Here is a 56,029-nt window from a genome sequence, read left to right as displayed (position 1 = left end):
TGCCGGACCTCCGGCAAAGGCCCGCATTCTCTCGCCTTGGCGATCACCGGCCCGTAGTCGTCGCCGTCCAGCCGAGTGCCTCCCGGCACGGCCGTGAACCGCGTGGTAAAGATGCGGTCGGCGTAATCCTCCTTCGGAATCAAAATACAATTGGTCGTGGCCACGACCGGCCCGCCAAACTTCGGGAACTCCTGCTTCTGCTTCTGCCAGGGGCCTCCGTAGTGACCGGCCAGATTCGGGTGTTCCCGAAGCTTTGGATACATGTGCGCAGGCAACATCTCCCCATGCGTGTAAACCTTCACCTCCGTCCCTTCGACCTGCTGCAACAGGTTCCAGAGATCGACCAGGTCGTGCCCGGTCATCAAAATGCCCGGCGCCGGCCTCGTCCCCGCCTGCACAACCGACGGCGACGGCTTGCCGAACATCTCGACGTGCCCCTCGTCAAGCAGCTCCATGACGCGGAGATTCTTCCGGCCCAGCTCCATCGCGATCTCGAAGAGGCTCGCCAGATCGAAATTTACGTTGGTCATGGTCGAGAACAGGGCGTCCTCGATGAAAGCGCTCACTGACTCGTCACTCTTGCCCAAGCGTCGGGCGTGGCTCGCATACGCCGCCATCCCCTTCAGGCCGTACAAAATCAACTCCTGCACCGATTGCACGTCGGCATCCTTGCCGCACACGCCGGGGCTCATCGTGCAACCAATCCCGTGGGCCGTCTGCTCGCACTGATTACAGAACATCGCCGAGGACTCCTTCGGTTCCCGGAGCGCGACGCCGGTGCCGACGTCCACCCACTCCGCAACGCAATCGGCTCAAAGAAACCTCCGGCCCCTTGCCCGCCCCGGCCTTCAGAACGAGCGATCATGACCACTCCGGTCACTCTATCAACCCAACAGGCAGACTTCAAGACCTCAATGTCCTTTTTTCGGTCTGCCCCCCATCGTGTCGGCGTCGAGGCCGCACAAGGGCTGGCCGCGGTGGAGGTGCGGGGTGTCGATCAGGCGTCGGTGGGCGTGGCCTGTCCGAGCATCACTTCGTGCCACCAGAGGGCGGCCTGGCGGTGGTCCCAGTCGCTAGCCGAGGAGCAAGCGGCGAGTGCCTGTTCCAGCTCCGAGGCGTCGGCGAAGCGATCGCTCGGAGCCTTGGCGAGACAGCGGAGGATGACGGCTTCGAGGTCCTGCGGGACTTCGGGGCGGTGGGCCGAGGGGGGCGTGACGGCGTCTCGGGCGTGGGCGATCATCACCTGAACCGGGCTACTTCCTTCGAAGGGAGGACGGCCGGTCAGCCAGTAGTAGGCGACCGCGCCGAGGGCGTAGAGGTCGCACCGAGCGTCGAGCCCACGCTCACCGGTTGCCTGTTCGGGAGACATGTAGAGCGGTGTGCCGCTGACGGTCATGTCGGCGGTCAGCTGAGCGGCTTCGGGCTCCTGGGTCAACTTGACGAGGCCGAAGTCGAGGACCTTGACGAAGTCGCACAACCCGCCTCGCTCCGAGACATACACATTCGCCGGCTTCAGGTCGCGGTGGATCAGGCCCTCGGCGTGGGCCTCGGCCAGCCCGCTACAGGCCTGGCGGAGCAGATAAATCACCCGACCGGGGGGCAGGGGGCCGTGCTGTTCGACCAGTTCGGCCGAGCTCATGCCCGGCAGGTATTCCATCACGTAATAGAAGGTGCCGTCGTCGGTGTGGCCGTAGTCGAAGATCTCGATCGTGTTCGGGTGGGTCAGGCGCGCGGTTGTCTGCACCTCACGCTCGAAGCGGGCCAGGGCGGTCGGATCGGCCGCGGCGTCGTTCCGGATCAGCTTTAGGGCGCAGGGACGCTTCAAGAGAGCGTGCTCGGCCAGGTGAACCTCTCCCATGCCTCCAGCGCCGATCTTCCGCAGCAGTTGGTACTGGCCGAACTTCTTCGCCTCGTGCACCTTGGTTCGCATCTGGTCGAACATGGCTGAGCCATAGGTGGCGAGGAAGACGCCGACGGCCACGATCAGAATGTCGGTGCTCAGGGTCCGTTCGTTGGTGATCGAGGCAATCCGATCCAACAGTTCCGGATGCCCGAGCTTCAGGGCCGCCAGCGTGACGACCGGCGCCAGCGCCATCGTGACCACCACCCGAGCCGTGCCGGTCCAGCGGTGGGGGATAAACAGCCCATGCAGGATCATAAACACAAACAGTGCGAACATCTGAAGCTGCGCTTCGAGCACCAGATCGACCATTGCCCCGGCTCGGGCGTTGCTGAGGATCGACTGATACCGCACGGCCATCCACGAGACGATCAGGCTGCCAAAGAGTGCATATTCCAGCCCTCTTAAAAAGCGGTTTGAAAAGTGAGGGCGGCTCCAGAGGACGCCCAGGATCACCCCGAGCACGGCGATCCGGGCAATATTGACCCCCGTAATCAGCCGCAAGGCCCCCGTGTCCAACGCTGCCTCGTTGACGAGCGACCAGACCAGAGACATCGAGAAGATCACCAGCATCACGAAGGAGACCATCCGGAGTCGGGCATGAAGCAGCGAGGTTGTCTCCGACCGGATCGTTTGCGCCGCCCCGGCCACCAGCTCGACGTGGCCTCCCTCCTCGGGAAGGCCACCCAGGGCGAAGTCGAACGTCGGATCGTCGGCGGCGGGATTTCGGTGGAAGGCAATTTCGACGGTCGGAGTCAGTTCGACGATCTCATCGCCGTCGGCCGATGGATTGACGTGGGGGGACCTTGACATCGCGACGCCTCAGTTCGATTCGAATTGGTTCGGTTCGGTGCTTGGGGCCTTGGAAGACGGCGGGCGGACGGTCACGGGTTTGGCTCGGAGGGCGGGGCCCCCTGTTGAGGAAGAGCCTGCTTGGCCTGGTCGAGCCCGTCCCGGGCTCTCGACTTCAACTCGCCGAGGGCCTCGCGGGCTCGCTGGCCGGTTTCGGAATTCCGCACTGCGTCGAGCGAAACCCCCTGACCCTCCAGCTCGCTCGTCACATCTCCCTTCAGCGCTCCAACCTCGGCCCGGGCGCGGTCGAGCGTCGAGCCGCCCTCCGCCCCCTCGCCGCTGGAAAGCTGGGGGATGAAGGCAAATGCCAGAATCACCCCAAGAATCCAACCCATCGGCGCGAGCACCCGGCCCAGCGCCTTCTTGGTCCGCTTCGGGTATTTCGACAAGTAAATAAACGTAAACGGTGGGATCAGGAACAGGATCCCCTGCAGCGGGTTCTCCTTGAACGGCCCGGCGACCAGCGCGAACCCCTCCAGCACAAGGCGGAGCAGGCTCAGGACGATCACCCCCGTCGCCCCGAGCACCGCCAGGTCGCGCCGGTCGAGCACAATCGCCACCAAAATCAGGATCACACAGGGGACCGTCAGCAAATAGACCAGATCGCTGAACTGTCGGACCACGCGGAGCACGGCCCGGGACTGACTTCGCCAGAACCGCTCCAGAGCCCCCGGAGTCCGCGCCCCGGCTGACTCTCGACCAACCGTCGGCAACACCTTGTGCGAGGCCACCAGCTTGTACGACGACCCCGGCACCGAGTTCTCCAGCAGCAGGTCCGGGTTGAAACTGTACTGCTTTTTCTGCGGAGGCGCCCCCTTGCCGAAGACCGGCCGGACCTCCTCGGTCAACGGGGCGAGCCCGACGTCGGAGGTGAGACCCGGCCGCCCTCCGCCCACGTAACCGGCACCGGCCGTTCGGGGACCCGAAAGCCGGAACATCCCGCTGGCAGCGACCTGCGCTGCCGCCACGGGCTTCGACGCGGGGATCGTCATCTGATGCTGACACTTCTTGCACCGGCCGGTCTTGCCCGCAAGCGACTCGGGGACGGTGAACGGGGCGCCGCATTTTGGACACGTGAAATCGATGGTCATCACTTCGTCCCTGCTTCGATCCGAGCGCTCGACGCTTGACTCGCCACACCTCAAGCCCGCCGCTTCGTGTACACCGTCGGCACCGCGTCGTCCCGTCCCGGTCGGCTCGTCTCACCCGCCCGAAGTGCTCAATAAATCACCAGTCCGAGGCCCAGGATCAAGATCGCCCACCAGAGCGCCCCGGCATCCTCGAACTTCGCTAGCAGCCAGAAATACACCGCCGCCAGCAGAAACGTCGTCCCCAGCCAGATCTTTCGGTCTTCCCAGACGATCCCCATCTCACGCAGCATCGACGGGTTCAGATACACATAACTCAACCCGGCCACGCCCAACGTGTAGATCGCCGCCATCATGATCGGCTTGGCTGCCAAGGAATCGTTGTTCGAGAATGCCTTGATGATCCCAGCGAGAAACGCCCCCTTGATGATCAGATAGAAGATCAGAACGGGTGTGAGCATGGAGATGCCGTGCCTGTCGATGTGAAAATCTTGATCCGACCGATACCCTAACCCGACGCGTGCCAGGGAGCAAGAACCCGCTCAAAATTCTTCCACACGGCGGCCCGCAGTCAATCGACAGACGGAACTCAATAGCTGTGCGGGTCCAGCCGGACCCTCCCCCGGAAGGTCCAGTAAACGATCGCCGTGTACGAGAGGACCAGGGGAGAGCCGATCGCCGCGACGATCGCCATGTTCCAGAGCGTCTGCTGCGAGCTGGCGGCGTTGTAGATCGTCAGGCTCCGTTCGTCGGGAGCGATCGAGCTGGTCACGATGTTCGGGAACAGCGCGATCCCCAGCAAGAATACGAACGCCCCGATCGCCCCGCAACTGGAGGCGAACGCCTGCGCCGCCTTGTGCAGGAACAGACTGCGCGGAATATTCGCGATCAAGAGAATGTTGGCGAAGACGGCCACCCAGGCCCACGGGTACTCCTCGAAGTTGGCCGTCGCCCGAGGGATCCGCACCAGGGTCAGGATCGTCACCATCAGGTACGTCACCAGGAAGAACCCGAACCCCGTCCAGGCGTGCCGATACAGCCGCTCGCGCAGCTCTCCTTCGGTCTTCAACAAAAGATAAATCGCCCCGTGCATCGTGAATAGAGTCACCGCCAGCACGCCGACCATCAGGGTGTAGACCGAGAGGATGTCGAGGAACCCGCCCGCATAAAGGGCCCGCTCATCCAGCGGCACCCCGGCCATCGCCGCGCCGACCGCCACCCCGAACAACAAGGTCGCCAGCAGGCTCGACGCGAAGAAGCCGAAGTCGAACGCCCGCCGCCAGAGCTTCGAGTGGCTCTTGCCCCGGAACTCGATCGACACCGCGCGGAAGATCAAGGCGAACAGGACCATCATGAACGCGATGTAGAACCCCGAGAACACCGTCGCATACGCCTCCGGAAAGGCCGCGAACATCGCCCCGCCGAAGGTCACGAGCCAGACCTCGTTGCCGTCCCAGATCGGCCCGATCGCATTGATCATCACCCGGCGCTCGGTGTCTCCCTTCGCCGTCAGGTGCAGGATGCCGACCCCCAGGTCGAATCCGTCGAGAATCGCGTACCCGGCCAGCAAGACCCCAAGCAGAATAAACCAGAGCAGGTTGAGATCCATGGAATTCGTTTGCCTTTTTGATTGAACACTCACCGAGACGTGCCGACGCTTTCGCTCTTTGTTCCCCAACCGACCCGGGTCCCGCTCAGGACGCTCCCTTCCCTTCGTCCGCCTCCGGCGGCTCCTTCGCCTCGGTCAGCGACCCGGCATGATCAACCCGCGCCGATGCCGCTTCCAGCACATGAGCAGCGGAATCGGGCGGTGTCTCGGCAATCGGCTCCGGCCCATGCTGGATCTTGCTGTTGAGGATCGTGATCCAGAGCACGAACAGCAACGCGTAAATCAGGCCGAACATGATGATCGATCCCAGCACATGCTCGGCCGTCACCACCTCCGACAATCCATCGCTCGTCCGCAATCCCCCTTGCAACGTGCCGTCCACCATCGTCGGATACACGACCCACGGCTGCCGCCCCACCTCCGCCGTCACCCATCCCGCCTCGTTCGCCACAAACGCCGGGAAGACGGCAAACACGAAGTACCAGAGCAGCCAGCGCTTCTCATACAAGGTTCCTCGCATCCGATAATACGACGCCAGGACCGTCGTCGCCACAAACAGCATGCCGATGGCGATCATCAGGTGATACGCCTGGAACGTCAGCCAGACGGGCGGGTTGCCGTAGTCCGCCTCCAGCTCGTTCAAGCCGCGTATCTCGGCATCGAGATCGCCGTGCACGAGAAAGCTGAGCATCCCCGGCACCTCGATCGCGAACTTCGTCCGCCGTTCCTCGCTGTCGGGCCAGCCGAACAACGACAGCGGCGCCCGCGACTGCGTCTCATACAAGCCCTCCATCGCCGCCAGTTTCGCCGGCTGATGCTCGGCCACCATCGTCGCCTGCGAGTGCCCCGAGACCAGTTGCAAGAGAGACGACACCGTCGCCAGGATCAACGCCCCCGTGAACGACCGCTTGGCGAATTCCACATGCCGATTCTTCAACAAATACCACGCCGAGATGCTCATCACGAAGAAGGCCCCCAGGATGAAGGCCCCGAGCCAGACGTGAATCAGGCGATCGACCGTCGACGGGTTGAACACCATCCCCCAGAAATCCGTGATCTCGGCGCGGGTGAAGGTCTGCCCGTGGATCTTGTACTCCCTGATCTCGAACCCGGTCGGCGTCTGCTGCCAGCTATTGGCGATCACGATCCAGATCGACGAGAAGATCCCCCCGATCGCCACCATCACCGTGGCAAAGAAGTGCGTCTTCACCCCCACCCGCTCCCAGCCGAACAACAGGACCGCCAGGAACCCCGACTCCAAAAAGAACGCGAAGATCCCCTCCGCCGCCAATGCCGAACCAAACACGTCCCCCACATATCTTGAATACGCCGCCCAGTTCGTGCCAAACTCAAACTCCATCACAATCCCCGTCACCACCCCTAGCGCGAAATTCAGGCCGAAAATCTTCGTCCAGAACTTCGCCGCCTGTTCATAAATCCGATCCTTCGGGCGAATCAGACGCATGAACCCCAGGTGCACCAGCACGACACTGATCCCGATCGTCAACGGCGGGAACAGGTAATGAAACATGATGGTGAACGCGAACTGCAACCGAGACAGCAGCAAGACATCCACGGCCGGGGGCTCCGTCGGGGAAGATGCGGGGCGGACGCCGATCGGGTCGTCGGGGACGCGGGCGATGCGGGCGGACGGGGACGCCGTCCGGCGGGCATCCCGTTGCTGGGATCATAGCGTCGCCCGTCGAGAATTCTAGACCTGATCGCATTCCGTTTCGTTCGATCGATCCGAAGCGTCCGGACGCTTCGGAACGTTCAACGCATCAGAGAAGATCGAATTGTCTGGCCCCTCGACGGCGCAATCGCATCGCCTCGCAACGATGCCATCCTCGGCTTGCCCGGCAGCGGCCCGGCCGATAGCCTGCTGGAACCATCACTTGCACGCACGGGCCGCGGCCGGATCGCCGAGACCACAACCCTCGGAGGGATGAAAGGAGGGGCCAAATGCAGCGGGAAGCGATCGTCGGGGATCAGGTGTTCGTGATCCGCGGCTTCCTCTCGCCCGAGGAATGCTCGCGGTTCATCGCCGAGTTTGAGCGGATCGGCTTCTCGGAGGCGCCGGTCACGACCCGATTCGGCGCCATCAGGATGCCCGACATTCGGGACAACGATCGCCTGATCGTGGATGACACGGGCCTGGCCGCCCACTGGTTCGAGCGGGCCACGCCGTTCCTCCCCCGTCGGATCGGCTCCTGGGAGCTTTCCGGGCTGAACGAGAGGTTCCGCTCTTACCGCTACGACCCCGGCCAGTCGTTCAAGCGCCACCTCGACGGCTATTTCCGCCGACCGGACGGCGAGCGGAGCCTGTTCACCTTCATGGCCTACCTCAACGACGACTTCGACGGCGGCACCACCGCCTTCTACGACGCCGACCAGCAGCCAATCGCCTCGATCGTCCCGGAGCAGGGGATGGCTCTCGTCTTCCGCCACGCCATCCTCCACGAGGGCAACCCGGTCGAGCAGGGTCGGAAGTACGTGCTGCGCACCGACGTCATGTACCGAAACGTCGATTGATCGTCCTGCCCAATCCTCCCCCGCCCCGATCCTCGCCGCGCGAAATCCGGCCGCCCTCGGCAAATCCGTGCAACAATCTCCCCTCCCCGCTGCACTATGGAGTGGACACCGACGATCGGCGCAAAAAAGGGGAGGAGGACCCGGGCTCATGGCGGGCAATCGGTCGAAGTTGGCGGGGAGCGACTGGCGGACCCTCTTCCGCCTCGGGACGATGGGCGACTGGTCCGACGGCCGGTTGCTCGACCGCTTCCTCCAGCAGCCGGACGACGGCGGCGACGCGGCGTTTGAGACCCTCGTCCGCCGTCATGGGCCGATGGTCTGGCGCGTCTGCCGGGGGGTGCTGGCCGACCGGCACGCGGCCGAGGACGCCTACCAGGCCACCTTCCTCGTCCTGGCCGAGCGGGCCAGGTCGATCCGCCGCCGCGATTCGGTCGCGAGCTGGCTCTACGGCGTCGCCCGGCGGATCTCCCTGCGATCCCTCGCCGACGCCCGATCCCGCCGCGACTCCGAGCGCCGCGCCGCCCGTCCCGAGGCCGTCGCCGTCCCTCCCCTCGCCGACGCCCCCGGCGACCTGGAGGCCCTGCTCCGCGAACTCGACCGCCTGCCCGCGCACTACCGCGGGCCGATCGCCCTGCACGACCTCGGCGGCTGCTCCTACGAGGAGGTCGCCTCCCGGCTCGGCTGCCCCGTCGGCACGATCAAGGCCCGCCTGAACCGCGGTCGCGCCTTGCTCCGCTCCCGCCTCGCGGCCCGAGGGGTTTCCCCCACCCTCCCCGCGCCTGCGGCCCTCGCGGGGATCGTCCCGAACGCCCTGACGGAGCGGACCGTCCGCTCCGCCGTCTCCCTCCTGCTCGGCCGCGCCGCCACCGGGGCCGGCGTCGCCTCCCTCTCCCCCACCGTCGCGGCCCTTTCCCGAGGAGTCATCCACGCCATGTTCCTTGCCAAGCTGAAAACCGCCGCCGCCGCCCTCGTCCTCGGCACCGGCCTCTGCGCCGCCGGTGTCGCGGCCGTGGTTGCGGCCCAGGGGTCAAATCCGGGGAACCCCCCGGGACCGACGATTTCCCGGTTGCCCTCCTCCGCCCCAAATCCCTCGATCCGCCAGCAACCCGCCCTCTCGCCCGAGGCGATCGACCAGCGGGCCGAGGAGATCGTCGAGGCAATCGACGACCCGGAACGCCGCGCGGAGACATTGCTGCGGCTCGGACTCGCCCGGGTTCAGCGTGGGCAGACCGACGCGGCCCTTGATGCCCTCCTGCTGGCTCGTGACGCTGCCGAGGAGATCCCCGAAGCGACTCGGACGACCAATCCGCACCCGATCATCCGGATCGCCTCCGCCCAGGCCCTGGCGGGGGACCGCGATGCGGCCAAAGACACGTTGCGTGAGGCGGTCGGGGTCATCGAGGCAATGGAACAGGATCTCCAGCTCACGGAATGGGATTCGCTGGTGTGGACCTGGCACAAATCCCTCGGTCCTGAGGGGATCGAGACGGTGATTGAGCCTTACCGAGCCTTCCTTGAAAGGCTCCCCTCGGGCGCTCCCACGGAAATCTCGAATCGCCTGACCGCCTATTCGGGGAAGGTCGCCAAGGCCCTTGAGGAGTTGCGAACCTCGGCATTTTTCCGCAACCCGCTGAACACAGCGAAGCGACGATCCGCCCTCGTGAACATCGTGATCGTGCTGAAGCCGGAAGACGGTGAGTTGATCAACGAGGCCCTGGCCCAGCTCAGGAGGGAGGCCCGTGCCGCCCCGGAGGCTCCCCCCGGACTCCACGAGGCCGACGCCCTGGCTCCTCCCCTTCCTCTGCCCATTCTGGCCCAGCTTGAGGCGCAGCTCGGGCGATTCGAGGACGCCCTGGCAACGATCCGCGCCATCGAACCGACGGGCAAGACCCACCAGGTCGAGCAAATCAAACAATCCATCGCGATAGGATTGGCCCGGATCGCCTCGGATCAGGCCGATGCAGGCCATCGAGACGACGCCCTGGAATCCCTGGCTGAGGCGCTCCGGATCGTCCGGACGATCGAGGACTGGGGATTGAAACGTAACGTCATGGAATCAATTACCGAGCTTTACTTGAAGCTGAATGCGTTTGAATCGAGCGACCCGCTCATCGCCGAGCTGATCGACCGAGGAAGCCAGTTCGACCAGTTCGCGCTCGCCGAGATCAAGCGGGACGCAGGCGATGAGGATGGGGCCCTTCGATACTTCCGGGAGGCGCTCGACAAGGAGGAGACGACGTTCCGAAGTCTCCTCGCCCGGCGATCCCCGGACGAACGGCATTCGGTTCCAAGGGATGTCTTGTCCAATACATACAATTTGCTTCATCGGACGGCGGCCAACATCGCACGTGCCCGCCTGGAACTCGACGGCGTCGAGGCCGCCATTCGGACGGTGACGGACCTGCCGGAGGAAGAGCGCGAGGAGTTCCTGCCGGAGCTGGCCGAGGCGCTCGCCAGGGGGAGGGCACTCGACGCCGCCGGAGAAGTGATCCGATCGATCGAGGACCCCGAATTGCGCGATCTGGCCATCGTCCGCGTCGCCCTGGCGATGCCTGGCCCCTCGGAGGCGGAACCGCCGACCGACCCCGAACCGGCCGAGGCGCCGTGACCTCGGACGGCTCAATTCGGCAAGGACCAGGGAATTGGAGCTCGGGCCCGACATCGAATGTCCTGGATGGCTGACCCCTGGGGATGCCCGAGCCCCACGCCCTGTCCCGGATCGTCCCGCTCAGACCATCGGCCAGAGCCAGGCGCCGAGCATGGTCGCCCCCAGGCCGACGAGGCCCATGATGCCGGTCATCGGCGTGACGGTCTTCAAGCCTTCGGCCTCGGTCAGGCCGGACATCTGCAAGATGACCCAGAAGCCGCTGTCGGCCATCCAGGCGACCGGCTTTGAGCCGCAGCCGATCGCCATGGCGAGGTAGACGGGGTGGCAGCCGAGCGCCCCCGACTCGGCCAGGGGGGCGAGCACGCCGACGGCCGTGATCATCGCCACCGTGGCCGACCCCTGGGCCGATCGGACCAGGGCCGTCACCAGGAACGCGAGCGGCAAGACGAGCGAGGCCGACCCGCCCCCCGCCATCGCCTCGATCGACTGCGCGACCCCTCCTTGCCGGATCGCCGCGCCGAAGGCACCGCCCGAGGAGGTGATGAGGATGATGACCCCGCCCCCGGCCAGGGCACTCCGCACGGCCTCGGCCAGGGACGTGCGATCGACCCCCGGGCGGGCGATCAGCATGCTCATGGCCACCCCCGAGGCGATCGTCAGCGCCACGTTCTTGTCGCCGATCGTCCGCACCAACGGGGTCACGGCCGCCACCCAGCCGAGCGGCTCGGCCCCGTCGAGCCGCTCCAGATACGTGCTAAGCGTCACGTCCGAGGCGATCAAGAGGAAGGGCAAGACGATCGGCGTCAGGGCCAGCCAAAGCGGCGGCAGCTCGGAGTCAGGCTTGCGGATCACGGCTTCGAGATCCTCGATCGACAGGTCGGCCGATTCGCGCAAGGGAATGTCCATCCGGCGATTCAGGAACCGGGCGAACGCATAGCCCCCCAGCGATGCGATCGACCCGACCACCATGCCGGCCACCCCCATCGTCACCAGGTCGACCCCCAGCTCTCCGGCCACGAGCAGGGGTCCCGGCGTCGGCGGGACGAGCGAGTGGGCCATCGTCGCCCCGGCGACGATCGAGAGCACATACAGCAGGTAATCACGACGGCTCCGTAGCCACATCGCCTTGCCTAGAGGCATGATCAAGTAAAAGACCGTATCGAAGAAGACCGGAATCCCCAGGATGAAGCCGCTGCCCAGGAACGCCAGCGAGGCCCGCGCCTGCCCCACCAGGTTGACGGCCGACCGGACCACGCGATCGGCCGCGCCGCTGTCGAGCAGGCACTTGCCGATGATCGCCGCCATCGCGATCAGGATGCCGATGCTGGCGGCCGTGTCGCCGAACCCCTCGGCCACGCGGGCCGCGGGGGTCGAGGAGGCGAAGGCGTCGGCCCGTTTGGCGGTCCAGTTCCCGGCGGCGAGTCTCGCGTCGGCGATCGAGCGAAGCGTCTCGGCTGGCGTCAAGCTGGCCACGACAAAGGCCGCCAGGAGCAAGGCCAGGAACGCGTGCAGGCGAAGGGCCAGGATGCCGAACAGGACCAGGGCGATGGCCAGGCCAAGGGTCGCGACAGGGTGCATGAGACGACACTCCCGGGGACGCTCGGACGCGCTGAGACCGACGTGTTTGGAACAGAAACCCTTGTCCTCCGGGGTGGCTGGGGTCGAGCGCAGCGAGCCCCCAGGTGATCGGCCTCGGAACTGGGGGCTCGCTGCGCTCGACCCCAGCCACCCCAAGAGTCAGTCATCGAGGCAATTCAGTACAACACCCTCCGATCAGGCCAGGCCCACCAGCGGCAGCACGACGGCCAGCACCAGGCTGACGATCAGGCCAACAATGCCGAGCACCAGGAGCAGGGGGGTCCAGCTCTTGAGCGCCTCGGCCTCGGTCAGGCCGCTCATCTTGGCGAAGACCCAGAAGCCGCTGTCGTTCATCCACGACCCAATCAACGAGCCGCTGCCGATCGCCGTGGCCAGGTACGCCGGGTGATAGCCGAGCACCGCCCCGCCTCCGGTCGGGATCAGGGCCGCGATGATCCCCGAGGCGGTGATCATCGCCACGGTGCTCGACCCCTGCGCCACCTTTAGGACCGCCGAGACGCCGAAGCCGACGAACAGCAGGATCAGGCCTGATCGCTTCGCCGCGTCCGGAGCATCGCCCGAGCCGAACGCATCTTCCAGGACCGCGCCGATCTGGGCCTGCTGGAGCATCGCCCCGAAGGCACCGCCTGCCGCGGTGATCAAAATAATGACGCCTGCACTCATGAGCGATTGTTCGACCAGCTTTGCGATCTCCTCGCGTCCGTGCCGCTGCTGCCGGACCAGGAGCAGCATGCTCACCGTGGCCGAGAGCAAGAGGGCGAAGTTCGCGTCTCCGACGAACGAGGCCACGTTCGAAGCCTGCCGCAAGGGAGTGTCCCACTCGTGCCGACGCAGCACCGACTCGGGGTAAAGCTGCTCCAGGACCAGGCGGTTGGCTCGTTCCACGTCGGCCTCGGAGAGCCGGGAGAGGTTCGTCGTGCTCAGGGCCTTGTCCGCTCCACGTTGATTGAGCACATTTTTATTTAGGGCAAGAGCGATCGCATCGGCCGAGGGGGCGTTGCGGTCCAGCTCGGCGTCGGTCAAAAGGGTGTTGAGCAAGACCAGGGGGGAGTCGGGCGGGAGGGTTTCGGCCGAGATCGGCGCGAGGAAGCCGGCGGGATCGGCCACGTCTTCGGCCACGATCCGGGCGGCATGCTCGCTGTCGGCCATCGTCTTCAGGACGGTGTTCAGGGTGATGAGCAGGACCGGCAGGGCCACGGGCAAGATGGCCAGACCGAGCGGCGGCAGCATGTCGTCTCGCGGCGGTTTCGGCTCGGTGATCCCGCCGATCGGCCGCATTGGCACGGGCATGCGGCGATCGGCCCAGCTCCCGAACGCCAGGCCGACGATCGCCGCCGGCAAGGCCACGGCAATGCCGATGAGGATCATCACGCCCAGGTCGATCCCCAGGTTCGCCGCCATCAGGAGCGGCCCCGGCGTCGGCGGCACGAGGGTGTGAGTGATCGCCCCACCACACGCAATGGCAAGAACATATTTGAGATAATTGGTTCCTGTTCGACGAAAGAGGGATCGGCCGAGGGGGACGAGCAGATAGAAGACGGTGTCGAAGAAGACCGGCACGGCCAGGACGAAGCCGCTGCCCATCAGGGCGGTCGCGGCCCGCTTTTCGCCCAGCACGCGGAGGAAGAAGCGGACGATCCGGTCGGCCGCACCGCTTTCCATCAGGCAGGTGCCGATGATGGCCGCCAGGGCGATGACGATGCCGATGGTTCCAGCCGATGCGCCGAAGGCCAGGGCGACCCGGCTGATCTTCTCGGCAATCGGCCCCGGAGCCATCAGGCTGACCAGGATGGCCGCGGTGATAAGGGCCAGGAAGGCATTGAGCCGCAAGACAAGAATCATTCCCACGACCGTCGCGATGCCGACGGCCAGAATGATCAACGGGTGAATCTCCATCGATGCCCTGTGCCTCCGCCGGTTCGGTCCGAGCCGGGCTGTTCGGGGCGGGGTCGTGACCGGCCAGGAGTGGTGTTGATCCCTGCCGACTCACCGACTGCCCTGGTCGGCTCGATCGTGATGCGCCTTCGATGACCCCGAGACCACGTCTCAACTCGTCTCGGACCGATCGGCCCGGACGACGATGCGGGACTGACACTATCACGCCGGTTGGCTCGTCGCAAACCTCCAGCGTCCCGATTGCCTGGCGATTCTGCCCCCCTCGTCGTACAGTATCGTGGGACTCTCGCCGCTCAATCTGTAGTCGTTTGAACACGTTTCCTGCGGAGCATGCCCCATGAGCACCCCGGCACTGGCGATGACCCTGATGATGGCTCTGGCTCCAATCACAAACACGGCCGAGGCCCACCCGTTCCACGTGACGATCGCCGAGGTCGAGTTCAACGCCGAGGCCGGCACGCTGGAGATGGCAATCCGCATCTACAACCCCGGCGACCTGGAACAGGCCCTTGGCCTGCGCGAGGGGGAGCGGGTCGACCTGGAGCAGACTGAGAATGTTGATGAGATGATTCTCGACTACCTCCGCGACCACCTGATCATCGCCCCTGCCGAGGGGGAACCGGCCGAGTTGCAATGGGTCGGTAAGGAGGTGAGCGTGAAGACCACCTGGCTCTACGTGGAGGCCCCCTTGCCCGACGGTCCCGAGGGGGTCCGCTTCACCAATACCTTGCTCTTTGAGATCGAGAAGGACCAGGCCAACACCATGGTTTTCGGCCGGTCGAGAGACCGCGTTTCGCTCCGGTTCACCCGAGACGATCCGACGCATCGCTTCAAGCGTTCCGGCTCCTCGATTCCGACTCGATGACCTCAAGGCCGACGTGACCTGGCTCAAAATGGTGGCGGTGCCCGATGGCATGGTCCGAATCATCGGATTATCGTATGCCCCGCCGGGCGACGTCTTGCCACGCGGGCCCGGATCGCGAGACCGCGGTGTCTCGGTCTTTTGGTTCCAAGACTCGGGAGTCCGATTTCCATGACGAAGAAATGGATCATGCTGGCCAGCGCCTTCCTGTTCACAACCGCCTTCCTGACCGGAGCGGCCCGGTTCGCCGCTGAAGATGCGCCGATCTCCATCTCCGAGGTGATGAAGGAGGCCATGAAGGGAGGCTTGAACAAGAAGGTGGCCAGTGGCGAGGCGTCGGCCGAGGAGAAGGATCGGCTGCTCGTGCTGTTCAAGGGTTTGGCTGAGAACGAACCGCCCGAGGGTGACCTGGAGAGCTGGAAGGCCAAGACCGAGGCCCTCGTCAACGCCGCCGAGGCCGCGGTGAAGGGGGCGGATGACGCCCCGGCCATGCTCAAGAGTGCGGCCAACTGCAAGGCCTGTCATGATGCCCACCGCCCCTGATCGTCGGTGGTGACACGCGTTGGACACTGGAACGGCCCGGCCGGTGGTCTGCTCGACCCGATCGGCCGGGCCGTTCTCATGGTGTCTCCTTGGTCCGAGGGGGACGATCGGCCGGGGCTCTTGCCTGGATCGCGCCTGCCGATCAACGATACGATAGAATTCCTTGAGGTGATGCCCCGCCGCCAAGGCCCCGACACCAGAGGAGAGGACCACGCGATGAGACTCGATCGACGACACCCGATCGAACGGATGGCTCGCCTTGCCATACTGCTCGGCGTCGCGCCTCTGACCCTCGCGGGCGTCGTGTCGGCGCAGAACCCGAACCCGAACCAAGGGCAAGGGCAAGCGCAAGCGCAGGAGGCTCCTCCCGCCGCGCGTCCCCGGGAGGTTCCACAGCTCAAGGGAGCGCAGCAGGGCGATCCCCAGGTCAACACCGATGAGGAGGCACCGCCGGGAGGGCTGCGATTGCCTCCCGAGAATCCTCCGGGGGAGATTGCCGAGGGTCCGGCGGCCGACCCGCTCGGCCCGGCGGCCATGCCGGCCGACGCGGCCCGACCGCCCGCAGGAAGGCCGGCCGACCCGAACATGCCGATCGTCCCCCAGTGGCCCTTTCGCTACGAGCTGACGATCGCCAGCTTCGACGGGGCTCCGCTGGCCGTGCGGTACTATCCGTCGCAGCTCGGCGCGGCGGCGCCGGTCGTCTTGCTCGTGCACGACCTCGGACCCGGGCGATCGAGTCAGGACTTCGACGCCGCGGTGGCCGACCTGGAGGGTCAGGGGATCGCCACCCATCTGCAGGAACTGGAGTATGCCGTGCTTGCCGTCGACCTGCGCGGGCATGGGCAAAGCCCGTCGCGGTCGCGAGGGACCGTCGGCAACCCCTTGCTGCGGTGGATCGGAGACCTGCAGGCGTCCTACCGGTTCCTGCTCGATCGGCACAACCGGCGCGAGCTGAACCTGGCGAAGTTCGCCGTGGTCGCGTTGGGAGACGGGGCCAATCTGGCGGCTCATTGGGCTTCGGCTCCAGGAGGGGCGGTCTCGATCGAAGGGCGCACGAGCGACCTGGCGGCGATGGTCCTGATCTCCCCCCGCCCGACCCTCAACGATCGTCCGATTGAACCGGCGGTCACTGCGCTTGCCCCCCGATTGCCGATCTTGCTGCAGGCCGGGGCCGGCGATGCCGAGCGCTCCGCCCTGGTCGATGCCCTGCGTCCGACCGTCGAACGCCAGCGCCTCAGCCGAGTGGCCCTGACCGAAACCCGATTGCCCGCCACGAACCTCCTCCGCTTTGCCCCCGAAGCCACCACGCCCTTGATCGAGTTCCTTGACAGCACCGTCAAGGTCCGGGCCGATGAGTGGGAACCCCGCTACAACCTCGACCCGGTCGTCTACACCAACGTCCGCGTAACCAACCTCGGCGCCGAGGGGGAGGCCGAGGCCCAGCCCGCCGCCGTCCCGCGCCGACCGCAACCTCCGGCCGAGGCGAACGAGGCGAACGAGGGCGATGGCCCTGGCCGCTCCTCCTAATATCCCTTGTCCAACGGCCGGGAGCCGGGCCGGTGGCGGCAGGATCGACTCCCGCCCCCGACCCGGGGATCTTTGCTTCAGGAAAGCCAATCAAGGCACATGAACAAGGATTCGTTTTTTGAATCGAGATTTTGTTGATAAACGATTATTAGCCCATTCCTCCGAAGCCGGCAACTAGCCCACCGACCAGCAAGACGATGCCGAAGACGACGACCAGGAGGATGAGGATGAGCATGATCGCCGCGACGATCGTGACGCCGAGCGCTTTCCAGGCCGAGTAACCCTGGACCTCGCCGAGCCCGTGCAGGAAGAGGACGAAGGTCCAGATGCCCAGGATGAGGATGGCAAGGGCTTCGAGACCGCCGAGAGCGACCATCGTATTGAGCAGGGCGGGGTCGGATTCGACTCGGGGCATCTCGGACTGGAACATCTCCTCGCGGAAGAGGATCAGTTGGGGGATCCAGAAGACCATGGTCGTGAGGACCGGCACGAGCGACCAGGCCATGGCCGTGCGGATGTGCTCGCTCTCGCCCCGACCACCGAACCAGCCGGAGACCCATCGGAGCAAGGCGCTGCCGAGGTAGAGCCAGATGATGCCGCCGATCGGCCCAAGGACCACCGCCAGACCGAGGATGGCGATGAGCGGCAAGACGTCTCCGGCGTTGCGTTCGACGGCCCGGCTCAGTGAGCTGTTGATGCCGCTGAGCGCCGCCAGGAGCATGACACTGCGTGTCGGGTCGGTCGCGACGAGGTAGCGAATCGTCGCCCGAGGGCGTCTCCAGATGGTTTTCCACGGATTCGGGTCTGGCCCAAGGCCCGGGATCTCGTGTTTGGTTCGGATCTGGTCGTGCCGCCCCACCGGAGCGCGGTAGGGGTTTTCCAGATCGTCATATTCATTGTCCGTGACCATTGCAGACCCTCCCGGATTGCGCCGTGATCGATCGGAGAGCGGACCCGTTCAGAGCTTTACCCAGTCATGAATGTGATTGCAAGAATCGTACGATGAATCCCGCTGGTGTCGGAGAAGGATGACGGGGAGACAACGAAGACTCGGGGCGGCGCGGGTCGAGCTGAGTGCCGGTCATGAGGATGGGGATGGACGTTGGGGCGGCACTGACGACGGGTTCCGAGGCCGGAACTGGTGCCACGCGACGCCGTGAACGTTGATGGATAACGCGAGACGAGGGACCGATTGACGGAGCGTCAGGAGCGTCGGGCGGCGGCGGCCCGGGCGCGTCGGGCGCGTCGGTTCTCCCGAGGAGAGGAGGCCGACAGGGTGGTGCGGGAGATCGAGGGGCGTCCGAGGAGGGTTGCGGCACGCTGGCCGGTGACAACGGGTTCGTTTCGCAAGGGGGAGAATCCGGCGTTGGCGTCCGTTCGATCGGACGAGCCATGGGGCTTGGCTTCGTTTCGCAAAGGGGAGGAATCGGCAATGGCTTCGATTGGCGCGGGGGGGCGATCGGGAGCAGATCGGGGGTCGGGGTCGATGGGGGGAGCAGAGGTGCAGCGGGACGGTCGGGGGCCGGGAGGCGGGGGCGCGCTGGCGGGGGCGGGTCGGGAAGCGAGGGATTGCAAGCGGCGCAACTCGTTAAGATTTCTTGAGAACTGGCGACGCGCGTCGGCCGCGTAGCGTTCGAGGAGACGGATGGAGGGGGGCTCGTCGGCATCGAGGCCGAGGGCGGCGTCGGCCTGGGCACGCTCGTCGCGGGCATGGAGATAGGCGTCGAGTCGGTCACGTAATGCAGCGGTGGCCTGGGCGACGAGGTCGAGGCCGGGGGCCTCGGTTTTGTCCTCGGGGTCGAGGTCCCAGGGGCCGGAGCCGTCTCGGGCGAAGGTGGGAACGCCGAGGAGGTCGAGGGCGAGGTTCCAGGTTTCGAAGGTCCAGCCTTCGTGACGCGTCAGGGAGTCACGGACCTCATCCCAGCGCTCCAGGAGCCAGAGGACGCCGTGCTTGCTCTGGAGCAGTTGCGATTGAATGCGCTCGGGTTGATGGGCGAGTCGGGCGCCGAGGGAGGCGATCGCGGCGGCGCGGTCGTCGTCCCAGCTTTCGGAGGCGCGGGCGGCGTGCTCGGCGCGGGCGGCGACGATGCGGGCGTCGCAGCAATCGAGGCGGACGGATTCGGCCACGAGGCGCTCGAAGAACCATTCCTGCGCCGCCCCTTCGGGCCGGTAATCGTTGCGCCACTGGGCCTTGCGCGTTTCAATCGCCTCGGCCATGTCGGCGGAGAGTCGGGTGCCGAGTTTCGAGAGGCCGTGGGTTCGGGCGTTCTGGCTCGATCGGGCCTTGCCCTCGATCGTCTTCGGGCCGGTGGACAGGAGGGCGTTCAAGCGGTTGGCGATGGTTTGCTTCACGGTGGTGCGGGACATGGGTGATTGCTTTCTTGATGAGGATGAGGGAGAGAGACACGGGTGCGCCATTCAGATTGATCGGGCGAGCGGTTCCCGGGGTCGGAGTCATCAGGACGAGGACCGCGCGACTCATTGGATAACATCAGGAATCGAGGGAGGCTTAATTGCGTTTTTTTTAGAACGATCGAGTGATCCGGGGGGTTTCTGTGGGACACTCGGAGCCATGAGACTGGCAGGAACGTGATCGGCGCCCTCAACGGTGTCCGGAGTCGAGTGCCACCCGGCCGAAGGGGAGCGGCGGCCGGTGAGCGCGTGGGAGACCAGGGGCGGAAGCGGTCGCGGTGATTCCTTTGATAAATCGGAATCTGACCTGTTGACAGGGGGGGGGTTGTCGCAGATCGTCAGGGGGAGGACGGCGGCCTGCCGATCGCCCGAGGTGTTCCGAGGCGTGGTGCCTTCTGGATCGGACGGGGGGACGCACCGTCTCGGGATACGAACGATCGAGAGGGGCTGCTCATGGCCATCGTGGATGTGGAATGCTCAGAGTGCGGCGCGGCGTTGCAGGTGGACGAGGCCGAGATGGGCTCGACGATGACCTGCCCGAAGTGCAAGCTCCCCTTCTTCGTCGAACCGGCCGGGGCGTATGGCCTGGTCGAGGACCCGCCGAAACGGCGAAGCCGATCGCCTCGACCGGAATCGGATTCGGGCTCGGGCTCCGCGGCGGTGGAACCACCGGAAACCGCCGAGCAGCGCCGGATCCGAGAGCAGATGGAACGCTGGGCGGGCTCGGACGACTGAGACGGCATTATTGCGGGGAGGACGGGTCTTGGGAGTGCCGGGTGGCATGGCCACGTCGGCGCGGCCATGCGCGGGGATTTGGGGCTGGGAGCAGGCCCAAGGGGTCGTGGGCAGGCACGTCGGGTGCGTCGGAGACCGCCTGAGGTGCCGAGCCTGGGGCGCGAGGTGATCGAGGGGCTACCGAGGTGCGGCCCCGGAGGAATGGGCAGGGCGTGAGCCAACGCCTTGTGCGTTCAATCCCAACGCCTCCTCCTGAATAAATCACGGTTCGACTCAGCGACACCCCACCAAGATTCGTCGGGGCCGCGGTGCGAACCTCCGGCCAGGGTTCAATGCGAAGGTCTGCACCGCGGCCCCGATGAGGCTCACAGGCGGGATTGCCAGACGAAAGGATCGCGGGCGGTGTGGAAGACTGCGAGCACGAGGACCAAATCGGCCTCGTTGCGGTAATAGACGCAGTAAGGGAATCCATGAACGAGGGCCTCGTGCACCTCGTCGAAGACGCGGGGATGTCGGTCCGGATTTTCAGAGGCGGAATCGAGCACGTCCTGGACGGCGGCCGTGAATCGCGCTCCCAGGCCGGGGCGACGGGCGTCGTACCAGTGGGCGGCCTCGTCGAACTCAATGCGAGCGGGGCGGCGGAAAAGGACGGGGCGGTTCATCGGGCAGAGAACCGCGCCAGGGCCTGGGCCTTGATCTCTTCCCAGGAGATGACATCGTCGGGGTTGGCGTCGTGATCGGCGAGGCGGCGTTGCAGTTCGCGTTGCTGGGCGGGCGTCAGATGCGTCCGGCCAGGCTCGGAGGCGAGGCTGTCCCAGAGTTCAAGCATGAGGTCCAGTCGCTCATCCGCGCTGAGGCGGTCGATGCCCAGCTCTTGCATCTTCGTCGCCATGGGTAGGTTGCTCCGCAAGTCAGGACGCTCTGGGAAGGATCAAGAGCTATCATAACCAATCTGCCCCGATCAACCTCGCCGGATCTACGACGGGATGACGCTCGACTTCCGCCGTTGCCTCAGGTGCGATGACCCGTTCATCGGCAATGAGAGCTGAGCATCCTCCGGGGGTGGTCTCAATTGCCTGCCAACTGAGGTCGAGAAGCGACGAGAGGTCACGAGGAGGTTTCTTGCAACTGCACCGCCCGAGTTGGAGAGCCAACGGAGCGACCCGGCGCAATTAGAACGCCAAACACGATGTGCGGGCGGTCGGGGAGTGGCGATTGGGATAGAATGAAGGGCAAGGGCGGGTCGGCCCGGACGGGAGGGGGCCGGCCGATGGTGTGCTGACAATAGGGCCCGAGCCTGGATTCATGCCTGGACCGACACGAGCCGTGATTGCCTCGGATTCTCCCACGACGGCGGAGGCGGGGGCGAGGATTGCCGAGGAGGGGGGGAATGCCGCCGATATTGCCGTGGGGGCGGCGTTGGTGGCGACGATGACCGAGGCGTTGATGTGTTCGCTCAGCGGCTCGGGGTTCGCGATGGTGGCGATGGAGGGGAAGGACGCGGAGCTGATCGACGGGGCGCACACGGTGCCGGGGCTCGATCCGACGATGAGCAGGTCGGGCGAGGGGCTGGACGTGGTCGATTACCTGCTGCCGTACGGGAGCGGGATTGCGATCAAGATCGGCCGGGGGACGGTGGCGGTGCCGGGCGTGCCGGCGATGCTGGAGACGCTCTGGAAGCGGCACGGGAGGTTGCCGTGGGCGGATCTGGTGGCGCCGAGCATCGAGCTGGCACGGTCGGGATGGCCGGCGAGCAAGACGATGAGCGACTACCTGGCGAGGGTCGGGCCGGGGTCGTATGTGAGACAAGACGATTGCCTGTGGACCTATTTTCCGGACGGTCGGAATCCGGCGGCGCCGGGGAGTCCGTTCCGATTGCCGGGGATGGAAGGGACGATGGAGGCGATCGCCCGAGACGGGGCGAGGGCGGTTTACGAGGGGGAGATTGCCGAGGCGATCGTGAAGGAGATGCGGGATCACGGGGGCCTGATCTCGCGGAAGGACCTGGAATCGTACCGGGCGGAGGTGAGGCGGCCGTTGAGGCTGCGGTCGCGGGGCTGGACCCTGGAGTTGAACCCGCCGCCGAGTATTGGGGGGGCGGCGCTGGGGGTCTTGATCGGCTGGCTTGATCGGGCCTGGCCGGGCGAGACGACACACGGCGAGCGGGCGTTGGTGATCGCCCGGGCGCAGCGGACATTGCTGGAGTTGCGCGCGGATGTAATGGAGTCGGGAGATTTCGATGAGGCGATGGCGCGGTCGCTGCTGGAGGAGACGGGGTTGTTGCCGTGGCTGCCGAGGCTTTCCAGCCCCGGCACGACGCAGCTGAGCGTGGCGACGGGGGACGGCAGCCTCGTCTCGATTGCGATGAGCAACGGCTACGACGCGGGAATCAACATTCCGGGGACGGGGATCACCTGTAATAACGCGTTGGGAGAGCCGGAGCTGAATCCGGGGGGATTTCTGGCATTGCCTCCGGGGTCTCGGATCGTCTCGAACATGGCGCCGACGGTGGCCCTGGCCGACGACGGAAGGCGGCTGGCGTTCGGGACGCCGGGGGCCTCGCGGATCACGACGGCGCTTGCGCAGACATGGGCATGGCTGGCGTTTGAAGGGCTGGACCCGGGGGACGCGGTGGCGGCTCCTCGGTTGCACGTCGAGCCGGCGGCCGAGGGTGGGCGGCCGATCGCCCGGAGCGAGCCGGGGTTCGACACGTCGTTGCTGGAACCGTTCTTCGAGGTGCGCGCGTATGATCACCCGGACATGTATTTCGGAGGCGTGAAGCTGGTGATGGCCGGGGCCGACGGGTCGCTGATGGGCCGGGCCGACCTGAGGCGCGAGGGGGCGGTGCGGGAGGTGGGGTGATCGGGATTGGTCGGCTCTGGAGTACCGGGGATCAGGGTTCCGCAGCCCGAGGGGTGGGCCAGCACCCGTGGAGATGGTCCTTGATCAAGGCCGCATGGGAGAGGGGGCGAGAGAGGTCGTCGACCTCGGTGTTGGTTTCGTAGTCGAGGAGCACCAGGGGGCGATCGGCGGCGAGTTGTTTCAACTGCTCGACCTCGGCCGCCAGGCGGTGCTCCAGAACCCATCGGTAGGCCGGGAGATAGATGCGCAGGCGAGCGTCGTGGTAGTCGAGGAGCGTGCTGCCTTCGATGCCGAAGCGGTGGCCGAGGACCGCTCCTCGCCTGGCACCCCCGCGCTTGATTCCCGACATGCGGGTGATGGCCCACTTGCCGGGGTCGATGTCCTCTCGCTCGAAGACCTTCAACCCTTGCCACAAGCCCTCGACCGACTGTGCCGTCTCTGACCCGGAATTCGGGATTGGGATGCCGCCATGCGGGTAGAAGGGGCTGAACCGGACCCAGGGCTCGAGTCCCTTGGAGGTCACGTCGATGATGACGGCCTCGGGCCATTGCGCCTCGACGGTTGCGAGCTTCTTGCGGCGGCTCTCGATGGCGATGATCATCGGTACAAAAGGCCCTCCGCCACCTGTCCTGAGCTCAAGAAACCGGTGGATGATACCCGGTGGAGTCGGGCTTGCAACCAGGGGCCTTGGAGAGGGGGCATCGGATCGGTCCGTCCGGGGTCGTCACGACCCCGGCCACCCCAGCCGGATGAGGGGGGCTCGGACGGGGCACAGGGCTGGGCCTTGAGCGCGGGGACCCCTCACCCCGGCCCTCCCCCCGCGGGCGGGGAGAGGGGGACGGAAGGGGGCGGCTTAGCGGGGGATGGGTTCGAGGGCGTCCTGGCGGCCGATCTCGCTGGGAGGGGGCTGGACGCCGGGCTGGTCGGGGTTGCGGACGATCCGCCAGCCGTCTTTCTGGGCCTGCTGGGCCTTGGCGGAGTCCCAGACGAACAGCTCGGGCTTGATGGCGACGTTGGCCTTAAGTTCCTTGATGTAGTAGTTCTGCTTGTCCTTGCCGTTGGGGGCGAGGGTGTGGATGCTCTTCGGCTGGAGGGTCTTGGCGTCGAGGATTAGGACGGCGACGGAGAAGGCGTCGCGGTCGGCGGCGATCTTCGGGTAGATGGCGATGCGGTGGGTGCCTTCCTGGTTCGGCGGCATGAGGTTGGCGCGGTAGCGGCGCTTGAAGTCCTCGATGTTCATGCGAAAGAGGAAGGGCAGGGGGCCTTCTTCCAGGGCACGCTGCTGGGCGTCCTTGGGCAGGGGGAAGATGGTGATCTGGCGGAGCGCGCCGTCGAACTCGACGACCTCGCCGCCGTTGGCGAGGATGCGGCGGTCGAAGACGAATTTCTCGTCGCCCTCGTCGCCGGTCTGCTTCTCCAGTTGCAGGACGACGAGGTTCGGCCGGCGGAGGTAGGCGGCCCCCTTGTAGACCTTGCGGTCGCCGACGATGGTCATCTCGTCGACCTGCTCGAAGGTGGCGTAGAGGGTTTCGATCTTGCCGCTGGTCTGTTCCCAACGGCCGAGCACAGCGTCGAGTTCGGGATCGCTCGGCGCTTGATCGGGGGCGGAATCCTGAGCCGGGGCCGAAGCCGGGGCTGAGGCGCGTTGCACGGATGGGTCGTACGTTGCGTCGCGGGATGGGCCGGGGATGGCCGGGGCAGGGGGAGTCGTCCTTGCTCCAGCACCGACACCGGCGCCGGCCTGGGGGCGGGGGGCCTGGCCTGGAGTTGAGGGGGTCGCCTGGCCCTTGGCCTCGGCCATCGGGCCGACTGCGGCGAGGAGGCCGACGATCAGGGGAGCGATCCGTCGCATTCCGCGTCCCTCCGGGATCGGGTCGTTCGGGTTCGGCCGGAGCATCGTCCAGAAACAGGGCGCGGTCCGGCCATCGGGCAGCATTGGCCCGGAATCGAGGCGGATCGTACTGGATTCGCTCAGGCTTGACCAGCCGAGGCGGCGGGCTCGATCCGTTTTTCGATCGATTCGCCAAAAAAACGGGAGGATTCGCCCCTTGCCGATGAAACCTGGATGGGCAGGATGGAGTATGTCTGACGATCGGCCGCGAGGCTTAACGGGTCTCGGTGCGCCCGATCCTTCTGGTGTTCGAGTGGTTGCGTGGCTTCGGTGGTGTCTTCAGGAGGATTGCAAGGATGACTCGGTTTGCGATCGTGGGAATCCTGGCCGCTGCGCTGCTGGCCGCCGGTCTGGGAGATCGAGGAACGGCCGCGGGTGAGGAGCCTTCGGAGGCCCCGACCTATCATCGAGACGTCGCGCCGATCCTTCAGCGCCACTGTCAGGACTGCCACCGGCCGGGTCAGGTCGCACCGTTCTCGCTGCTGGAGTACGACCACGCGAGGCGTCGGGCGTCGGACCTGTTGCTGGTGGTCGAGGAGCGTCGGATGCCCCCGTGGCCGGCCTCGAAGGAGTTCGGCGGGCCGTTTCGGGAGGAGCGGATCCTTTCGGACGACGAGATTGAGACCCTTCAGCGCTGGCTCGACGCCGACACCCCCGAAGGGAACCCGGCCGACGCCCCCGAGCCACGCACGTTTGCCGGCGACTGGCCGATGGGAGAGCCGGACCTGATCCTGACGATGGCCGAGCCGTACACGCTCGGGGCTGAAGGGGAGGATGAGTTCCGCGTCTTCGTGTTGCCGACGGACCTGGCCGAGGACCGGTGGATCCGGGCGGTCGACTTCAAGCCGGGCAACCGGACGGTCGTCCACCACGTGATCGCCGCGACCGACGCCTCGGGCCGTGCCCGGGAGCTGGATGCGCAGGACGAGACGCCCGGCTACTCGGCCGTCGGCGGGTTTGGCGACGGGGTGCCGATCCGGTCGTTCCTGCCGATCTGGGTGCCGGGCAGCACACCTCGCGAGGCGCCCGAGGATTCCGGCTACCTCTTGCCGAAGGGGGCCGACGTGTTGATCCAGGTCCACTACCACAAGAGCGGCAAGGTGGAGGAGGACGCGACGGCGATCGGCCTTTATCTCTCCGACGAACCGCTCGGCCGGGAGGTGCGCACCGGGTTCGTCTTTCCGGACGTCTCGATGTTTCAGGTGATGAAGGCCCGCGCGGCGATGCAGGAGAAAGGGGGGCGGCCGGGATTGAACGAGTTCATGCGCGAGGTGATCTCGATCCCCCCCGGCGAGGCGAACTATCAGGTGAAAGGATCGACGCGCCAGGGAGGCGTGATGGGCCGTCCGCTCGGCCGAGACATCCTCTTGACGGCCGTCATGCCGCACATGCACTGGCTGGGCAAGGACTTCACCATGACCGCCGTCTTGCCCGATGAGACCCGCGTGCCGATCATTCGGATCGACCGCTGGGACTTCAACTGGCAGGGGACCTACGCCCTGGCCGAGCCCGTCTTCCTGCCCGAGGGGACCTGGTTCGAGATGGTCGCCCACTTCGACAACTCGGCCGAGAACCCGAACAACCCGAGCCACCCCCCGGTCCTCGTCCGTTGGGGCGACCAGACGAACGACGAGATGTGCATCGGCATTTATGAGTTCGTTCCCGCCACCGACGCCGACCGCGCCCGCTATGCCCCGCGTGATCCCTCGGGAGACGCGGCCGACTGAGGGTAGGCGTCGTCCTCGTGTTCCGATCGGGTCGATCTGGGTTCCTCTCTGGGATCCCGGATCGATCCCGGATCGGGGCGACTGAGTGCTCAACCACGAGGTTGTGCCGATCTCACGGAGGCCCGGCGATGCGACTGCCCCGCGTTCGGCTCACCGTCCGGGGGATGATCTGTCTTGTGGCGGTTGTCGCCGTCGCCCTTTTCGTCGCGAGAGAGTTCCGGGACGGCCTGCCCCCCCGATTCGTCGTCGATGGCATCCCGAAGCGCATCGAGCGGCTCCGACCCGGGATGACCCGGGAGCAGACCCGGGAGATCCTGGGCCTGGAGACGTCGTGGCTCCGGGGGGGAACCGATGCCAGGTTTCACCTGGGCAGCGCGGGCGCGCATCGCATTCGCGAAACCTATTACGTCCGGTCGCCGCGACCGGTCGTCATCCGTGCTTCCATCGGAGGTGGCCCGGTGGGGCCGGTGACCATCCGCCGATCGAAAGCCATGATCCAGCTCGTGTTCGCGACCGATCCCGAAACGGGGCCTTTCCAGACGAATCCCTCGGACAGACTCGTCCGCGCCTGGTTCTCAAACGACTCGAGGACTATCGCCGAGATGCCGGGCTCGCGCTGACGCTCTGGCCAAATTGCAGGAGAAAGGGGTTCCGCTCGTTGCTCCCTTCTCCTCGTGTCCCTTTTTTTTCGCGTCCGTCCTGGTGCAGTCGAGTCGAGGGGAGGGGTGGGTCATCGAAGACTCGACCGCACCCTACGGGTGACGAGAGCGACGGCGCATAATCGGCCTCCGCGCGTTGCAGCGGGTCCTTGACGGATGGTCTGACAGTTGTCGATGATGGTCCGTGAGGTTGGGGGATCGCAAGTCCCTTGTTCCCACAAGAGGGAGGAGAAATCGGCATGTCGGGACATCTGGGTCTGTTTTTGCTCGTCGCCGCCCTGTTTGGGGGGGGTGATGGGGACGAGGAGGTCTCGGCGGGTGGGACGATCTCGGGCCGGGTGGTTGACCATCTGGGCGGCCCGGTGGGCGGGGCGAGGGTCTGGGCGATCCGGGAGCGGGAAGGGGTCGGCGAGGCGACCGCCGACGAGGAGGGCCGCTTCCGCCTTGGGCCGATCGAGGAGGGCCGGGCGATCGAAGTCTGGGCGGAGGGCCCCGGCCTGGCCCGGGAGCACCGCGAAGGGGTGCTTGTCTTCGTCGGGGCCGATCGCGAACTCGATCCGCTCCCGCTCCTGCCCGGCACAACGATGACCGGCCGGGCTGTCGACGCCGAGGGGCGTCCAATCGCCGGGGCGACGATTGACCTCGAGCTGTATCGCTTCATGCTCGGCCACACGGTCTCGTCGCATCAGACCGTTTGGACGCTCGTTTCCGATGACGACGGGCGGTTCGTCACCCCGCCCTTGCCCGCTGGCCAGGCCCAGTTTGCCCTGACCGCCCCGGGAAAGGCCCGTACCTTTTGCGGGGAATGGTCCCAGCCGGGAACCCCCGAGGCCGATCTCGGCGACGTGGCGATGGCCGACGAGGTCCCGATCCGAGGGGTCGTGGTCGATCACGAGGGGGAGCCTGCTCCGGATGTCCGGATCATGGTCGATTACGATTATGAGAATCCGGCCTTCTCGGGCGAGGACGGCCGGTTCGTCGTCCACGGCGTGGGGGAAAACGCGAAGGAGCTGCGGCTCGATGCGAATGACTTCTTCGCCCCCGAGCCGATCACACTCGGCCCGGCGCGCGAGGATCTGCGGATCGTCGTGACGCGGGCCTTCCTGATCGAGGGGAATGTCGTCGACGCCGAGTCGGGAGAGCCGGTCGAGATCAGCACGGCGACGCTCTGCACGGTCGAGCGGCACCCGGACGGGACGTACTCCCTTTATGGGTGACTGAGCGAGTTCTCGCAGTCCGAACCCGGGCGGTTCGGCATCACCTACGAAGGCAAGGCGGACGAGTACCACATCGGCGTCACGGCCGAAGGTTACCTGGACGGGGAGATTTTCCTGGGCGAAGTCGACGCCAACCAGAGTCTTTCCGACATCGTCATCGAGCTGACCCGCGCCGAGAGCGAGGCGGCGAAGCGGCAGACGACCCGGATCGCGGGCGTCGTCACCCGGGACGGCGAGCCGATCGCCGAGGGGGGCCGGGTCGGGGCCTGGCAGACGCGTCGGAAGGAGATGAACCGGGTCAACGCGGCGATCCGCCGCGGGCGGACCGTGCCGATGAACGGGTACGAATGGGCCTGGAGCCGCGTCGAGGCCGACGGCTCGTTCGCCATCGACGACCTGGCGATCGACACGCGGTGGGGCTCCTGGTTCCTGGTCTATGACGGGACCGACGGCGCCTCGGCGGTGGTCGGGCCACTGGACATCGGCCGGGACGATCGGGAGGTCGAGGTCGAGATCCCCGTGCTTGAGCATGGGTCGATCGAAGGGATGGTCGAGCACGTTCCCGAGGCGATGGCCGGGCAGATCTGGGTGGTCCTCTTCGACGACGGTGTGGTTCGGCGCGAGACCCTGGCGAGCCCCGATGGCGCGTTCCGGTTCGACCGCCTGCCTCCCGGCCGCTACGGCCTGAAGGCCGGGCACGACGGGTCGAAGGATCCTCATGTCCCGAGCCTCGACCGGGAGAACCCCGACCCGACACTCTGGCAGAAACCGGCCGAGCCCTGGCAGGGGGCCGTGATCGTCGCCGTCGAGCCCGGCGAGACGGCCGAGCGGGTCGTCGTTGATGCCCGCCCCCCGGGGCCGATCGTCGAGCCCAAGGAGCCGGAACCCGAGGAAAAACCCTAGGAGAAGTCCTCTCGTCGACTGGGTGGCCGGGGCAAAGCGCGGCGTGCCCCGGGTGCCCCGGGTTCCGCGCAGCGGACCCCGGGTCAGGGGATGGCTGGCCCATGCGGCTCCGCCCGGGGTTCGCTGCGCGGAACCCGGGGCACCCGGCGGATTGTTCGCCAGGATACGAATGGCTACTGGACCGTAATGGATTTCGTCAATGTCTTCAGGGTCTGCTTGTTCTGACCGGACCCCTTGATTGCTCTTACCTCAATGGTATCAGTGCCCGTGTCTTGGAGGAGTGGCCGCCGGGTGGCACTGGCGACTTCACCAGTGTACGATATCATCAATCCAAACAACGACCCCAGCTTCTTCGTCGGCGGAACCACGCTTCGCGACACGTTCCACCTCGACACACACAACCGTCGCCTGGGATCACGCAACGCCTGGAACCACCTGCGATCAGCTTGCACTGGGTGAAGTCATCAGTGCCACCTAACAACGAAGGGCGATCGGGCGTGGGAACACCCAAACGCGTCAAGCACGGCGGGGGGGCTGGGCTCATCCTGACCCCAGTCGGGTGAGGCAACGGCCCCGCGTCGGCCCACGGGGGTCGACACGACACCAGCCACGAGCTATTGGGGACAGAGCTATTGGGGACACAGAGCTATTGGGGACATTCTACGTTTTCCTAGTCCGAAGTCCGCAAAGTCGATGGATTCCACAGATAAAGTCTCGTAGGGTGTGTCGCGATGACACACCCAATTAGGGGAGGTGCGTCATCGAGGGCTCGACACACCCTACGAGAATCAATCATTTCTTGAAGGGATCAGCCAGGACGGTAGGCGAGGAGGAGTTCCAGGAAGGCGCGGGCGAGGCGGGTCTGGTAGCGGTCGGGGTTCCAGCAGGCGGCAATGGTGCGGCGGGGGCGGTCGCCGAGCATGGAGCGGTAGGAGCGGTGGGGGCTGGCATCGACACGGCGAGCCATCTCGGGGACGAACGAGACGCCGTGGCCGAGGGCGACGAGCTCCTGGACGGTCGCAAGCTGGCCGGTCTTGCCGGTGCTGATCGGCTGGACGGCGCGTTGCTGGCAGAAGCTGCGGATGTGGTCGGAGAGGCAATGCCCCTCGCCGAGCAGGACGAACGGCTCGCCCCGGACGGCGTCGAGCGGCACGGCGTCGAGCCGGGCAAGCGGGTGGTCGGCCGGAAGGGCGAGGACCAGCTCCTCCTCGAACAGGGGCTCGACCTCGAGCGAAGGCGGGGCCTCGGCCGGGAGGGCGAAGACGCCGACGTCGATCTCGCCGCGCTGGCAGCGCCGGAGGAGGGTCTCGGTGACTTCCTCATCGACCTGGACTGAGGCCCCCGGATGCTCCCGGCGGTACTCGCGGAGCACGGGGGGGAGCAGGAACGGGGCGATCGTCGGGATCGCCGCCACGACCACCCGGCCGGCCCGGCCGTCGTCGAGCAGCTCGCGGCGGGTGTCATCGGCCAGGGCGAGGATGCGCTCGGCCCGGGGTAGGAGGAGGAGGCCGGCCTCGGTCAGGCGGACCGTCCGTCCGGCACGCTCCAGGACCGGCCGGCCCAGCTCGGCCTCAAGCCGGGCCATCTGCTGGCTGAGCGCCGGCTGAGAGACCCCCAGCTCCTCGGCCGCCTTCGTAAAGCTGCCCAGGTCGGCGATTTTCAGGAACGAGCGAAGCTGGACGATATCCATAAGCAAAGTTTATCAAACCGATCGGGAAAATCCATTCGACTTATCGAACTGGATCTCCTATAACTTGAGCAAGAAGGACGCGCCGCGAACAGGCGTCGGGCCGGGGGGACCGGCCGATCGTGTTTTGCCACATGCGATGCGGAGGAAGGGTGCCGTGCTGACCGTTGGACAGAGCTTCCCGAAGTTTCAAGCCCACGGCTGCGTGGGGGCTGCGAAGGACAGCCTGACGACCTTTGACAACAACTCATTCCGGGATCAGTGGATCGTCTATTTCTTTTATCCGAAAGACTTCACGTTTGTATGCCCGACCGAGATTGCCGAGTTCAACAAGCGGCTCGGCGAGTTCAAGGATCGCGACGCGATGGTTGTGGGCGGCAGCACGGATAACGAGTTTAGCCACCTGGCCTGGTGCCAGTCGCACGAGGACCTGAAGGGGCTAAAGTACCCGCTGATTGGCGCCCAGAAGCTGGCCGCCGACCTGGGGATTTTGCACCCCGAGGAAGGGGTTTGCCTGCGAGCGACGTTTATTGTCGACCCTGAGGGGACGATCCAGTTCGCCACGGCGAATGGCCTGTCGGTGGGCCGGAACGTCGACGAGATCGTCCGGGTGCTCGACGCCTTGCAGTCGGGCGAGCTTTGCCCGTGCAACTGGAAGAAGGGTGAAGAGACGATCAAGGTCTGATTCGCGAATGAACGCCTCTTCACTCAGCACCTGTTCCCTCGCTCGCTTGTGAGGAGAACGGGTGGCCGAATACTGAGTGAGGGGGCCGTGACGTCATCGCCAGGCCTGGCGATCCGGACGAAGACCCCTCGCCCCGATTGCGGGGCGAGTGAGCAAGAACTCAACCCGCGCGAGCGAGCGACAAGCCCGTTCGTTCTGTCTCCTGACTCGTGGGAGCGGGTGGCCGAAGGTCGGGTGGGGGTGGGGGGCTGGAGGCTCAACACGTGAGTCTGGCGGACAGAATGATGCCTGCGGTTCGCGCCCGCACGGCACGGCTCGCACCGTGGTGTTCGGGTGGCAGACGTTTCTCGGGAGGCTTTTGACCATGTCGCTGCTTGATCCGATCAAAGAATCGCTCGGTGATGACACCAAAGATCTGCGCCTGAATCTTGGCTCGGTGCTCGGCGGTGGAAGTCTTGATGCGAAGCAGCGGTACACGGTGGCGTTGACCTCGGCGTTGTTCCTGAATGATTCGGAACTGGCAGAGGCGATCGCTGACGACGGCCGTGAGGCGCTCGACGACGCCGCGATTGCTGATGCGAAGGCGGCCGCGGCGATCATGGCGATGAACACGACGTATTACCGCTTCCGCCACATGGTGGGAAAGGACGCTTACCAGCATCGGCCTGCCGGCCTCCGGATGAGCCGGATGGCTCGGCCGGCGACCGACAAGACCACGTTCGAACTGGCCTCGCTGGCCTGTGCGGCCCTGGCAGGTTGTGAAGCGTGCATTAAGGCACATGAAGAAGCCTTGATCAAGGAAGGCGCCGGCGAGGACAAGGTGCACGACGCCGTCCGGATCGCCGCCGTTGTCCGGGGCTTTCAGACCGCCCGGCTCGCCAGCAAGACCCCGACGGCGTCGGCCTGATCCTCGGATCGGTCCGACGGCATCGGCCATGCCCCCCGACGATGGGGTCATGCAAGGGGAATCGTCTCGGTCAATGTCGACCGTGGCCGATTCCCCTTGACCTTGAATGAAGGGTCGGCGTACATTCGGGAATGTGAATTGAGTACATCTCGGAGTTCCGGAACGCGGCCGACCGATGAACCCCACGATCACCGACGCCTCGCCGACCCTGGCCGAATCGACGGCGCTGTTCAAGGCGTTTGCCGATCCGGTGCGACTGCGGCTCTTGAACCTACTCGTCGGCGATCGCGAGGTCTGCGTCTGCCACCTGCACGAGGCGCTCGGCTTGCCACAACCGACGGTTTCGCGTCACCTGGCCTCGCTTCGCACGCTCGGTCTGGTCGTGGGGCGCAAGGAAGGGCTCTGGGTGCATTACCGCCTGGCAAGGCCACGATCGAGCCTGCACCGCACGTTGATTGAGAGTCTCGGCGCGTGCCTTGGCCCGATTGAGCTGCTGCGCGAAGATCGAAGGAGGCTCGATCGGCTCATCGCATGTTGCAGCAGATAAGTCTCTTTTTTTGCGTTTTTATATTCGGCTTGACGAATACGCCTCAACCGCCCGCGACCCTGACCACCGGGACCGATCATGACCGGAATGTCCGCTCGCCGACCGTTGCTGATTCCGGCCGTTGCTGCGTATGTCGAGCATCTTGCTGGTGAGGAGGCGCGGATCGCTCACCCGGAGATGGCCGAAGCGCTGGGCTCGTGGATTGCGAGGAATCGGGAGAGGGGCAAGGCCTCGCCAGTGATCGTGGTCTGCACCGGGAACAGTCGGCGGAGCATGCTGGGATCAACGATGGGAAACATCATCGCAAGTTTTGTCGGGTATTCTGAGGTCCGATTCTCCAGCGGAGGGACGAGCCCGACCGCGTTCAACCCTCGGACGATTGCGGCCTTGCGTGCCATTGGTCTGGTGATCGAGCCGACGGGAGTCGAGCGCGATCGGGAAGAGTCGATGGAGTCGAACCCGGTCTACCGAGTGCGGTGGGGGACCGTCGCCGGAAACCCGGAAACCGAGGCGATTGAGTTTTCGAAACGTTATGATGATGCAAGGAATCCCCGATCGGGGTTTGCGGCCCTGATGGTGTGTGACGAGGCGGACGCCGGTTGCCCGGTGGTGCCCGGGGCTTCGATCCGGCTGTCGATTCCCTTCGCCGACCCGAAAGAGGCGGACGGAACTCCCGAGGAATCGGCTCGCTACGCGGAGCGCCGCGATGACCTCGGCCGATGGATGTTTCACGCCTTGACCAACGTTCGGTAACTCTCATTCAAATGCATCCGCATTCTTTTCATTGGGAGAAAACATCATGTCGGAAACCGTGACCCAGGCGGTGAAAGCCAAATATGGATCGGTGGCGGGTTTCGGCCTGTCGAGTGATCAGCAAGGGGTACGCGCGGTGGCCGAGGCGTTCGGCTACTCGGCGGAGGAATTGGCCTCGATCCCGGGCGAGGCAAATATGGGCCTCTCGTGCGGCAATCCGACGGCGACGGCCAACCTGCGCGAGGGGGAGGTGGTGGTGGACCTCGGCTCGGGAGGGGGGCTCGATGTCTTGCTCGCCGCGAAAAAAGTGGGACCGGCTGGCAAGGCGATCGGCATCGACATGACCCCCGAAATGATTGCGTTGGCCGAACGCAACGCGGCAAAGGCCGGGGCGACGAACACCGAGTTCCACCTGGCCTCGATCGACGCCCTGCCTCTGCCTGACGCTTCGGTGGATTGTGTTATCAGCAACTGCGTGATCAACCTCGCTCCGGACAAGTCCGCCGTGTTTCGCGAGATTGTCCGCGTGTTGAAGCCCGGTGGTCGGCTGGCCGTAAGTGATATCGCCCTGAAGCAGGAGCTTCCGGAGGCGCTCGGGAACGATCTGATGGCCTATGTCGGCTGCATTGCCGGAGCGGTGCTCATTCCTGAATATCGGCAGATGCTGCTTGACGCCGGGTTCTCGGCCGTTGAGGTGGTGGACACCGGGGCCGACCTGAACGCGTATGCCAAGGTCGAGAATCAGGCCGCCTGCTGCCCCCCTCCGGCATCGGCTCCCGCGGGAGCCTTGCCGATCGCCGAGACCGGATGCTGCTCACCCGCGCCCTCGGTGGCTCCGGACGATGCGGCCTTTCACGATCGTCTGGCCGAACTGCTGCGCCAGTACAATGTGAACGACTACGCTGCCAGCGTCCGTGTCTTCGCCTTGAAGCCTCAGGAATAGCGCTGATGCTCACTCCTCAACATACTCCTCGCTGTTGTCAAGAGTGATTGAGTGAATGAGCAAGCGCGCATTGGCTTATCATTTTGGCTCGGCATGAGGCTGGCGATCGCCGGGGGAGGATAGATCGCCGACCGCGAGCCGGTCGGAAGGTGTCGGGGAGACGTGAAAGAGGGCGTAAGTGCGGTCCCAGCGGTGGGAAGGGCCTCGGGTCAGCTCGGTGATCGGGCCGAGGGAATCGATCGAAGGCAGGTCGCGGTCTCGGGCGATGAAGGTGAAGGGGCCGGAGCAGGGGGGGTTCGCGGCGAGGCGATCGGGACCGGAAAGCCACTGAGCAGGGCGATCGAGATAAAACAGGCGGACGGCCAGATCGGACGGAATCGGGCCGAAGGGGGTGGGATACGGCAGACGATCCCAGGGGTCGGGGCCGTCCCAGTCGTAGAGCAAGACGAGCGGTTCATCAGGGGGAGCCTGGCGGGCAGCCTCGGCGTACCAGGACCACTCGCGCCCTCGGTGATCGACCTGGGGTAGAATGAGCATGTGAATGATCGCCACGACCACGCCGATGGTGCCGAAGAGGCCGACGGAGGCGCGTCGGAGGCGATCGGGCGACCAGCCTCGGCGCGTCTGGAGACGATCACCGAGGCGAACAAGTCCGAGCGCCGCCCAGACGGACCAGGGGGGCAGGGCGTGGATGAGGTAGTGGCCGTTGCGGACCGAGGCCATCGAGAGCAGGAGCGTGGGGATGAAGGCCCAGGCCCAGAGCAGGCGGTCGGGGCCGCCGGGCTCAAGACGACCTCGGCGCAGCGAATGCCAGGCGCCGACCAGAGCGAAGGGGGTCCACGGCAAGGTCTGAAGAATTGGCGTGAGCAAGAACGCCCCGATCGGTTGCCCGGCGAACCGGCGAGGCTCGGCGGCGAGGCGATCGGTGACGTGCCCGAGCCAGAGCGAGACGGCGTCGGGGTATCGGCTTGCGACCGCCAGGGGCCAGGCAAGCGCGAGCAAGGCGGCCAGGCACCAGCCGGTCGGCCAGCAGAGCCGGAGCAAGGCGCGGCGGTCGCGGTCCCAGAGAAGCAAGGCCCCCAGTGACGCCATCGCCAGGACCGCGCCAAAGCCGATCCCCTTGACCAGACTGGTGCCGCCCAGCAGGGCGAAGAAGGCCCATTGCCAGGATCGGGCGGATCGGGGGTCGGAAGCGGTCCGCAGGCGGTCGGCGGCGATCAGGGTGGCAGCGACAAGTAGAGCCAGGAGCATGTCGGCATCGGCCAGCCGCCCGCGCTGAATGGACCAGGAGGTGGTCAACTGAACGCTTCCGGCGAGGAGGCCGATGGTTCTCCCAAAGCGTCGGGCGGCGAAGCAGGCGACCAGCCCGGCCAGGGAGGCGGCGGCCAGGGCGGAGGGAACGCGGCTCGAGGTTTCGGTGACACCCCCCGCCACCCAGGAGCAGAGAGCCACCAGCCAGTGAGCGAGGGGGGGCTTCTCCAGCCAGGGAAGACCTCCGAGGGTCGGCACGAGCCAGTCGACCGCCGCGTCGGACGCAAGCAGCTCGCGAGCCCCCTGGGCGACAATCGCCTCGTGATAGGTCAATCGGCGCGCATCGCCGAGCCCCATGCCCAGTACGAGCACGGCCAGGAGCCCAAGCAGCCCGACCCATCGGTCGGCTCGGCCCAACTGGTGTGATCGTGCCATGACAGTGGCCTCCCTTGCCGATCTCGGGCCGCATCGGATCGAGACCCAACTCCTTGCGGCGGGATCATACGCCACCCTGGCGTTCCCGGGAAGGCGAAGAGCAGAGGCACGACTTACGCGTGTTACGCACAAATCGCGACGTAAAACACGTAAATTCTGGACACGATTCCGGCAATGGCCGTTGAGGACGATGGTCTCGGATCGACCTGGGAATCGAATCCGTTGAACGTCACTCGCGTGACGACCGATGCTCAATCATCCGGTTCAGGATGGTCCACTGAACACTTCGCTCCTCGATCCGGTGCATCCGGGCGGTCGTGTTGGAGACGTTGACGGCATCGGGATCGCCCGGGCGTTGCTCGTCGAACCAGCGGAGTGCCTCGGCCCGCTCGATCGCCTCGACCGTTGCCTCGGCCCAGAACCAGCTGCTCTGCTTGTGGCGTGGGGTCAGGAAGAACACGTCGTCCGGTTCAGGGGCGGCCATGATCCGCGAGAGGGTGTACCAGACGGCCAGGGTCGCAAAAAGGCGAGCCTGGATCTCGCAATACCGAGGGTTGTAGGAGAAGTTGGCCTCGGCCTCCGCCACCCACTCGGCGTGCCAGGCGACCTGGAGCAGGTCGGCAACCTCGGCGCGGGCGGTGTCGAGGTCTTCGATTCTCGCACGTCCCGAGGCGAACCGCTCAGCCACCTCAAGGGCGCGATGAGCCCGATTATCCTCGATCACGTGCCAGATCCGTCGGCAGCAGGCGCAGGCGAATCGGCGGACCAGATCATCGCCGAGTCCGGAACAGCGGGCATCAATCTGGGATGAGAATCCCTCGAAGGATGGCATGAAGAAAGGACGGATCGAGCCGTTATCAATGTGGGAATGGGATTCGGGAACCGTGTCCGTCCATGACGAGCCATAAACAGGCTCAAGGGGCTGATAGGTCTTCGTCTGGGAGTGAAGCGATCGCGTATTGAGGATCGTCATCTCGCCGAAGCGCCGGGTTCGGCATCGAAATCGGTCAAATGGACGGGTGGAAAGGCCACACGCAACGCATTCACAACGGCGAGTACGTCGATGACTTCCTGAACGATCGCCCCGGCCACGGGGGGGAGATAGCCGAAGGCAGCGAAGATCATGCCGACGAGGCTCAGGGCCATGCCACCGACGGCACTCTGGAGGATGATCCGTCGCAGACGTTTGCTAATGTGAAAGAACTCGTCAACCTTGGACAGGGAGGTGTCGAGGATGACGGCGCCGGCGGCCTCGGCCGTGATGTCGCTGTTCTGGCCGAAGGCGATGCCGACGGTCGCCTCGGCCAGGGCGGGGGCGTCGTTGATGCCGTCGCCGAGAAAGACGGTGGGGGCTCGTGAGGTCTCGTTCCGGACGATTGCTACTTTTTGCTCGGGGGTTTGCGAGGCGAAAACCTCGCCGATGCCGACCCGGTCGGCCAGGTAGCGGACCTCCGACTCCCGGTCGCCGGAGACGATCAAGACGCGGTCAAACTGGTGTTTCGGCCCCAGGTGCTCGATGAACGAGGCACCCTCGCGCCTCGGCTCGTCGCGAAAGCGGAAGACGGCGGCGAAGCGGTCGTCGATCGCAGCCACGCACTCCATTCCCCCGGACATGGGAGGAAGGTGGGGTTCGGCCTCGGGATCGAGCGCAAGCAATTGCTTACGTCTACAAATCCGAACGGAATGACCCGCGACCGATCCGAGCAAGCCCTGGCCGGGGCGCTCCTCGACCTGCGAGGCGTCGGAGAGGTCAAGGAGTCGGCCTCGGGCCTCGTTCAAAATCGCGCCGGAGAGCGGGTGCTTCGAATAGCGTTCCAGACTGGCGACGAGGTGGAGGATGGCGTCCTCAGACAGATCCATGACCGGGGAGACGTCGATTGCCGTCAAGCGGGGGGCGCCGTACGTGAGGGTTCCCGTCTTGTCGAAGATGGCGGTGCGGCAGGTATCAATGGCTTCCAAAACGGCCGGGTCTTTGATGATGATCCCGCGACGTGCCGACAGCGAGATGGCGCCGATGATGCCGACCGGAATGCCAATCAAGAGCGGGCACGGCGTGGCCACGACCAGGACGGCCAGGAACCGCACCGCATCACCGCTGAGGAGCCAGGCGAGCAGGGCGATGGCCACGGCGAGGGGAGTGTAGAGCGCGCCAAGGGAGTCGCCCAGCCGTCGAATGCGGGGGCGGCGCTGTTCGGAGGCGCGCATCACCTCCATGATTTTCGCATATCGGGAATCAATGGCTAGTTTATCGGCCCGGATGGTCAGGGCCGACTCGCCGTTGATGGCCCCGGAGATCACCGATGAACCGGGGGCCTTCGACATCAGGTACGGTTCGCCGGTCAGGAACGATTCATCCATGGTTCCGTGACCGGTGATGACTTCGCCGTCGACCGGGCAAATCTCGTGCGGAAAGACGACCAGCTCGTCGCCGACGGCGACCTCGTCGAGTGCCACATCGGCCACCGAGCCGCCCTCGGGGGCTTTGCGGTGGGCAATTGAGGGCATTCGCCTTGCGAGTGCTTCGAGGACCGATGAGGCGCTGCGCACGGCATAGGCCTCGATCGCCTCGCCGCCGGAGAGCATCAAGACGACCAGGGCTCCGGCGAGGTATTCCCCGAGCAAGACCGCCGTGATGATCGAGATGCCCGCCAGCAAGTCCGAGCCGAACTCGCGGCGGAGCATCTTCGAGAGCAGTTCCAAGACCAGAGGGACACCGCCAAAGAGCAAGGCGGCCAGCAAGGGCCAGCGCTGGGCGGGAATCCCCCAAGCGGTTGCACTCGTGTTGATTCCGAACCGTAAGACCAGATGCGTTGCGATCATGGCCACGGTGAAGACGGCGATGACGGTTGAGGATCGGCTTACGCGATCGGAAATCGGTTCGGTCGGATCGGGGGGGGTCATGGGGAACGCTCAGGCCGGGCTCGGCCTCGGGTGGTGTGGGGGTGAGGGTTGCGGGCGTTACTCGTCCGCAGGGAAGCCGAGCAAGGCTCGGCCGGCGGCGATGGAACGGGCCGAAGGGGCCCTCGGGTCGTCTTCGACGGCAAGCTCCCAGCAACAGTGAAGCGCGTAGATGTTTTCCGGGGTCATGCTCGGCGATGTTTCCCCGAACAGGGAGAAGGTGATCGAGCCGACGAGGCCGACCCCTTCGGTGGCGGGCTGATCGGGTGCGGTCGGGTGGTATCGGTAGTGAAAGAGCCAGAGCCGTTTCATGTCGTTGGCCGGCGGCCAGAGCAGTTCCCGCGTGTCGAACAGGGAAATTTCGTCGGGAGGACGGCCGAACTCCATCGGGTGCCCGAGCCAGTCGACCATCTTGGCCATTGCCTCGAAGTTCGGCTCGTGGGCGCGGGGGGGAACGGCCTCGTGCCGGTCCAGCTCCTGTAAATAGAGCCGGGCCTGAAGGCTGTGGTTGACGTCCATGCAGAGCCGACCGAGGAAGCGAATGCCCGCCTCGCTGCCGAGCTTCGCCGCGGCCCAGGCCCCTTCCATCTGCACGCCGGTCGAGGGGTGGTCCATCGCCAGGGCCATCAAGGGCTGCCTGGCGCTCGGGTCGAGAAACGGCAAGGCCGCCGCGGCGCTCTGAGCCTGGGAAAAGGATTCCGGGTCGGAGTTCCTCAGCAAGCCGACCAGCCGATCGATTCCTTCGGGTGAGTCAAACGGGTGATCATCAATGAACCCTTCGCGGGCCAGGGTGTTGGCGAAGTCGAGATAGGTGATCCCCGCGAAGCCGGAGGGAAGCGGTTCGCGCAGGCGGTCGCAAAGGGTCAACCGGAGGGGGTGCTGCGCGTCGAAGGTCCGGAAGATGACTTCCCAGAGGAAGGCCTCGTCGACGCCGGGACGGCGGGCGGCCTCGGCAATCGGGTCGATCGCCTCGGGCACGCGATAGAGGCCGAGGACCTTCAGGGCGAAGGCGATGACCTCGCGCCGCGAGGGGGTGGATGCCTCGGGGGATCGCAACAGAGCGGTCACGATCGCCACCAGCCGAGGGATCCCCCGCTCGGCGATGACCTCGTAGGCTTCTCGCGTCTCGATCCCTTGCAAGATTCCGAGCACGGCATGCAGGGGGGACCGGGTTGTCTGGTCGTCCGGATCGGGTTCAGGAGGAAGGCGGTCGAGAGCCTCGCACAGGGCCTGGGCATCGTCGGCGGTGCGCAGGGGGTAATCCCCCAGCTCGTGGATCGACGCGGCGAGGTTTGATCCGGGCTCAAGGCCGCGGGTGATTGCATCGCGGAGCGGTGATTGGCTCATCATCAACGGCTGCACAGCGGAGGGAATGGCGGTTACTGGAACGCGGAGACGGCAATTGTGCCCTCCATTCTATCGTCAACCGCCCCGGCAATGGCACCCGGTTGGGGGTCGAGTCCCTCGGACGCCGGTCTTGGCGACGCCAATTCCCGAGACGCCGATGATCTTGGGCAGACCGATCATGACATGTCGATCATGACCTCGGTCGACGTGATGACCGCGTTGAGGTGGTCTCCCACCTGAAGGCCCAGGCGATCGGCCGAGCCTCGGGTGATCGCGGCCACGACCTCAGACGCCGGAGACATTCCTGAGGACCTCGGCTATCACGTCGCCGAGCTTCACGTCGTTTACGACCGCAGGCAGTTGGTTGCGGGCGCTCAGCCTTGGCCTCTTCCTTCCGTTTTCCTCAACGTCTTCGAGACGAAACAACGGCTGGGAGCGAGAGGATCGCCCCGTCCGGAAAGGTAATTTCGTCCACGTGGCCCGATTGGGAGCCGTCGGGCAGCCGGAAGTGCATGTGGACGACCTGGCCGGGCCCCATGAAGGTCTCGCCTCCTCGCCGGGCGAAGAAGCCGACGACCTGTACCCGTTGGCCACTCGCGTCGAAGACGTGCTTCGCCTTGCGGTGCTCCTGTTCGTTGTGAGGACGATCGCCGTTCTTAAACATGATATGATAGGTTAGCTGATCGCAATTGCCCTCGATGAGAAATGGTAGGGGACCATCGAGGTCCAGGCCCAGCTCGGTCGCCACGGCCTCGACCTGAGCGGCGATAGATATAAAGCCGTCGAGTTGGGTGGTCGTTTCGATTCGATGCCAGGCGGGGACCTGGGCAAAGGCCAGGAAGCAGGCGCCAAGGTTGAAGGTCGACGACGTCTCCGGTTGCCCATTGCGCAACACGGCAATCGTTGGCTCGGAGTCGATGATGGTGATCTCTCCCTTGAGCCCGACGACTGGTCCCAGGGCGTACAGGTGCGGGACGTTGGCGAGGTCGCTCAGGTGGATGTGGGCGGAGAGGTCGCCCTGGCCAAGCATGGTCCTTCGGTCCCCGACATGCCGGACCCAGAAGCCGCTGTCGCCGTCCGGGGGAATCACGAGAGCCAGCGCGGCGATCAGTGTCGGAAGTGTGTTCATCGTTCGATCCGTGCTCCGAGGGTCGGTCAGTAAGCGTCGGCCGAGACGACCTCGCCACCCTTTCGGGTAGCCAGGGCAGTCCAGGCGGCGGGGCCGACCGACTCCTTGACGAACTGGACATGGCCGTCGCAGAACAGGAGGTTCACGCCGCCCGGGTGGAAGCTGCGAGAGGCCTTCCAGCCCCGGCGGTGCGTGTGGATGCAGTCCGGGCGATCGTCGTTCGGCATGAGCATATGGTTGTACAGGGTGGAGTCCATCCGGCCGAGGGCCCAGGCGGCGTTGCGGTCTCCCGCCCAGGGTAAGGTGGAGGGAAAGCCGCAACGGTCGGGCGACGGCAGGTTCGTCGGCGGCATCTCGGTGCCGAGGTGGATGTACTGGACCTGGCGATCCCCCAGCCCGGCCGCGGAGACCGATCCCGAGCCGATGATCGACTCGCTCATCAGGGCCGTCTGCGACAGGCCGTCGCGGATCTGCGCGAAGGGGACGACGAATTGTGCAAGGACGACGCCGTCGGCATGGGGCGGGAAGAACGAGCCGGCGTCTCCCCTGCCCGAGCCCGAGTTGGCCACGTAATTCGTCGGCCGGTACTGCGGATCGATGACCAGCGAGCCGCCGCCGTCGCTCGGGCAGAGGAAGACAGAGACGAGCGTGGCCGTGGCGGTGGTGTTCTCGGGCCGAACGCCCGAGTTGGCGCTGAAGCGCAGCCCGAGGTCGAAGTTGATCGCGTTGAACAGGGCGTTCGCCTCAAGGTACGGGAAAACGCGGGCATGAGGGCTGAAGGTATAGATCGGCGACTGCGAGGCCGGCGGCAAGACTCCGTGAACGTCGTGATACTGGTGCAAGGCCAGGCCGAGTTGCTTCAGATTGTTGGTACACTGGGCGCGGCGGGCCGCCTCTCGGGCGGCCTGCACGGCAGGCAAGAGCAAGGCGATCAAGACGCCGATGATCGCAATGACCACGAGCAACTCGATGAGCGTGAACCCCGGTCGGATGCGGCCGTCCCTCATGATGCGGTCCTCCGGCGTCCCGCTGGCATTTGACACGATACTGTCGTAACTTGACACGATCATGACAAAGAGACACGAACCGGGCGGCCGCGTCAAGTCATTACGCCTGCTGCGGAGCTGGTCGCAGGCGGAGCTGGCCGATCGTGCCGGCATCTCCCGGACGGCGGTCAGCGCCGTCGAGATGGGCCGGCTCGTGCCGTCGGTCGCGGCGGCGTTATCGCTGGCGTATGCCCTCGGCTGCACCGTCGAGGAGCTCTTCGGCGTCGCGGAGCCGCCGGGGGGGCCGGAATGGGCCTGGCCACCCGGCCGCGATCCGTGCCGCTTTTGGAGGGCGGAGGTCGGGGGCCGGACCTTGCTCTACCCGGTCGAGGCCTCGCCGATGGGGTTCGTCGCCCACGACGGCATCTCCCGGGGAGGCCACCTGACCGAGGACGACGAGGACCCGAGGCGGACCCTGGTGCTGGCCTGCTGCGATCCCGCCGTCGGCCTGCTGGCCGACATCTATGCCCGGACGACCGGCGATCGCCTGCTGGTGCTCCCCCGATCCAGCGGCAAGGCCCTCGCGCTCTTGCAGGCCGGCCTCGTCCACGTCGCCGGGGTGCACCTGGCGGCCGCCGAGGAGGACGGCGGCAACGCCGAGGCGGTCCGTCAGCTCGTGTCCGATGACGTTACCCTGTTACGGGTCGCCCGATGGGAAGAGGGGGTGGCGTTGGCCCCCGGCGTTGCCGCCCGATCGGTGCGGTCGACCCTGGGATCGAAACTGACCTGGGTCGGACGCGAGACCGGCTCGGGGGCCCGCCGGTGCCTCGACGAGGTCCTGGCGGGCAGGCCCGCCCCCCGGCGGCTGGCCTACGACCACCGGGGCGTCGCCGAGGCGATCCGCTGCGGATGGGCCGAGGCGGGCGTCTGCCTGCGTCTGACCGGCGAGGAGGCGGGCTTGCAGTTCCTTGGGGTCCGCGTGGAGGGCTACGACCTCTGCTTCCCTCGGCGCTGGGAGGACGACCCCCGCATCCAGGCGCTCATCCGCGTCGTCCGTTCCGCGCCCTACCGGAGGCTGCTGGCGGAGTTGCCCGGCTACGACCCGACGGAGGCCGGGCAGGTCGAGCGGCTGGCTATCGGCCCTCGGGATACCCCGTGACGAGGCCCGGAGCCGGTGCGTGCCGTTTCTTCAGATCGTCAATCGCCCGACGGTGGCACCCGGTCGGCGCTGGACCGAGAGCCCCCTAGATGTTCCATCGCGAGAAGAACCCGATCCCGATCCCTCGGAAGCTGAGATTGAAGAAGATGCAGGCGGCCGACGCGGCGATGAACACCGAAAGCGCCAGGGTGCTTGCCACCGATCCCTCCCGGAGGAACGCCCAGAGGCAGACGGCCATCGGCACGATGATCGCCGTGGCAACAACCACGACAGATCGATCTCCTCTTGGCATCGAGACGAAGGGATCGAGCACGATCAGGGCCAGCATGACGGCAGTCAGGATGCATCGCAGTGCGATCAGCCTCCAGGCCCGGTGACGTCGGCGACGGCCCACCGATCCGATCGCGAGGGCGATCATCATCGCGGTGGCCGCCCCCGCGGCAATCCCCCAGGCCGTCACGATCCCCTCGGGCCGATCCGAGAGGATCCAGATCGACGCGATCCGCCCCCAGGCCATCCCCAGCAGGACAACCCCCAGGGGAAACACCGCCAGGCCGAGCCGTCGCAGGGACGTTTGAGGGGGGTCTCCCACCGGCATCGGGTCGTCCATCGGGTCCGGCTCCGTCGGTTCGCATCAGAGCACGAACGACAGCTTCCGGCGGTACTCGGTGGCGATCGGGTCGTCGGCGGGCAGCAGGTTGAAGACCGCGAGCATCGTCTGCCTTGCCTGCTCGCCGACGCCGTGGCGGTCGCGCTCAACGAGGTCGAGGCACACCGCCAGCGCCTCCTCGTTCTGGCCGGAGGCGGCGAGGGCCTCGGCCAGGCGGAAGCGGGCGTGCAGGTCGTCGGGGTTGGCCTCGGCCTCGGCGCGGGCCGAGGAGAGGTCGCCGGCGTCGGCCGCGGCGGCGTCGAGGGCGAGGCGAGCCTTGACGGCCTCGGCCTCGGGTTCGAGGTAACCCCGGCCTTCGAGCTGGGTGATCAGGGTGGCGGCCTCATCGGTTTTGCCCTGCGCTTCGAGCACGCGGGCCAGGCCGATTTTCGCCTTCACCTCTTTCGGGTCCAGTTCCAGCGCCTCGCGGTACTTCGCCTCGGCCGAGGGCGCATCGGAGGCTTCGAGCGCGGCGGCCTCGGCGGCAAGTGTCTGCGATGGTGTCGGCAGGAGGCGGTTGAGAAAGTCTCGAATCACGGCCTCGGACTGCAAGCCGACGAATCCGTCGACGATCTGCCCGTCCCTCAGGCCGAAGACCGCCGGAATTCCCTGCACGCCAAAGGCCGAGGCGATGTCCCCCAGTTGCTCCGTATCGGCTTTTACCAGGATGAACTTCCCTGCATACTCGTGCGCTAGCTTTTCCAGCAACGGGCCGAGCCTCCGGCACGGCCCGCACCACTCGGCCCAGAAGTCGACCACGACAGGCACCGACTTCGACCGCTCGATCACCTCTTGCTCGAAGCCCTCCCGGGTGGCGTCGATGACGAAGGCGGGTTCCTGGGTGTCGCTTTGCGGAGTACTCATGGCTGTTGGACCCGATGCGGAAGGTTCATTCCCCTCAATCCCCTCGCGATCCCGAAGGCCGAGGGCCCGGCGAGTGTCGCCCCTCCCCTCGCGATCCGAAGCCGTCTCGATAGAGACTCCCATTGTACCACCTCGCCGCCTGTTCCGGAGCACCCGAGGTTCCGGCTCTGACCCGAGTTTCTCCCTTGAAACCCCGGCCAGGCCAGATCAGGTCAGACCACACCACGACTTATGGTCAGCGTATTGATGACACCAGAAGCCAGCAAAGCAATCAGAGATCCCCTTCCGACAACGCATAAGAAACCCTCTCCTCGTGGATGCTGACAAAACCAAGTCGCTGCAATTCGCCGATCAATTCGGAAACATCCTTTTCTTCCAGTTGCTTTTGGAAGACGGCAGCCACGGTGTTCGTCAGCGTCTTGACCAGTTTCGGCCTGGCTGTGCCCCGCTTCTTCAGATCGGCGACCAGGACCGCGACCCGATCGGGAAGCGTCTTCGAGTTCGCCACCTTCAACAGGGGGATGGTTTCAATCGCCTTCGATCGAGCAATGCACACCTTCTTGGTCTTCAGATGCTGGACCAGGGGATCGAATCCCGTATCCTTGGAGATGATGTGAAAGAAGGCCGTGGGATCATTGGCCGCAAGAGAACCGATGTAGAAAGCGATATGGAAATCCAGCGCGTTCGCCCCACTGCCCGCCATCTTGATGTACTGGGCGCGTGCCCCGAGACGCTGCATCCCCTCGGCGATCTCGAACGAGACCTTCGTCTGATTGGCCCCCACGAACAGGAGCACCCTGAAGTGTTCGGCGTCGAGCCCATACAACGACTCGGGCTGGACGTTCTCGTAGTCAATGAGCACGTAGTTCCTGCGCACAGCGTGGTCCCAGGACGACGGTTGCGATCCCTCAGGAATTCCAGGGGGCCGTGGGACCGCTCCGAGGAGGCATCTCGATCTTCCCGGTCACCACACGGACACGCCCTATCACGACTCTAGACCACGGTCCCCGTTGGGGCGCATCGGCGACCTCCCCGTGTCCCCACCTCACGCGGCTGCGACCGCTCCGTCTCAACGCGGTGCTCTGACCATCTGACGCCTTGAGAACCGTCAATCAGGCCGGATCGCCCTCCGAATCCCGAGCGATCAGTTCATCCACCGTGTAGACACACGGAAACGGAAACGTGTCGATGGGCAGCTCGGTCTCTGCGGCGGCCTGTTCCCGGGCGTCCTGATAGGCTTCCGCAAGCGACGCGATCGCGTGATTCCGCAAGGTGCCGCTTTCCAGCAGCAGGCGGAGTTCTCGCCGCTGGGTCAGGATCGTCCCCCGCCACGAACCGGATCGCTTCTCCGGCTGGTGCTCCCACTTCAAGAGGTGGGTCAGCAACACCACCAGACGGCTGTAGACCTCGCGTCGATCGCGTCGAGCCATGTCCGAGAGATACTCGCTCAAATGCGCACAATCCAATTCATCAAACCGACCCTCTGCGACCAGTTGAGCCATCGTCTCCAGCCACGCCGTCTCGTCCTCATGGTAGAGCGACGGCAGCGCGCCCGCCATTTGATTCGACATCCCCCGTCCTCCCGCCTTCCGGGTCGCTTCGCTCCACGCTGCCTGATCGGCAGGATCTCATCCCCATTGTACCCGCCCCCACCACGTCGGGTCAGCCGATCGCCACCTCTCGATCCGTGTCGATCCCCCTCGCCGTGCCCCATCCCGAACCTGGTCGGGCCCCCCCACCCCTGCCACGGCCCCGTCCAAGGTGCGCTCGTGACAGCAGAGGCCATGAGAGCGATTAGCCGGGTTCGGCCGCCTCCCGCCGCAAACGATACTCGACACCTGTGGCAAGGACAAACCCGTCGACCCCACAGCTACCCATGACACGATAGCCTCGCACCCCACGGGAGGCCAGCTTCCGCGCCAGTTCCGAGCGATCGACGTAGTCGACGGCAGGCCAACCATGATTTTTGAGCCGGTCGAATCGCTCGGCCCACTGCTCGATGACCCCGCCTGGTGTGTCCTCCTGGATATCAAGGAGGATACTCGGCTCGGCCACGTTGTCGAAGTGGTGGGCGACGAGGCCGACGAACCGGATGTCGATCAGGGGGTAGGGCCCGGAGCCGTCGCGATACTGCGTGTGGAGGACGAGCCGATGCCTCTCCAAGTGGACCGCCAAGGCGTAGACGAAGTGATCGTGGACGTTCGGGATATCGGAGAAGCCGTCATCCCGAAAGCGGCAAGGGCTCCAGAGATGCGACTCCTCCAAGGGAAGCCTCCTCTGTCTCACCAGAATTCGATGAACGATTCTTCATGTTCTTCCACGAATACGAACGAACCATCCTGGAAAAATTCGACGGAAGGCCCGTCTCATCCCATCGGCCTGATTCTCCCGCCTGCTTTGCGTTGATGCAAGCACAATCAAGGCTTCGGCGGATCGTCGAGTGGCACGGGTGACCTCACCCGTGCGTTCCGCCTTCTTGGCGGTTCCAGGCTCGACACGTCCCTGAGCGGGTGCCAATGGGCGTCGCACTCGTGATCGATCACGCCAAGCCTGAATTCGACTGCCGGCGGTGGCGCGCGGGGTGGTCCTCCGAGCCAGGCATCCCGAGCACGAGTGAAAACACCAGGACCACCCGACGCAACAGCGGGGGTCAGGGATCTCCGACCGAGGGGAGCCGACGCCTCGACCAGTATCCAGGCCGCCGTTTCTGGTGAGCGATGGCGGCAATCCAGATCACGTCATCCAGCTCAACATAATAGATCGTGTACGGAAACCGCTGGAAGCGATGCTTCCGGGTTCCCTGATCATCGATCGGAGCAAACGTCCCCGGCATGCGGCGAATGCGGTCGAGTGTGGCTTCGAGGTCTTCGCGAAACGCGCGGCGCAGGCCGGCCTGCCGATCCTCGTAATACGCGATGGCATCGAGGACCTCGGCCTCTGCCTCGGCATGGATCATGAGCGGTTTCAAAGGTCACGCCCACGCAACTCCGACAAGAGATCATCGACCGACCGGCCTGTGGCGTTCCCCGAGCGGATCTCCGCCACCCTCCGAGAGGCTTCCCGATCCCATTCGGCCTCGATGACGTGTTCGGCTTCGGCATCCAGCGATGCCAGCAGGAAATGCGCCAGTTCCGCCCGCTCCGCCGGCGAGAGCGCCCCCAACTGGGCCTTCCATTGCTCGATGACGGAATTCACAAGCCCGTCCTCTCGATGACGAGGATCTCAATCGACCTCTGATCATGCTAACAGCGTCCCATACCCTGTTCAAGAATCGGCCATGCCCGTGGACCATTGCGTCGCAAATCCGTCGTGTGGCACGGGTGACCTCATCCGTCCGTGGCCGGACTCCGAACTCCGGTTGTTGGTGACCGACAGGTTCGGCTCAGTCCCCTTCGGGAAGCCCCACGGCGCCGGTCGATTCGAAGCGTTTGACGAGGGTGACTTCGTTCCCCTTGTCGTTGTAGCGGAACTCGTCGACGAGGCCGCGGGCGAGCATGATGCCGAATCCACCTTCGCGGATGCCCAGCTCGTTGCGGACGTCGAGGTGGGCGATCGGGTCGTCGACCTGGGCGGCGTGGGGGACGTGGCCGGGGTCGAAGCCGGGCCCCTGGTCGAGGATGATCAGGGTGACGTGATCGGGCTCGATCCGGTAGGTGATCCGGAGCATCAGCTCGGCGTCCTTGCGGTGGCCCCACTCGATCGCGTTGGAGCCCATTTCCATGACGGCCTGTTTCAGGTCCTTGATCTGCCGCTCGGTCAGGGGGGTATGCTCGTACAGGTCGGTGAGCATGTCGTTCAGCTCGGCGAGGTAATCCGTTTCGCTCCGGATGTCGAAGTGGATCTCGCCGGCGGTGCCGAGGGTCTTATGCTCTTCGCGCCAGGCGATGGCGCGGTCCATGGTTTCGAACAACTGATCGGGGGTGAAGGGCTTGGTCAGGTACTCGTTCGCTCCGACCCGAACGCCGCGGACGCGATTATTCTCGGTCTGAAGGGCCGTGACCATGATGATCGGGATCAGGTTCGTCGCCCGTCGGCGTTTGAGCCGGGCGCAGATCTCGTAGCCGTCGACGTCGGGCAGCATGACGTCGAGCAAAATCAGGTCCGGGTCGTGCTGATCGACGGCGTCGAGCACCGAAGCCCCGTCGAAGACCTGGACAGGTCGATCATTGCGGGCGCGAACGAGCTCGGCCATCAGGTCGTTGGCGTCGCGTTCGTCTTCGACAATTATTACGGTGCGCGGCGACATGGGCACGCGGTCCCCGACGTCCTTCGGGTCGTGATGACGGTCTGGCAGATGGGAGATCATTGTGGCGCGCATCTCAGCCCGAAGCAAGGCATCGCCCACCGGGGTCTTGCGGCTCTGCACGCTCGAATGAACAATACAACGCCAGCTCGACCGTGTTCGCCCCTGGAAATCGACCGACGAATTCCTGTTCGGCGCGCTGCGAACCGTCCTGAGAGCCGACTGGACCGATTCGTTCCGATTGGATTCGAGCCGAGCCGTCTGCCGACCTGAGGCCGTGCATGCTTGATCTCTCGCTGCTCCTGAAGCTCATCGGTTACTCGATCTACGTGGCGCAGGCCCTGCTTGCGGTCTGGGGCACGTACAATGCGGTCATGGTCTACCGAGGGATCGGCAAGCGGACCTTGCCCGATGATCGGGCCAACCAGTTGCTCGAACAGGTCGGCACCCTGGTTGCCAAGACCGGCGAAACGAAGGAAGCAATCGACGTGTGCAATCGGCCCCCGTTCTGGCATACGACGTTGGCGCAACTGGTCGCCGTTGGCCTTCAGAATCTTCACAAGGGGCTGGCCAAGATCAAGTTGCTTCTGGTCATGGAATTTCACACCCAGATCATCTCGTCGATGGAGAACCGCCTGGCCTCGGTGGTCACGGCCGCGAAGCTGGCGCCGTTGCTGGGCCTCTTGGGCACGGTCATCGGTATGATCGGGGCTTTCGGGAATGTCGGGGCAGGGGAACGGGCGACCGATCCCGGCAGCCAGCTGGCCGCTTCGATTGCCCTGGGCCTCTGGACGACGGCCGTGGGCCTGATCATCGCCTCGCCGCTGATGCTGCTGGCCAACGACCTTCAGGGCCGATTGCGGAAGCTCCGCGACCGGACCGAGCGACAGCTTCAAGGGTTCCTCGAATTCCTGGAGGTCGAAGACGCCCGACGCGCCGCCGATCGCCGATCGTCGTCGGCATCGGCCTCGGCTGGTCAGCGGCCCGGTTCCGGAACCGTTCGGGCCACCGCACCGCGTTGATCTGAAGCAACACGGTTCCCTCGAACGACCTCCGACGCTTGCACGCCCCAAGGGCCGCCATTGCCATGCTCTTGCAACGCCAGGTTCGTGCTCCTCTGGAAAGCGCCGTCGACCTGACCCCGATGGTCGACGTGGTGTTTCAGCTCTTGATCTTCCTGATGCTGACCTATCGGGCCTCGGCCCAGGCCGAGATCGAGTTGCCGCCGGCGGTCTACGGCACGGGGGTCGAGGAAACGGAGGCCACCACGCTGACCTTGCTTCCGTTGCCTGGTGGGGCGGTTGCCGTCTTCAACGGCATGTCCACCGACCCGAACGACCGGCTCGACTCTCCCGACGCCATCCGAGAAGCCGTCGCCGAAGGGGTCCGCCAGGGCCGTCGCCGCGTCGTCCTTCAGGCCGACGGCGCCGTGCCTCACGGCGAGGTCCTCCGCGTCGGCTCGACCGTCGCCGAGGTCGAGGGCATCATCCTTCACCTGGGAGTCGAGGACGAGGGGCAGTAGTGGGCAGGAGGCAGAAAGAAGCCGGAGATCGGCAACTGCCCTCTGTCGTCTGCCCCCCCTGTCTTTCTGTCTTCTCCCTTCTGCCTCCTGCCTCCTGCGAACCAATGGCCAACTGGGATATTTTCCACACGGATCGCCTGGAAGCCGAGCGAAGCCTCAGCACCGAGGCCGTGCGCGAGGCGGTTGTGTCGGGGGCGATCAAGGCCGACGACCTTGTTCGACCGGCGGGGTCGAGTGGTTCGTGGGCACGGATCGGTGATACTCCGCAGCTCTTGCCCTCTTATGGAGCGGAGGAACCAGCTTCGACCCGCGATGAGGTGCCGAAGACGCCGGCCCGTCCCGCTCCTCCCCCTCCTGTTGATGGGACCGACGGACCGGCCCCGGCGGTGTCTCAGTCCCGTCCGACGCCGGGGTCTCCTCCGCCTGATTCGGCCTCCAGGGCGTCTCGGCCCGACGACCGGGAGCCGATCCTCGACGCCGACCTGGTCGAGGAAGGCGAGGTCGAGGCGGTTGAGCCTGAGAAGGTTCGCGAGGAACTTGAACCTCTTCCGTTTGACGCCGACGACTCGGCCTTCGACTTCGACGACTCGATCCCCGCCCCTCCGCTTGCCAAGACTGAGGAAACGGAGGAGGAACGGACCGTCGAACTCCCCCCTCGATCCTCGAAGCCGACGCGCCCCGCGACCGCTCTCCCGGGGCCTCCCACGGCCCCGATCCCGGCCGCGTTGGAAGGTCCGTCAAACGCTGTCAGCGAGCGCGATGCCGAGCACGAGGCCGAGGGGGATGCTGGTGCCGCGTTCGACTCCGGAGCGATCCCCACGCCCGGCCTCGCCGACCGCCGCGCAGCCCCGATTGTCGAAACCTCGTCCGAAACCCTCACCAGTGCCGAGCTGTTCGGCCTGTTCGACCCGCTCGACGAGGACGAGGAGGCCGCTGCCTTCACCCTCGCCGCCGAGCCTCGGGACGAGCCCGAGGAAATCGACCTGACGGCCATGGTCGACGTCGCCTTTCAGCTCGTTTTGTTCTTCCTCGTCACCGCCACGACCCTCTACTTCAAAACCCTCGAAATCCCGACCCCCGACCCTGAAGATCCCGACGCCGTCGCCCAGCAAATGCGGACGCTCGATGAGCTGCTCGACGAGTACATCCTCGTCGAGATCGACCCCCAGGGACGTATCTCGATCGACCGCGAACCGATCGACCTCGCCAACCTCACCGACCGCCTCCGCCAGGCCCGCGCCGACACCCTGCGCACCGGGATGCTCCTGATGGCCGACTTCACCACCCCCCATCGCAATGCCGTCAGTGCCATCGACTCGGCCAACGCGCTCGGCCTGCAGATCGCCATCGCCAGGCCCTCCCCGCCCCAGTAGCCGAGTCGGGTGTGTTGCGCCCTTGAAGACCCACCTTGCCCGTTCAACGAGCGATCGACCGGAGAAAATCCGCTTCAGACGAAACCTAACGAGCGCTAGTTCGGTAATTCTCGGAGAACCGCCATCCTGGTGGGGACCACTTTGCAGGGAGAATCGGACATGCGGAACCTCGTGGCGATTATGGGTCTGTTGGGGATCGGGAGTGTCGGCGCGTCGGGCTTTGTGACGGCGGCCGAGCCGGAGGCGGGGCAGCTCGGCGAGATGCCTTCGCTGTCCGTGGTTCTGGCGGATCTGGGCGGGACGCTCCATGACCTGGGACAGAATGATGAGGGGAGGGTCCGGGCGTTCGTCTTCCTGTCGACCGAGTGTCCGATCTCGAATGGTTCGATCAGGACGCTCAATGCGCTGGGCGAGACGCTGAAGGAGTCGACCGTCGGGGTCGATCTGTTCGGGGTTGTCTTCGATCCGTACGTGACCCGGGCCGAAATCGCTCGGCATTTCCGGCAGTTCGAGGCGGCGATTCCGATCCTCGTGGATGCGTCGGGGTTGCTGTTCGAGGCGTTGAGGCCCACGCACGTCCCCGAAGCGTTCGTGCTGAATCGCGACGGCCGGCTGATCTATCGAGGGGCAATCGACAACGCCTGGGAAGCCCTCGGGCGGCGTCGCATCCAGGCCGAGGAGGCCTATCTGGCCGAGGCGATCGAGGCAGCCAGCGTGGGGCGGGCCGTCTCGATTCCCGAGACCGAGCCAGTCGGCTGTCTGATCGAGCTGCCGCCAGCGGACGAAGCATCGAGCCGAGTGACCTACACCCGAGACATCGCGCCGATCCTCCAGGCACGCTGCCTGAACTGCCACCGCGAAGGGCAGGCAGCCCCGTTCGCGCTGGGCACGTATGAGCAGGCCGCCCGGAGGGCTCGTCAGATCGTCCGGGTGACGCAGGACCGGATCATGCCCCCCTGGATCCCCGGCTCGGGTCCTGAGCGGTTCGTCGGTGATCGCCGGCTGACCGATCGTGAGCTGGATTTGCTGGTCGCCTGGGCTGAAGGGGGCCGGACCAGGGGAGATGAGGCCGACTTGCCCCCTGCGCCGTCGTTCGCCGAAGGCTGGCTCCTCGGCCAGCCCGACCTGATCGTACGGATGCCCGAGCCGTTCACGGTTCCGGCCGATGGCCCCGACCTGTTTCAGAACTTCGTGATCCCCCTGGATCTCGACGAGGACAGGCTCGTGGCGGCCATCGAGTTTCATCCCGGCAACCCTCGGGTGGCCCACCACGCGGTCCTGTTCCTGGATGAGAGCGGGACCGCCCGTGCGCTGGACCGGGCCAGCCCGGGGCCGGGGTATCCGAATTTCGGAGGGCCGGGATTCTTCCCGTCGGGAGCACTCGGGGGATGGTCCGTCGGCAACACGCCCCGGATGCTCCCCAACGGCATGGGGCGCTACCTCAAACGCGGCTCCGATCTGGTCGTGCAAATGCACTACCACCCCACGGGCAAGCAGGAGACGGACCAGTCGGAAATCGGCCTGTTCTTTGTCCCGAAACCGGCTCGCGAGGCGCTCAAGGAGCCGGCAAAGCTTGTCGGAAGTATCTGGCTCGCCGATTATGAGATCGACCTCCCCGCCGGCGTGAACCACGTCGAGCGATCGGCGTCGTACACCCTGCCCCGAGACGTGATCCTGGTCGGCGTCGTGCCCCATATGCACCTGCTCGGCAAGGCCATGACCGTGACCGCAACCCTACCCGGTGGCCAGGAAAAAACCCTGATCGACATCGAACGCTGGAACTACAACTGGCAAGACGAATACTATTACGAACGACCCTTTCCCTTGCCCGCCGGAACGCGTCTGGAAGTCCGGGCCGCCTTCGACAATTCGGCCGAGAACCCCTCGAACCCGAGCCGTCCTCCCCGGCGCGTCACCTGGGGAGACGGGACGAATGACGAGATGCTGTTCTGCTTCTTCCTGATCGCCGCCGAGCGGACCGAGGATGTGATTCACGTGATCCTCGACAACCTCGGGCACGACGCCCGACAACCGCGCCTCGCGCTGGAGCCAAGGCCGTGACGACGCTCGACACGGTCCGTCCTCCGACCAACGCCACCGAGGAACGCTTGCTCGACGCCGCGCTGACCCTCTTCGCCCAGAAAGGTTACGAGGCTACCAGTGTTCGTGAAATCATCAACGCCGTGGGCGTGACCGCTCCGGTTCTCTACTACTACTGTTCCGGGAAAGACGATCTGTTCAAACGGCTCGTTCGGTGGAAACATGACCAGGCGTATCAAGAACTCGGCCAAATCCTGGGCAGCATCGAGGGCTGTGCCGATCGGCTCCGGGCCATCGCGCGGGGGTCGTTCCGTTTCTGTCTGGCGGATCTCCGCGTCCCTCGATTGATGTTTCAGACGAGCTTCGGCCCGTCCATCCCCGGGATTTCCGAATTCATGGACGCAATCGGTGCCCTGCGGTTCGAGATCGTCCGCCAGGTCATGCTCGACGGCCTCGATCAGAAGGCCTTACGAGGCGGAGACGCCGGCGCACTGGCCTTGATGTTCTGCTCAATTCTGGACACGCATCTTCATCTCTTGACCCGAATCCCCGATGCTCGGGATCGCCTGCGCCTGGAACTGGCCGATGAACTGGTCAACGCGTTCCTTTACGGGATCGGCATGGGCCGTCGAGGGCGTGTGGCCTTGCCTCCGTTCTCGCTCGGTTGAATCAAGCCGCCCGCCCGGCCCGCGCCGCCCCATCCGATTGACGCGGGGACGTGGTCTCGGGTATGTCGAGTCGTCGAAGACACACCGTTGCCCGAGATGGTGTGTCTTCGAGGATTCGACGTACTTCATGAAATTTGATAGCATGAAACTTCTTTGGTGGAATTTATTGTGCCCACCGATCGCTGGGAAGACATTGACGCCTTCTACGAGGAATTGATTGAGGACTACGGCTGGCGTCAGGAGCCGATGCGAGCCTTCGCCTCCTGGCTCGCGTCAGGCCCCTATGGCCAGGTGCTTGTGCCGAGTACCTCGCACGAAGCCCTCGGCCTATCGACGGTTTCCGCGTTTGAGGACCGGCTCAAGCGGCCGATGGTCTTCGTCCTCTACGACGGCCACCGGCGCCGCTTCCTCGTTCGATACCTCGGCCCCGATCTTCAGGAACTCCGCCGCGAATCGGTCGACGCGCCCGATGCCCCCGAGGTCTTCGCCCGCATCCTCGACTGGCTTGGTCTGCCCCGCTG

55 protein-coding genes (2 of these 55 cut by a window edge) are annotated in these 56,029 nt (G+C 65.6%); 25 read left to right on the top strand and 30 right to left on the bottom strand.

Annotated features, from left to right (window positions below):
- The 6 genes from hcp to HG800_RS16435 all read right to left on the bottom strand — a co-directional run.
- Window positions 1-740: the 5' portion of a hydroxylamine reductase gene (gene hcp / locus HG800_RS16460; protein WP_169977716.1), read on the bottom strand. Its footprint begins 550 nt before the window's first position; the window shows 740 of its 1,290 coding nt (coding positions 1-740); its start codon is at window positions 738-740; its stop codon lies off the left edge, out of view.
- A gap of 257 nt (window positions 741-997) precedes the next feature.
- A complete protein-coding gene (locus tag HG800_RS16455; protein WP_169977715.1) occupies window positions 998-2,713 on the bottom strand; it encodes a serine/threonine protein kinase in 1,716 nt (571 codons plus the stop codon).
- 71 nt (window positions 2,714-2,784) lie between these two features.
- The gene (locus HG800_RS16450) at window positions 2,785-3,843 is read right to left on the bottom strand and encodes a hypothetical protein (RefSeq protein ID WP_169977714.1); all 1,059 of its coding nucleotides are present in this window, start codon (window positions 3,841-3,843) and stop codon (window positions 2,785-2,787) included.
- A 128-nt stretch (window positions 3,844-3,971) separates the two neighbouring features.
- Window positions 3,972-4,301, bottom strand: a complete 330-nt coding sequence (locus HG800_RS16445; protein ID WP_169977713.1) for a hypothetical protein — start codon at window positions 4,299-4,301, stop codon at window positions 3,972-3,974.
- Between the two features lie 128 nt (window positions 4,302-4,429).
- Window positions 4,430-5,449, bottom strand: coding sequence for a cytochrome d ubiquinol oxidase subunit II (gene cydB, locus HG800_RS16440; RefSeq protein WP_169977712.1), 1,020 nt, complete (start codon window positions 5,447-5,449; stop codon window positions 4,430-4,432).
- 85 nt (window positions 5,450-5,534) lie between these two features.
- On the bottom strand, window positions 5,535-7,025 hold the full coding sequence (locus tag HG800_RS16435; RefSeq protein ID WP_169977711.1) for a cytochrome ubiquinol oxidase subunit I: 1,491 nt from the start codon (window positions 7,023-7,025) through the stop codon (window positions 5,535-5,537).
- A gap of 386 nt (window positions 7,026-7,411) precedes the next feature.
- Here HG800_RS16435 and HG800_RS16430 point away from each other — a divergent pair, with 386 nt between their 5' ends.
- Together HG800_RS16430 and HG800_RS16425 are read left to right on the top strand one after the other, a co-directional pair.
- Window positions 7,412-7,981, top strand: a complete 570-nt coding sequence (locus HG800_RS16430) for a prolyl hydroxylase family protein (protein WP_169977710.1) — start codon at window positions 7,412-7,414, stop codon at window positions 7,979-7,981.
- Window positions 7,982-8,129: 148 nt separating this feature from the next.
- Window positions 8,130-10,589 carry a sigma-70 family RNA polymerase sigma factor gene (locus HG800_RS16425; RefSeq protein WP_169977709.1) on the top strand — a complete coding sequence of 820 codons (2,460 nt, stop codon included), beginning with the start codon at window positions 8,130-8,132 and terminating at the stop codon, window positions 10,587-10,589.
- Between the two features lie 120 nt (window positions 10,590-10,709).
- Here the strand turns inward: HG800_RS16425 and HG800_RS16420 are convergent, their stop codons facing one another.
- Window positions 10,710-12,167 carry a GntP family permease gene (locus HG800_RS16420; protein ID WP_169977708.1) on the bottom strand — a complete coding sequence of 486 codons (1,458 nt, stop codon included), beginning with the start codon at window positions 12,165-12,167 and terminating at the stop codon, window positions 10,710-10,712.
- 195 nt (window positions 12,168-12,362) lie between these two features.
- Window positions 12,363-14,084 carry a GntP family permease gene (locus HG800_RS16415; RefSeq protein WP_169977707.1) on the bottom strand — a complete coding sequence of 574 codons (1,722 nt, stop codon included), beginning with the start codon at window positions 14,082-14,084 and terminating at the stop codon, window positions 12,363-12,365.
- Between the two features lie 337 nt (window positions 14,085-14,421).
- On the opposite strand from HG800_RS16415, the gene HG800_RS16410 reads away from it, so the two are divergent.
- From HG800_RS16410 to HG800_RS28260, 3 genes are all read left to right on the top strand, one after another.
- Window positions 14,422-14,949, top strand: coding sequence for a DUF6702 family protein (locus HG800_RS16410; RefSeq protein ID WP_169977706.1), 528 nt, complete (start codon window positions 14,422-14,424; stop codon window positions 14,947-14,949).
- A gap of 168 nt (window positions 14,950-15,117) precedes the next feature.
- Window positions 15,118-15,489 carry a hypothetical protein gene (locus HG800_RS16405; RefSeq protein ID WP_169977705.1) on the top strand — a complete coding sequence of 124 codons (372 nt, stop codon included), beginning with the start codon at window positions 15,118-15,120 and terminating at the stop codon, window positions 15,487-15,489.
- A 9-nt stretch (window positions 15,490-15,498) separates the two neighbouring features.
- Window positions 15,499-17,016: an alpha/beta hydrolase gene (locus HG800_RS28260; protein ID WP_169977704.1), complete on the top strand. Its 1,518-nt coding sequence runs from the start codon at window positions 15,499-15,501 to the stop codon at window positions 17,014-17,016.
- A gap of 148 nt (window positions 17,017-17,164) precedes the next feature.
- Here the strand turns inward: HG800_RS28260 and HG800_RS16395 are convergent, their stop codons facing one another.
- A complete protein-coding gene (locus tag HG800_RS16395; protein ID WP_169977703.1) occupies window positions 17,165-17,926 on the bottom strand; it encodes a Yip1 family protein in 762 nt (253 codons plus the stop codon).
- Between the two features lie 293 nt (window positions 17,927-18,219).
- A complete protein-coding gene (locus HG800_RS16390) occupies window positions 18,220-19,383 on the bottom strand; it encodes a hypothetical protein (protein ID WP_169977702.1) in 1,164 nt (387 codons plus the stop codon).
- 498 nt (window positions 19,384-19,881) lie between these two features.
- Between HG800_RS16390 and HG800_RS16385 the strand changes: the two genes are divergently transcribed.
- Complete coding sequence (locus HG800_RS16385; RefSeq protein WP_169977701.1) at window positions 19,882-20,163, top strand: hypothetical protein; 282 nt, start codon at window positions 19,882-19,884, stop codon at window positions 20,161-20,163.
- A 365-nt stretch (window positions 20,164-20,528) separates the two neighbouring features.
- Here the strand turns inward: HG800_RS16385 and HG800_RS16380 are convergent, their stop codons facing one another.
- Window positions 20,529-20,825: a type II toxin-antitoxin system RelE/ParE family toxin gene (locus tag HG800_RS16380; protein WP_169977700.1), complete on the bottom strand. Its 297-nt coding sequence runs from the start codon at window positions 20,823-20,825 to the stop codon at window positions 20,529-20,531.
- Window positions 20,822-21,055, bottom strand: a complete 234-nt coding sequence (locus HG800_RS16375; RefSeq protein WP_169977699.1) for an addiction module protein — start codon at window positions 21,053-21,055, stop codon at window positions 20,822-20,824. The genes HG800_RS16380 and HG800_RS16375 overlap by 4 nt, the downstream gene beginning before the upstream one ends.
- Window positions 21,056-21,468: 413 nt before the next feature.
- Here HG800_RS16375 and HG800_RS16370 point away from each other — a divergent pair, with 413 nt between their 5' ends.
- A complete protein-coding gene (locus HG800_RS16370; protein ID WP_169977698.1) occupies window positions 21,469-23,025 on the top strand; it encodes a gamma-glutamyltransferase in 1,557 nt (518 codons plus the stop codon).
- 31 nt (window positions 23,026-23,056) lie between these two features.
- On the opposite strand, the gene HG800_RS16365 is transcribed toward HG800_RS16370, so the two are convergent.
- Both HG800_RS16365 and HG800_RS16360 read right to left on the bottom strand, forming a co-directional pair.
- Window positions 23,057-23,626: a DUF6939 family protein gene (locus HG800_RS16365; RefSeq protein WP_169977697.1), complete on the bottom strand. Its 570-nt coding sequence runs from the start codon at window positions 23,624-23,626 to the stop codon at window positions 23,057-23,059.
- A 252-nt stretch (window positions 23,627-23,878) separates the two neighbouring features.
- Complete coding sequence (locus HG800_RS16360) at window positions 23,879-24,877, bottom strand: TIGR03009 domain-containing protein (protein ID WP_169977696.1); 999 nt, start codon at window positions 24,875-24,877, stop codon at window positions 23,879-23,881.
- A gap of 335 nt (window positions 24,878-25,212) precedes the next feature.
- On the opposite strand from HG800_RS16360, the gene HG800_RS16355 reads away from it, so the two are divergent.
- The 5 genes from HG800_RS16355 (at window position 25,213) to HG800_RS16335 (ending at window position 29,881) form a co-directional block, all read left to right on the top strand.
- The gene (locus HG800_RS16355) at window positions 25,213-26,643 is read left to right on the top strand and encodes an ascorbate-dependent monooxygenase (protein ID WP_169977695.1); all 1,431 of its coding nucleotides are present in this window, start codon (window positions 25,213-25,215) and stop codon (window positions 26,641-26,643) included.
- A gap of 128 nt (window positions 26,644-26,771) precedes the next feature.
- Window positions 26,772-27,263, top strand: coding sequence for a hypothetical protein (locus HG800_RS16350; RefSeq protein WP_169977694.1), 492 nt, complete (start codon window positions 26,772-26,774; stop codon window positions 27,261-27,263).
- Between the two features lie 278 nt (window positions 27,264-27,541).
- On the top strand, window positions 27,542-28,519 hold the full coding sequence (locus tag HG800_RS16345) for a carboxypeptidase-like regulatory domain-containing protein (protein ID WP_169977693.1): 978 nt from the start codon (window positions 27,542-27,544) through the stop codon (window positions 28,517-28,519).
- Window positions 28,520-28,807: 288 nt separating this feature from the next.
- Complete coding sequence (locus HG800_RS16340; RefSeq protein WP_169977692.1) at window positions 28,808-29,422, top strand: carboxypeptidase-like regulatory domain-containing protein; 615 nt, start codon at window positions 28,808-28,810, stop codon at window positions 29,420-29,422.
- Window positions 29,423-29,713: 291 nt separating this feature from the next.
- Entirely contained in the window at window positions 29,714-29,881 is a 168-nt protein-coding gene (locus tag HG800_RS16335; protein ID WP_169977691.1) for a hypothetical protein, read from the top strand.
- A gap of 349 nt (window positions 29,882-30,230) precedes the next feature.
- Here the strand turns inward: HG800_RS16335 and HG800_RS16330 are convergent, their stop codons facing one another.
- Entirely contained in the window at window positions 30,231-31,112 is an 882-nt protein-coding gene (locus HG800_RS16330) for a LysR family transcriptional regulator (protein WP_169977690.1), read from the bottom strand.
- A 154-nt stretch (window positions 31,113-31,266) separates the two neighbouring features.
- On the opposite strand from HG800_RS16330, the gene HG800_RS16325 reads away from it, so the two are divergent.
- From HG800_RS16325 to arsM, 6 genes are all read left to right on the top strand, one after another.
- On the top strand, window positions 31,267-31,794 hold the full coding sequence (locus HG800_RS16325) for a peroxiredoxin (protein WP_206352305.1): 528 nt from the start codon (window positions 31,267-31,269) through the stop codon (window positions 31,792-31,794).
- An 87-nt stretch (window positions 31,795-31,881) separates the two neighbouring features.
- Window positions 31,882-32,061, top strand: coding sequence for a hypothetical protein (locus tag HG800_RS16320; RefSeq protein ID WP_169977689.1), 180 nt, complete (start codon window positions 31,882-31,884; stop codon window positions 32,059-32,061).
- A gap of 97 nt (window positions 32,062-32,158) precedes the next feature.
- Window positions 32,159-32,701: a carboxymuconolactone decarboxylase family protein gene (locus HG800_RS16315; RefSeq protein WP_169977688.1), complete on the top strand. Its 543-nt coding sequence runs from the start codon at window positions 32,159-32,161 to the stop codon at window positions 32,699-32,701.
- Window positions 32,702-32,876: 175 nt separating this feature from the next.
- Entirely contained in the window at window positions 32,877-33,248 is a 372-nt protein-coding gene (locus tag HG800_RS16310) for an ArsR/SmtB family transcription factor (protein ID WP_169977687.1), read from the top strand.
- Between the two features lie 87 nt (window positions 33,249-33,335).
- Entirely contained in the window at window positions 33,336-34,001 is a 666-nt protein-coding gene (locus tag HG800_RS16305; protein ID WP_169977686.1) for a hypothetical protein, read from the top strand.
- Window positions 34,002-34,047: 46 nt separating this feature from the next.
- Window positions 34,048-34,944 carry an arsenite methyltransferase gene (arsM, locus tag HG800_RS16300; RefSeq protein WP_169977685.1) on the top strand — a complete coding sequence of 299 codons (897 nt, stop codon included), beginning with the start codon at window positions 34,048-34,050 and terminating at the stop codon, window positions 34,942-34,944.
- Window positions 34,945-35,022: 78 nt separating this feature from the next.
- On the opposite strand, the gene HG800_RS16295 is transcribed toward arsM, so the two are convergent.
- The 7 genes from HG800_RS16295 to HG800_RS16265 form a co-directional block, all read right to left on the bottom strand.
- Window positions 35,023-36,630: an ArnT family glycosyltransferase gene (locus HG800_RS16295; protein WP_169977684.1), complete on the bottom strand. Its 1,608-nt coding sequence runs from the start codon at window positions 36,628-36,630 to the stop codon at window positions 35,023-35,025.
- Between the two features lie 229 nt (window positions 36,631-36,859).
- Entirely contained in the window at window positions 36,860-37,603 is a 744-nt protein-coding gene (locus HG800_RS16290) for a hypothetical protein (RefSeq protein WP_169977683.1), read from the bottom strand.
- Window positions 37,600-39,531 carry a heavy metal translocating P-type ATPase gene (locus tag HG800_RS16285; RefSeq protein ID WP_169977682.1) on the bottom strand — a complete coding sequence of 644 codons (1,932 nt, stop codon included), beginning with the start codon at window positions 39,529-39,531 and terminating at the stop codon, window positions 37,600-37,602. Before HG800_RS16285 ends, HG800_RS16290 begins: the two co-directional genes overlap by 4 nt.
- Window positions 39,532-39,588: 57 nt before the next feature.
- On the bottom strand, window positions 39,589-40,878 hold the full coding sequence (locus HG800_RS16280) for a hypothetical protein (protein WP_169977681.1): 1,290 nt from the start codon (window positions 40,876-40,878) through the stop codon (window positions 39,589-39,591).
- A 173-nt stretch (window positions 40,879-41,051) separates the two neighbouring features.
- Window positions 41,052-41,177, bottom strand: coding sequence for a TOBE domain-containing protein (locus tag HG800_RS26970; RefSeq protein WP_206352304.1), 126 nt, complete (start codon window positions 41,175-41,177; stop codon window positions 41,052-41,054).
- 101 nt (window positions 41,178-41,278) lie between these two features.
- Window positions 41,279-42,004, bottom strand: coding sequence for a hypothetical protein (locus tag HG800_RS16270; protein WP_169977680.1), 726 nt, complete (start codon window positions 42,002-42,004; stop codon window positions 41,279-41,281).
- A 26-nt stretch (window positions 42,005-42,030) separates the two neighbouring features.
- Window positions 42,031-43,011, bottom strand: coding sequence for a DUF1559 domain-containing protein (locus HG800_RS16265; protein WP_169977679.1), 981 nt, complete (start codon window positions 43,009-43,011; stop codon window positions 42,031-42,033).
- 61 nt (window positions 43,012-43,072) lie between these two features.
- Here HG800_RS16265 and HG800_RS16260 point away from each other — a divergent pair, with 61 nt between their 5' ends.
- A complete protein-coding gene (locus HG800_RS16260) occupies window positions 43,073-44,149 on the top strand; it encodes a substrate-binding domain-containing protein (protein WP_169977678.1) in 1,077 nt (358 codons plus the stop codon).
- An 85-nt stretch (window positions 44,150-44,234) separates the two neighbouring features.
- Here the strand turns inward: HG800_RS16260 and HG800_RS16255 are convergent, their stop codons facing one another.
- The 8 genes from HG800_RS16255 to HG800_RS16220 all read right to left on the bottom strand — a co-directional run bounded on the left by HG800_RS16255 (window position 44,235) and on the right by HG800_RS16220 (window position 49,908).
- Window positions 44,235-44,759 (bottom strand): hypothetical protein, encoded by a 525-nt coding sequence (locus HG800_RS16255; protein ID WP_169977677.1) that lies wholly within the window; start codon window positions 44,757-44,759, stop codon window positions 44,235-44,237.
- 24 nt (window positions 44,760-44,783) lie between these two features.
- On the bottom strand, window positions 44,784-45,662 hold the full coding sequence (locus tag HG800_RS16250; protein ID WP_169977676.1) for a tetratricopeptide repeat protein: 879 nt from the start codon (window positions 45,660-45,662) through the stop codon (window positions 44,784-44,786).
- A gap of 271 nt (window positions 45,663-45,933) precedes the next feature.
- On the bottom strand, window positions 45,934-46,539 hold the full coding sequence (locus HG800_RS16245) for a PIN domain-containing protein (protein WP_169977675.1): 606 nt from the start codon (window positions 46,537-46,539) through the stop codon (window positions 45,934-45,936).
- Window positions 46,540-46,774: 235 nt separating this feature from the next.
- Window positions 46,775-47,233, bottom strand: coding sequence for a DUF29 domain-containing protein (locus HG800_RS16240; protein WP_169977674.1), 459 nt, complete (start codon window positions 47,231-47,233; stop codon window positions 46,775-46,777).
- Between the two features lie 223 nt (window positions 47,234-47,456).
- Window positions 47,457-47,927, bottom strand: a complete 471-nt coding sequence (locus HG800_RS16235) for a hypothetical protein (protein WP_169977673.1) — start codon at window positions 47,925-47,927, stop codon at window positions 47,457-47,459.
- Window positions 47,928-48,312: 385 nt separating this feature from the next.
- Window positions 48,313-48,618 (bottom strand): type II toxin-antitoxin system RelE/ParE family toxin, encoded by a 306-nt coding sequence (locus HG800_RS16230; protein WP_169977672.1) that lies wholly within the window; start codon window positions 48,616-48,618, stop codon window positions 48,313-48,315.
- 8 nt (window positions 48,619-48,626) lie between these two features.
- Entirely contained in the window at window positions 48,627-48,857 is a 231-nt protein-coding gene (locus HG800_RS16225; protein ID WP_169977671.1) for an addiction module protein, read from the bottom strand.
- Window positions 48,858-49,044: 187 nt separating this feature from the next.
- Window positions 49,045-49,908 (bottom strand): response regulator, encoded by an 864-nt coding sequence (locus HG800_RS16220; protein ID WP_169977670.1) that lies wholly within the window; start codon window positions 49,906-49,908, stop codon window positions 49,045-49,047.
- 278 nt (window positions 49,909-50,186) lie between these two features.
- Here HG800_RS16220 and HG800_RS16215 point away from each other — a divergent pair, with 278 nt between their 5' ends.
- The 6 genes from HG800_RS16215 to HG800_RS16190 form a co-directional block, all read left to right on the top strand.
- Window positions 50,187-50,927: a MotA/TolQ/ExbB proton channel family protein gene (locus HG800_RS16215; protein WP_169977669.1), complete on the top strand. Its 741-nt coding sequence runs from the start codon at window positions 50,187-50,189 to the stop codon at window positions 50,925-50,927.
- A 38-nt stretch (window positions 50,928-50,965) separates the two neighbouring features.
- A complete protein-coding gene (locus tag HG800_RS16210) occupies window positions 50,966-51,427 on the top strand; it encodes an ExbD/TolR family protein (RefSeq protein ID WP_235963724.1) in 462 nt (153 codons plus the stop codon).
- Window positions 51,427-52,800 (top strand): ExbD/TolR family protein, encoded by a 1,374-nt coding sequence (locus HG800_RS16205; protein WP_315852050.1) that lies wholly within the window; start codon window positions 51,427-51,429, stop codon window positions 52,798-52,800. Before HG800_RS16210 ends, HG800_RS16205 begins: the two co-directional genes overlap by 1 nt.
- Window positions 52,801-52,959: 159 nt before the next feature.
- Window positions 52,960-54,861 carry an alkyl hydroperoxide reductase gene (locus HG800_RS16200; RefSeq protein ID WP_169977668.1) on the top strand — a complete coding sequence of 634 codons (1,902 nt, stop codon included), beginning with the start codon at window positions 52,960-52,962 and terminating at the stop codon, window positions 54,859-54,861.
- Window positions 54,858-55,508: a TetR/AcrR family transcriptional regulator gene (locus tag HG800_RS16195; protein WP_169977667.1), complete on the top strand. Its 651-nt coding sequence runs from the start codon at window positions 54,858-54,860 to the stop codon at window positions 55,506-55,508. Before HG800_RS16200 ends, HG800_RS16195 begins: the two co-directional genes overlap by 4 nt.
- 156 nt (window positions 55,509-55,664) lie before the next feature.
- On the top strand, window positions 55,665-56,029 hold the 5' portion of the coding sequence (locus tag HG800_RS16190; protein ID WP_169977666.1) for a hypothetical protein. The gene runs 1 nt beyond the window's last position; the window shows 365 of its 366 coding nt (coding positions 1-365); the start codon lies at window positions 55,665-55,667; the stop codon is cut by the window's right edge — 2 of its three bases fall inside, at window positions 56,028-56,029.

Origin of the sequence: Tautonia rosea, from assembly GCF_012958305.1 — a bacterium.
GTDB lineage: Bacteria > Planctomycetota > Planctomycetia > Isosphaerales > Isosphaeraceae > Tautonia > Tautonia rosea.
The sequence above is the reverse complement of the archived record's forward strand: the minus strand, read 5'-3'. Positions and strand labels throughout refer to the sequence as shown.

Excerpts from the sequence above, each read along its gene's own strand:
- HG800_RS16285 (WP_169977682.1), bottom strand. The coding sequence starts at position 39,531 with ATGACCCCCCCCGATCCGACCGAACCGATTTCCGATCGCGTAAGCCGA.
- HG800_RS16370 (WP_169977698.1), top strand. The coding sequence starts at position 21,469 with ATGCCTGGACCGACACGAGCCGTGATTGCCTCGGATTCTCCCACGACG.
- HG800_RS16280 (WP_169977681.1), bottom strand. The coding sequence starts at position 40,878 with ATGATGAGCCAATCACCGCTCCGCGATGCAATCACCCGCGGCCTTGAG.
- HG800_RS16360 (WP_169977696.1), bottom strand. The coding sequence starts at position 24,877 with ATGCGACGGATCGCTCCCCTGATCGTCGGCCTCCTCGCCGCAGTCGGC.
- HG800_RS16290 (WP_169977683.1), bottom strand. The coding sequence starts at position 37,603 with ATGACGATCCTCAATACGCGATCGCTTCACTCCCAGACGAAGACCTAT.
- HG800_RS16215 (WP_169977669.1), top strand. The coding sequence starts at position 50,187 with ATGCTTGATCTCTCGCTGCTCCTGAAGCTCATCGGTTACTCGATCTAC.
- HG800_RS16390 (WP_169977702.1), bottom strand. The coding sequence starts at position 19,383 with ATGTCCCGCACCACCGTGAAGCAAACCATCGCCAACCGCTTGAACGCC.
- HG800_RS16410 (WP_169977706.1), top strand. The coding sequence starts at position 14,422 with ATGAGCACCCCGGCACTGGCGATGACCCTGATGATGGCTCTGGCTCCA.
- HG800_RS16200 (WP_169977668.1), top strand. The coding sequence starts at position 52,960 with ATGCGGAACCTCGTGGCGATTATGGGTCTGTTGGGGATCGGGAGTGTC.
- HG800_RS26970 (WP_206352304.1), bottom strand. The coding sequence starts at position 41,177 with ATGTCTCCGGCGTCTGAGGTCGTGGCCGCGATCACCCGAGGCTCGGCC.
- HG800_RS16255 (WP_169977677.1), bottom strand. The coding sequence starts at position 44,759 with ATGGACGACCCGATGCCGGTGGGAGACCCCCCTCAAACGTCCCTGCGA.
- HG800_RS16450 (WP_169977714.1), bottom strand. The coding sequence starts at position 3,843 with ATGACCATCGATTTCACGTGTCCAAAATGCGGCGCCCCGTTCACCGTC.
- HG800_RS16310 (WP_169977687.1), top strand. The coding sequence starts at position 32,877 with ATGAACCCCACGATCACCGACGCCTCGCCGACCCTGGCCGAATCGACG.
- HG800_RS16375 (WP_169977699.1), bottom strand. The coding sequence starts at position 21,055 with ATGGCGACGAAGATGCAAGAGCTGGGCATCGACCGCCTCAGCGCGGAT.
- HG800_RS16365 (WP_169977697.1), bottom strand. The coding sequence starts at position 23,626 with ATGATCATCGCCATCGAGAGCCGCCGCAAGAAGCTCGCAACCGTCGAG.
- HG800_RS16350 (WP_169977694.1), top strand. The coding sequence starts at position 26,772 with ATGCGACTGCCCCGCGTTCGGCTCACCGTCCGGGGGATGATCTGTCTT.
- HG800_RS16260 (WP_169977678.1), top strand. The coding sequence starts at position 43,073 with ATGACAAAGAGACACGAACCGGGCGGCCGCGTCAAGTCATTACGCCTG.
- HG800_RS16345 (WP_169977693.1), top strand. The coding sequence starts at position 27,542 with ATGTCGGGACATCTGGGTCTGTTTTTGCTCGTCGCCGCCCTGTTTGGG.
- HG800_RS16385 (WP_169977701.1), top strand. The coding sequence starts at position 19,882 with ATGGCCATCGTGGATGTGGAATGCTCAGAGTGCGGCGCGGCGTTGCAG.
- HG800_RS16220 (WP_169977670.1), bottom strand. The coding sequence starts at position 49,908 with ATGTCGCCGCGCACCGTAATAATTGTCGAAGACGAACGCGACGCCAAC.
- HG800_RS16230 (WP_169977672.1), bottom strand. The coding sequence starts at position 48,618 with ATGATCCATGCCGAGGCAGAGGCCGAGGTCCTCGATGCCATCGCGTAT.
- HG800_RS16315 (WP_169977688.1), top strand. The coding sequence starts at position 32,159 with ATGTCGCTGCTTGATCCGATCAAAGAATCGCTCGGTGATGACACCAAA.
- HG800_RS16330 (WP_169977690.1), bottom strand. The coding sequence starts at position 31,112 with ATGGATATCGTCCAGCTTCGCTCGTTCCTGAAAATCGCCGACCTGGGC.
- HG800_RS16305 (WP_169977686.1), top strand. The coding sequence starts at position 33,336 with ATGTCCGCTCGCCGACCGTTGCTGATTCCGGCCGTTGCTGCGTATGTC.
- arsM (WP_169977685.1), top strand. The coding sequence starts at position 34,048 with ATGTCGGAAACCGTGACCCAGGCGGTGAAAGCCAAATATGGATCGGTG.
- HG800_RS16355 (WP_169977695.1), top strand. The coding sequence starts at position 25,213 with ATGACTCGGTTTGCGATCGTGGGAATCCTGGCCGCTGCGCTGCTGGCC.
- HG800_RS16265 (WP_169977679.1), bottom strand. The coding sequence starts at position 43,011 with ATGAGGGACGGCCGCATCCGACCGGGGTTCACGCTCATCGAGTTGCTC.
- HG800_RS16340 (WP_169977692.1), top strand. The coding sequence starts at position 28,808 with ATGAACCGGGTCAACGCGGCGATCCGCCGCGGGCGGACCGTGCCGATG.
- cydB (WP_169977712.1), bottom strand. The coding sequence starts at position 5,449 with ATGGATCTCAACCTGCTCTGGTTTATTCTGCTTGGGGTCTTGCTGGCC.
- HG800_RS16430 (WP_169977710.1), top strand. The coding sequence starts at position 7,412 with ATGCAGCGGGAAGCGATCGTCGGGGATCAGGTGTTCGTGATCCGCGGC.
- HG800_RS16395 (WP_169977703.1), bottom strand. The coding sequence starts at position 17,926 with ATGGTCACGGACAATGAATATGACGATCTGGAAAACCCCTACCGCGCT.
- HG800_RS16270 (WP_169977680.1), bottom strand. The coding sequence starts at position 42,004 with ATGAACACACTTCCGACACTGATCGCCGCGCTGGCTCTCGTGATTCCC.
- HG800_RS16380 (WP_169977700.1), bottom strand. The coding sequence starts at position 20,825 with ATGAACCGCCCCGTCCTTTTCCGCCGCCCCGCTCGCATTGAGTTCGAC.
- HG800_RS16420 (WP_169977708.1), bottom strand. The coding sequence starts at position 12,167 with ATGCACCCTGTCGCGACCCTTGGCCTGGCCATCGCCCTGGTCCTGTTC.
- HG800_RS16455 (WP_169977715.1), bottom strand. The coding sequence starts at position 2,713 with ATGTCAAGGTCCCCCCACGTCAATCCATCGGCCGACGGCGATGAGATC.
- HG800_RS16405 (WP_169977705.1), top strand. The coding sequence starts at position 15,118 with ATGACGAAGAAATGGATCATGCTGGCCAGCGCCTTCCTGTTCACAACC.
- HG800_RS16415 (WP_169977707.1), bottom strand. The coding sequence starts at position 14,084 with ATGGAGATTCACCCGTTGATCATTCTGGCCGTCGGCATCGCGACGGTC.
- HG800_RS16250 (WP_169977676.1), bottom strand. The coding sequence starts at position 45,662 with ATGAGTACTCCGCAAAGCGACACCCAGGAACCCGCCTTCGTCATCGAC.
- HG800_RS16445 (WP_169977713.1), bottom strand. The coding sequence starts at position 4,301 with ATGCTCACACCCGTTCTGATCTTCTATCTGATCATCAAGGGGGCGTTT.
- HG800_RS16240 (WP_169977674.1), bottom strand. The coding sequence starts at position 47,233 with ATGTCGAATCAAATGGCGGGCGCGCTGCCGTCGCTCTACCATGAGGAC.
- HG800_RS16295 (WP_169977684.1), bottom strand. The coding sequence starts at position 36,630 with ATGGCACGATCACACCAGTTGGGCCGAGCCGACCGATGGGTCGGGCTG.
- HG800_RS16425 (WP_169977709.1), top strand. The coding sequence starts at position 8,130 with ATGGCGGGCAATCGGTCGAAGTTGGCGGGGAGCGACTGGCGGACCCTC.